This window comes from Streptomyces sp. NPDC007084 (assembly GCF_040703595.1).
In the GTDB taxonomy this organism is placed as follows: domain Bacteria; phylum Actinomycetota; class Actinomycetes; order Streptomycetales; family Streptomycetaceae; genus Streptomyces.
In genome coordinates this window covers 1-57,537 of the sequence record NZ_JBEYFY010000015.1, presented here as the reverse complement: position 1 = coordinate 57,537, position 57,537 = coordinate 1, and the positions used below count along the sequence as shown (strand labels likewise).

45 protein-coding genes, 1 tRNA gene, 1 pseudogene and 1 riboswitch (1 of these 48 only partly in view) are annotated in these 57,537 nt (G+C 72.4%); of the genes and pseudogenes, 11 read left to right on the top strand and 36 right to left on the bottom strand.

All coding sequences use genetic code 11. The features are described 5' to 3' along the window. The 10 genes from AB0912_RS15360 to AB0912_RS15315 all read right to left on the bottom strand — a co-directional run. Nucleotides 1-913, bottom strand: partial view of a helix-turn-helix domain-containing protein gene (locus AB0912_RS15360; protein WP_366699666.1) — the 5' portion only. The gene continues 116 nt to the left of window position 1, outside the view; 913 of the gene's 1,029 nt are visible here — the first part of the coding sequence; its start codon is at nt 911-913; its stop codon lies off the left edge, out of view. Nucleotides 914-1,744: 831 nt separating this feature from the next. Then, a complete protein-coding gene (locus AB0912_RS15355) occupies nt 1,745-2,005 on the bottom strand; it encodes a hypothetical protein (RefSeq protein WP_366699664.1) in 261 nt (86 codons plus the stop codon). Then, nucleotides 2,002-2,427, bottom strand: coding sequence for a VVA0879 family protein (locus AB0912_RS15350; protein WP_366699662.1), 426 nt, complete (start codon nt 2,425-2,427; stop codon nt 2,002-2,004). Before AB0912_RS15350 ends, AB0912_RS15355 begins: the two co-directional genes overlap by 4 nt. Before the next feature lie 295 nt (nt 2,428-2,722). Then, nucleotides 2,723-3,277 (bottom strand): hypothetical protein, encoded by a 555-nt coding sequence (locus AB0912_RS15345; RefSeq protein WP_366699660.1) that lies wholly within the window; start codon nt 3,275-3,277, stop codon nt 2,723-2,725. Beyond that, nucleotides 3,274-3,678 carry a hypothetical protein gene (locus AB0912_RS15340; RefSeq protein WP_366699658.1) on the bottom strand — a complete coding sequence of 135 codons (405 nt, stop codon included), beginning with the start codon at nt 3,676-3,678 and terminating at the stop codon, nt 3,274-3,276. The genes AB0912_RS15345 and AB0912_RS15340 overlap by 4 nt, the downstream gene beginning before the upstream one ends. Further along, nucleotides 3,675-4,286 carry a hypothetical protein gene (locus AB0912_RS15335; RefSeq protein ID WP_366699656.1) on the bottom strand — a complete coding sequence of 204 codons (612 nt, stop codon included), beginning with the start codon at nt 4,284-4,286 and terminating at the stop codon, nt 3,675-3,677. The genes AB0912_RS15340 and AB0912_RS15335 overlap by 4 nt, the downstream gene beginning before the upstream one ends. Beyond that, a complete protein-coding gene (locus AB0912_RS15330) occupies nt 4,283-5,314 on the bottom strand; it encodes a BN159_2729 family protein (RefSeq protein WP_366699654.1) in 1,032 nt (343 codons plus the stop codon). The genes AB0912_RS15335 and AB0912_RS15330 overlap by 4 nt, the downstream gene beginning before the upstream one ends. Next, nucleotides 5,311-5,889, bottom strand: a complete 579-nt coding sequence (locus tag AB0912_RS15325; RefSeq protein WP_366699652.1) for a sigma-70 family RNA polymerase sigma factor — start codon at nt 5,887-5,889, stop codon at nt 5,311-5,313. Before AB0912_RS15325 ends, AB0912_RS15330 begins: the two co-directional genes overlap by 4 nt. Before the next feature lie 89 nt (nt 5,890-5,978). Further along, a complete protein-coding gene (locus tag AB0912_RS15320) occupies nt 5,979-6,332 on the bottom strand; it encodes a hypothetical protein (RefSeq protein ID WP_366699650.1) in 354 nt (117 codons plus the stop codon). Beyond that, nucleotides 6,329-6,616, bottom strand: a complete 288-nt coding sequence (locus AB0912_RS15315) for a helix-turn-helix transcriptional regulator (protein WP_366699648.1) — start codon at nt 6,614-6,616, stop codon at nt 6,329-6,331. The genes AB0912_RS15320 and AB0912_RS15315 overlap by 4 nt, the downstream gene beginning before the upstream one ends. 237 nt (nt 6,617-6,853) lie before the next feature. Between AB0912_RS15315 and AB0912_RS15310 the strand changes: the two genes are divergently transcribed. Together AB0912_RS15310 and AB0912_RS15305 are read left to right on the top strand one after the other, a co-directional pair. Beyond that, nucleotides 6,854-7,330 (top strand): helix-turn-helix transcriptional regulator, encoded by a 477-nt coding sequence (locus AB0912_RS15310; RefSeq protein WP_366699646.1) that lies wholly within the window; start codon nt 6,854-6,856, stop codon nt 7,328-7,330. A 5-nt stretch (nt 7,331-7,335) separates the two neighbouring features. After that, nucleotides 7,336-7,950, top strand: a complete 615-nt coding sequence (locus tag AB0912_RS15305; protein ID WP_366699644.1) for a hypothetical protein — start codon at nt 7,336-7,338, stop codon at nt 7,948-7,950. 75 nt (nt 7,951-8,025) lie between these two features. Here the strand turns inward: AB0912_RS15305 and AB0912_RS15300 are convergent, their stop codons facing one another. Together AB0912_RS15300 and AB0912_RS15295 are read right to left on the bottom strand one after the other, a co-directional pair. Continuing rightward, entirely contained in the window at nt 8,026-9,822 is a 1,797-nt protein-coding gene (locus AB0912_RS15300) for a site-specific integrase (protein ID WP_366699642.1), read from the bottom strand. A 102-nt stretch (nt 9,823-9,924) separates the two neighbouring features. Then, a tRNA-Leu gene (locus AB0912_RS15295) sits at nt 9,925-10,010 on the bottom strand. 407 nt (nt 10,011-10,417) lie between these two features. Here AB0912_RS15295 and AB0912_RS15290 point away from each other — a divergent pair. Next, complete coding sequence (locus AB0912_RS15290; RefSeq protein WP_366699640.1) at nt 10,418-11,188, top strand: ABC transporter ATP-binding protein; 771 nt, start codon at nt 10,418-10,420, stop codon at nt 11,186-11,188. Between the two features lie 262 nt (nt 11,189-11,450). After that, entirely contained in the window at nt 11,451-13,979 is a 2,529-nt protein-coding gene (locus tag AB0912_RS15285; protein WP_366699638.1) for an ABC transporter permease, read from the top strand. A gap of 140 nt (nt 13,980-14,119) precedes the next feature. Here the strand turns inward: AB0912_RS15285 and AB0912_RS15280 are convergent, their stop codons facing one another. The 9 genes from AB0912_RS15280 to AB0912_RS15240 all read right to left on the bottom strand — a co-directional run bounded on the left by AB0912_RS15280 (nt 14,120) and on the right by AB0912_RS15240 (nt 25,275). After that, on the bottom strand, nt 14,120-15,409 hold the full coding sequence (locus AB0912_RS15280) for a cyclopropane-fatty-acyl-phospholipid synthase family protein (protein ID WP_366699636.1): 1,290 nt from the start codon (nt 15,407-15,409) through the stop codon (nt 14,120-14,122). 362 nt (nt 15,410-15,771) lie between these two features. Next, nucleotides 15,772-17,166, bottom strand: coding sequence for an NAD(P)/FAD-dependent oxidoreductase (locus AB0912_RS15275; RefSeq protein WP_366699634.1), 1,395 nt, complete (start codon nt 17,164-17,166; stop codon nt 15,772-15,774). A gap of 431 nt (nt 17,167-17,597) precedes the next feature. After that, nucleotides 17,598-18,539, bottom strand: coding sequence for a Ppx/GppA phosphatase family protein (locus AB0912_RS15270; protein ID WP_366699632.1), 942 nt, complete (start codon nt 18,537-18,539; stop codon nt 17,598-17,600). Next, entirely contained in the window at nt 18,536-19,195 is a 660-nt protein-coding gene (locus AB0912_RS15265) for a DUF501 domain-containing protein (RefSeq protein WP_366699630.1), read from the bottom strand. The genes AB0912_RS15270 and AB0912_RS15265 overlap by 4 nt, the downstream gene beginning before the upstream one ends. Before the next feature lie 40 nt (nt 19,196-19,235). Further along, on the bottom strand, nt 19,236-19,712 hold the full coding sequence (locus AB0912_RS15260) for a septum formation initiator family protein (protein ID WP_366699628.1): 477 nt from the start codon (nt 19,710-19,712) through the stop codon (nt 19,236-19,238). Nucleotides 19,713-19,943: 231 nt separating this feature from the next. Further along, nucleotides 19,944-21,230: a phosphopyruvate hydratase gene (eno, locus tag AB0912_RS15255; RefSeq protein WP_362016006.1), complete on the bottom strand. Its 1,287-nt coding sequence runs from the start codon at nt 21,228-21,230 to the stop codon at nt 19,944-19,946. A gap of 391 nt (nt 21,231-21,621) precedes the next feature. Next, on the bottom strand, nt 21,622-22,332 hold the full coding sequence (locus AB0912_RS15250) for a transglycosylase family protein (RefSeq protein ID WP_366699626.1): 711 nt from the start codon (nt 22,330-22,332) through the stop codon (nt 21,622-21,624). Nucleotides 22,333-22,336: 4 nt separating this feature from the next. Next, a riboswitch (cyclic di-AMP (ydaO/yuaA leader) is annotated at nt 22,337-22,527 on the bottom strand. Nucleotides 22,528-22,710: 183 nt separating this feature from the next. After that, a complete protein-coding gene (locus tag AB0912_RS15245; protein WP_366699624.1) occupies nt 22,711-23,742 on the bottom strand; it encodes a transglycosylase family protein in 1,032 nt (343 codons plus the stop codon). A 237-nt stretch (nt 23,743-23,979) separates the two neighbouring features. Next, nucleotides 23,980-25,275: a cytochrome P450 gene (locus AB0912_RS15240; RefSeq protein ID WP_366699622.1), complete on the bottom strand. Its 1,296-nt coding sequence runs from the start codon at nt 25,273-25,275 to the stop codon at nt 23,980-23,982. Nucleotides 25,276-25,432: 157 nt separating this feature from the next. Between AB0912_RS15240 and AB0912_RS15235 the strand changes: the two genes are divergently transcribed. Beyond that, nucleotides 25,433-26,638, top strand: coding sequence for a globin domain-containing protein (locus AB0912_RS15235; RefSeq protein WP_366699620.1), 1,206 nt, complete (start codon nt 25,433-25,435; stop codon nt 26,636-26,638). A gap of 13 nt (nt 26,639-26,651) precedes the next feature. Here AB0912_RS15235 and AB0912_RS15230 read toward each other — a convergent pair whose 3' ends face one another. From AB0912_RS15230 to AB0912_RS15205, 6 genes are all read right to left on the bottom strand, one after another. Next, complete coding sequence (locus AB0912_RS15230) at nt 26,652-27,713, bottom strand: nucleoside triphosphate pyrophosphohydrolase (RefSeq protein ID WP_366699618.1); 1,062 nt, start codon at nt 27,711-27,713, stop codon at nt 26,652-26,654. 254 nt (nt 27,714-27,967) lie between these two features. Next, complete coding sequence (locus tag AB0912_RS15225; RefSeq protein ID WP_366699616.1) at nt 27,968-28,627, bottom strand: SurA N-terminal domain-containing protein; 660 nt, start codon at nt 28,625-28,627, stop codon at nt 27,968-27,970. A gap of 226 nt (nt 28,628-28,853) precedes the next feature. Next, nucleotides 28,854-29,681 (bottom strand): glycoside hydrolase domain-containing protein, encoded by an 828-nt coding sequence (locus tag AB0912_RS15220; RefSeq protein WP_366699614.1) that lies wholly within the window; start codon nt 29,679-29,681, stop codon nt 28,854-28,856. 157 nt (nt 29,682-29,838) lie between these two features. After that, nucleotides 29,839-31,320 (bottom strand): serine/threonine-protein kinase, encoded by a 1,482-nt coding sequence (locus AB0912_RS15215; RefSeq protein ID WP_366699893.1) that lies wholly within the window; start codon nt 31,318-31,320, stop codon nt 29,839-29,841. 38 nt (nt 31,321-31,358) lie between these two features. After that, nucleotides 31,359-32,039, bottom strand: a complete 681-nt coding sequence (locus tag AB0912_RS15210) for a hypothetical protein (RefSeq protein WP_366699612.1) — start codon at nt 32,037-32,039, stop codon at nt 31,359-31,361. A 332-nt stretch (nt 32,040-32,371) separates the two neighbouring features. Further along, the gene (locus tag AB0912_RS15205; RefSeq protein WP_366699610.1) at nt 32,372-34,399 is read right to left on the bottom strand and encodes an N-6 DNA methylase; all 2,028 of its coding nucleotides are present in this window, start codon (nt 34,397-34,399) and stop codon (nt 32,372-32,374) included. A gap of 385 nt (nt 34,400-34,784) precedes the next feature. On the opposite strand from AB0912_RS15205, the gene AB0912_RS15200 reads away from it, so the two are divergent. Further along, entirely contained in the window at nt 34,785-35,534 is a 750-nt protein-coding gene (locus AB0912_RS15200) for a hypothetical protein (RefSeq protein ID WP_366699608.1), read from the top strand. Between the two features lie 37 nt (nt 35,535-35,571). On the opposite strand, the pseudogene AB0912_RS15195 reads toward AB0912_RS15200, so the two are convergent. Together AB0912_RS15195 and AB0912_RS15190 are read right to left on the bottom strand one after the other, a co-directional pair. Continuing rightward, a pseudogene (locus AB0912_RS15195) lies at nt 35,572-36,186 on the bottom strand (N-acetyltransferase); the annotation flags it as partial. Between the two features lie 75 nt (nt 36,187-36,261). Then, nucleotides 36,262-36,990, bottom strand: a complete 729-nt coding sequence (locus AB0912_RS15190; RefSeq protein ID WP_366699891.1) for an HNH endonuclease family protein — start codon at nt 36,988-36,990, stop codon at nt 36,262-36,264. Between the two features lie 168 nt (nt 36,991-37,158). On the opposite strand from AB0912_RS15190, the gene AB0912_RS15185 reads away from it, so the two are divergent. Next, nucleotides 37,159-37,341, top strand: coding sequence for an Rv0909 family putative TA system antitoxin (locus AB0912_RS15185; protein WP_366699606.1), 183 nt, complete (start codon nt 37,159-37,161; stop codon nt 37,339-37,341). A 277-nt stretch (nt 37,342-37,618) separates the two neighbouring features. Here the strand turns inward: AB0912_RS15185 and AB0912_RS15180 are convergent, their stop codons facing one another. After that, complete coding sequence (locus tag AB0912_RS15180; RefSeq protein ID WP_366699604.1) at nt 37,619-38,611, bottom strand: hypothetical protein; 993 nt, start codon at nt 38,609-38,611, stop codon at nt 37,619-37,621. Between the two features lie 107 nt (nt 38,612-38,718). On the opposite strand from AB0912_RS15180, the gene AB0912_RS15175 reads away from it, so the two are divergent. Continuing rightward, on the top strand, nt 38,719-39,327 hold the full coding sequence (locus AB0912_RS15175) for a TetR/AcrR family transcriptional regulator (protein WP_366699602.1): 609 nt from the start codon (nt 38,719-38,721) through the stop codon (nt 39,325-39,327). Nucleotides 39,328-39,944: 617 nt separating this feature from the next. Here AB0912_RS15175 and AB0912_RS15170 read toward each other — a convergent pair. The 4 genes from AB0912_RS15170 to AB0912_RS15155 all read right to left on the bottom strand — a co-directional run bounded on the left by AB0912_RS15170 (nt 39,945) and on the right by AB0912_RS15155 (nt 50,161). Beyond that, nucleotides 39,945-42,140 (bottom strand): VCBS repeat-containing protein, encoded by a 2,196-nt coding sequence (locus AB0912_RS15170; protein WP_366699600.1) that lies wholly within the window; start codon nt 42,138-42,140, stop codon nt 39,945-39,947. Nucleotides 42,141-42,476: 336 nt separating this feature from the next. Further along, nucleotides 42,477-46,028 carry a transcription-repair coupling factor gene (gene mfd, locus AB0912_RS15165; RefSeq protein WP_366699598.1) on the bottom strand — a complete coding sequence of 1,184 codons (3,552 nt, stop codon included), beginning with the start codon at nt 46,026-46,028 and terminating at the stop codon, nt 42,477-42,479. 783 nt (nt 46,029-46,811) lie between these two features. Continuing rightward, nucleotides 46,812-49,376, bottom strand: a complete 2,565-nt coding sequence (locus AB0912_RS15160) for an FtsX-like permease family protein (RefSeq protein ID WP_366699596.1) — start codon at nt 49,374-49,376, stop codon at nt 46,812-46,814. Beyond that, nucleotides 49,373-50,161, bottom strand: a complete 789-nt coding sequence (locus AB0912_RS15155; RefSeq protein ID WP_366699594.1) for an ABC transporter ATP-binding protein — start codon at nt 50,159-50,161, stop codon at nt 49,373-49,375. The genes AB0912_RS15160 and AB0912_RS15155 overlap by 4 nt, the downstream gene beginning before the upstream one ends. A 467-nt stretch (nt 50,162-50,628) precedes the next feature. On the opposite strand from AB0912_RS15155, the gene AB0912_RS15150 reads away from it, so the two are divergent. From AB0912_RS15150 to AB0912_RS15140, 3 genes are all read left to right on the top strand, one after another. Continuing rightward, nucleotides 50,629-52,125, top strand: a complete 1,497-nt coding sequence (locus AB0912_RS15150; protein WP_366699889.1) for an MFS transporter — start codon at nt 50,629-50,631, stop codon at nt 52,123-52,125. 404 nt (nt 52,126-52,529) lie between these two features. Further along, a complete protein-coding gene (locus AB0912_RS15145) occupies nt 52,530-52,940 on the top strand; it encodes a DUF485 domain-containing protein (protein ID WP_366699887.1) in 411 nt (136 codons plus the stop codon). Beyond that, entirely contained in the window at nt 52,937-54,571 is a 1,635-nt protein-coding gene (locus tag AB0912_RS15140; protein ID WP_366699592.1) for a cation acetate symporter, read from the top strand. Before AB0912_RS15145 ends, AB0912_RS15140 begins: the two co-directional genes overlap by 4 nt. A gap of 210 nt (nt 54,572-54,781) precedes the next feature. Here AB0912_RS15140 and AB0912_RS15135 read toward each other — a convergent pair whose 3' ends face one another. Then, a complete protein-coding gene (locus AB0912_RS15135) occupies nt 54,782-55,669 on the bottom strand; it encodes a cellulose-binding protein (protein WP_366699590.1) in 888 nt (295 codons plus the stop codon). A gap of 401 nt (nt 55,670-56,070) precedes the next feature. Then, on the bottom strand, nt 56,071-57,537 hold a 1,467-nt coding region (locus AB0912_RS15130), incomplete at its 5' end, for an SUKH-4 family immunity protein (protein ID WP_366699589.1).

The following is a 57,537-nucleotide window of genomic DNA, read 5'->3' as shown; positions in this document are numbered from 1 at the left end:
TCGCGCCGTCCCGCAGCCGGGCCTTCTGCTCCCGGGTCAGTTCGGGTGCCGTGGAGGCCGGCGGAGCCTCGATCGGGACGTCGGGCCCGGAACCGGGGACAGACAGCAGCAAGGGCGGCTGCGCGGGCGTTCCGCTGCGGGCGGGCCGCTGGCGGCCGCGAGCGGGGGGCACGCTCCGCAGGGCGGGTCCTGCCTCACCCGAGCCCGGCTGACTGTCTTTTCCGGCCTCGTGCGCGCTCGCGTCCTGTGGCTGAGCTCCGGCATCAAGTTCGTCGTGGTCAGGCCCTTTGTCCCCTACGAAGTAGGGATCACTTTGTAGGCCCCCGGCGGGAACGGGTTCCGGAACCCGTTCTGCGTCGGGCTCCGCACCCGTTCCGGAACGGGTTCCGGGGGTTTCGGTTCCCCCGGCGGGAACGGGTTCCGGACCCCCGGCAGGGAACGGGTTCCGGACCCCCGGACCCCGTTCTGCGTCGGGTTCCGGACCCCGTTCTGCGTCGGGTTCCGGACCCCGTTCCGCGTCGGGTTCCGAGGCGGCCTCCTGCGCGTCCGCGTCCAGGAGCTCCTGGATCTCCTTCTCCTTGAGCCGCTTCTTCCGCCGCGACTGCCGCGTATCCGTGTAGAGGTGCAGGTGCGCTGCCCAGTCGAGCCGCTGCGCGGTGATCGTGAGGAGCGTGTACATGCTGGAGTTGTTCGGGCGACGCTGCTCGTGCAGAACGCCCAGGGCCCTCAACACCTTCTTGCTGCGGGACACCGTCTCCTCGGAGCAGCCGGCGATACCCGCGATGGTGTCGGTGCCGGGGCACGCGTTCGTCCCGTCGGCGTTCGCGTACGAGGCGATGATCCAGCCGACGTGGACGATCTGAGAGATCTCGGGCCGGCGCATCCGGAGCGTCTCGTCGCGCAACCGGTTCATCCACGCTGTGCGGGGAGCCTGCACGTGTTCAGGGGCGCTTCCAGCGCGCTCCTGGTGACTGCGTGAGGCGGACACAGTGGCTCCGATCTGAGAGGGGCGAGCTACTCACGCTGTGGGCGTTGAGCGGCCTGGGCGGCCCCGTACGTGTGGGGGAAGGCGCGACGTGTCGGAGGCGATCGCCCGCTCGTCGATGAGCGCGGATGCCGACTGGGGTGAGGGGGTCGTCCATGCGCCGGCGGGGGTGCGTGGTCCGGGCTGCGGCTCCCGAGCCCCGGCCAGAGCGGCCGGGGTGTGGAGCGGACGTCGCAGGCCGGGGAGGCAGTGCCTACGCTCGGGGCCTATCCAGTGGCCGTAGGACGGCTGGTCCGGTCTGTCATAACCGGGGCGGCCTGTCACGATGTCGTTCCCACGGTCTCGGCCGCCCGGTCGGCCCGGCGTCGCTGGCCGCGAGGGCGCCGCGTGCAATGGCGCTGCGGACTCCGAGGAGGGCACCAGCGGCGTCGAGTTGAGGCGCCTCGCAGCGCATCCGGTCCCGGTCCACCTCATCGCCGAGATGGGCGGGGGCGAGGTCCTGCGTTCGGTCCCCGACCCACTGCATGTGTCCTCCTTCCACGGAGCGGGTGTACCGGCCGAACTTCCGCGGCGGCGGCTCGGCCCCGCGATCGCGCCGGGCCGGTGGGAAGCCAAGCGCCTCGCGGACGAGGGCGACTGCCTCCCGGCGGTGGACGAGGCGGCGGCCGATCTCGCTGTCGGACAGGCCGGCCTGGAGAAGGGGCCGGATGTCCTCCGTGCGGAACCGGATGTCCTCCGTGCGGAAAGTGGGACGACCGGTCACGGCAGCCTCCGGTGCCTGCGCTGGCCCGGAACGAAGGCGCCGCCGGGGACCTGCCCCCGGCTGAGGCCGGGAGCAGGTCGGGAGGCGGGGTGACGGGCGACGGACTCCGCGAGTTGGGCGTCGGGGTCGGTGACTTCCGGGTCCTGACCGTCCGCGCCGTACGGATCAGTTGCACTCAACCGGCGCAGGGCAACACCCGTCAGGACCGCGACGGCGGCCGTCACGATCGCGGCGAGTGCCGCGAGCAGGAGGGTCACGCGGGGTCACTCCCGTCGACCTCCGCCCCACCGGTCACGGCGGGAACCGTGGCCGGAGCGGGTGCGAGGGCAAAGGACGGCGCCGCCCTCTCGGTGTCGGGCAGTTCGACGAACCAGGGCCCGGCGATCAGTCCGTACGCGGCCCAGCCGCAGCCTCGGCTCGCAATCCCGCTGCCGAGGGCGCCGAGGTGACGGCCGATGCACTCGCGACCGAGCACGTCCGACCAGATGACCGGGCGTCCGCGTCGCGTCGGCGCGTGTGTGCTGGGGCTGTCGTCCAGGACCTTTTTGAAGTCGGCGCCGCTGGCAACGTCGCCGCAACTTGGGCACCGGAAGCGCCACTTGAGGGGGTCATTACCGAAACGGGCAGTTGCTTCGGCCCAGAGTTCGGCCTGGGTGAGTCTGCGGTGCGCGGGGCTCATCGGTGTCCTCCCGTACGAAGATCGGCGCGGGCGTTGGCGATGGCGGCACAGCGGCCGGGGCAGTACCAGTGCGCGGCTGCTCCGTCGGCGGCGCCGCGGACTCGGACCATCCCGGCGGCCGGGGGCCGGCGGGATGTTGCCGGGAGGCCGCATGCCTCCACCGAGCAGGCCTGGACGGCGGCCGTCGGCACAGGCTTGCGGCTCGTGCCGGTGAGACCGCCGTTCCACATCTGCTTGGCCTTTTTCTGTGCCTCGCTGACCTCAGGGAGGCGAGGCCGCTGGGTGCGGGGCGGCATCAGCGGTCACCACCCTCGGTTTCGGCGAGGCGTTCCCCGATCCACTTGGCCGCAGCGCCGACGGACCTGAGGCGCTCACGGGTGTACCGCCACCGCAGGTTGCCGGGAGCGAACGTGCCATCCGGGTCAGGGAGGGCGCTGGCGGCCCAGACGGTCCCGCCGAGCTTTCCGCGCATGAGGTAGATCGCGCCGACGACGGCGTCGTCCGTTACGCGCTCGACTCCGAGCCGCGTGACGAGGAGATCGTGCGGATGCGGGTGCCCGGGGGCCTGCCGACCGAACGACCAGAACGGCTGGCCCGGCCACAGCAGCACCCCGGCGACCCTGCGCGGCGGGAGGCCGTAGCCGATGGTCTGGATGCGGGTGGACCACTCCTGGGTCAACTGGCCGGCCAGGACGTGCGCGCCGCCGCACGCTCGGCAGACGAGGCGCACGGTGGTCAGCTCGCGCGAGTCGTCCACCTGCACCTGGGCTTCCCAGGACGGCTTCCGGCAGTCCCTGGCGTGCGCGAGGTCGCGCCAGCCGAGGTAGGAATCCAGCACGGTCCCCCTCACGTGCGCGGCTCCTCGGGTTCGGCGGCGAGGAGCGCGCCAAGGGCGAGGAGGCCGCTCACGGGGTCGACGCGGGCCTGACCGCAGTGGCGGCAGGGCCGGACGAGCTCGAAACCGGCGGTCTTGCCGGCGGCGTAGTCGAACCGGTAGCGCAGGAAGTCGGGGCTGCCGGGGTCGATGAGCGCCGTGGCCTCCTCGGTGTTGTCCGGCAGGTTCGAGGCGGACGTGTAGCGCCAGTCGAGCGTCCCGGCGTCCGGGCACAGCGCGTCGCGCGCGCTGCGGCGGACGCTGTCAAGGAATTCGTCGCGGGACTTCTCGAACGCCTCGCGCGCCTCGTCCTCCCGTTCCTTGGAGCTGCCTTGGTACTCGGTGTACGACGTAACGGCCAGTTCGCGGAGATTCATACGATCACCTCGACGTTCCGGGGCTTGTACTGGGCGGCGACCCACTCGGCGGCGATTTCCACGGTGCGGTGGTCGGATTCGCGACGGGCCCAGCGGAGCTGCTGGTCGCCGTAGGGGCCGGTGTGGTCGGGGACGGCGTTGGCCTGCCAGCGGAGGTGCCCGCCGGCGGTGCGGTGGCGGCAGATCAGTCCGGCGATGTCCTGGACCCTGACGGGCGCGACGGGGACGCGGGTGATGAGCCAGTCGCGGGTTCCGCCCCCGGCGTCGAGGAGCACCTGCTCCCCGGGCCACAGCCACAGTCCCTCGTGCTCCTGGGGCGGGAGGCCGTAGCCGATGGCGGTGGTGCTGGTCCGAGAGGTCCCGACGTCCTCACCGCTGACGGAGTGGACCGCGCCGCAGGCCCGGCAGACGAGCCGGACGGTGAACCGGGTGAAGAAAATGCCGTGCTCGCACTCCTCGGCCTGGCAGGTGTGCTCCAGGTCGCGGGAGAGGAGACGTCCGCGCCGCCCCTGGTCGATACGGAGCTGCGGTTCCCAGACGGGCGCCGGGCAGGGCTCGGCGTGGGTGAGGGTCTCCCAGCCCAGGTAGAGGTCGGTGACAGGGTTCATGCGCCTCCTCCGATGGCCTCGGCGGGGGCGTGCGCGGGGAGGTCGATGGCCGTGAGCGGGCCGCTCGCCATGACGATGGAGCCCAGCGGGCACGCGGGGCCGGAGCTGCCGCGCTCGATCAGCAGGGGCATGCCGTCGTCCTGGCGCTGGCCCAGGTACACCCACACACGGCCGTGCTGGTCGAGGACGCCCCGGCCAAGGTCGTAGACCCTGCCCCACATGTAGAACGCCTCGCGCGCCTCGTCGCATGCCTGCCCCAGGAGTTCGGGAACCCCGTGGGCGGTGAGGTGGACGTCGACGCCCTCGACCGTTCCGGCCGCGATCTGTGCGTGGCCGGCCGGCCGGGTGGGGACGTTCGGCGGCGCGCCGATCTCGGAGAGCCAGTGGTCCCAGTCCGAGAGGTTCGTGGCCTTGATGGCGACGGTGACACGGCCGCCGTCCGCCTCGATCTCCGAGACGTCCGAGCGCCAGGAGTTGGCGAGCTGCAGGGTTGCCGCGACGGTGACCGCGCGGGCGTGCTCGGCGTCCTCGGGGGTGTGGGCGTGGGCGGCGGCAGGACGAAGCTGCGGGACGGCGCCGTTGACGCGCTGCGGCACCAGCGCCTCCACCTGCTGCTCCGGTTCAGATTCGCGGTGTGTGGCGTCGCGGGCAGGGAGGCGGACGACGAAAGAACCGCGTGGTGCCGGCGCGAGCGGTGTCGGGGCGGACGCTCGGTCGTGCTGCGGATCGGGGCCGTCGTCGCCGTCGCCCAGGAGTCCCTTGCGCTGGAGGGCCCGGGCGATCCGGACGGCGACCTCGCTCGGGTAGCCGCAGTCGTCGACGATGGTGTCCACGGCGGTCCGATATCCCGCGGGGAGGCTCCGGCGGGCCTCGACCTGCGTCCGCAGGCGCTTGAGCGCGGAGGCGCCGCCGACTTCTACCAGGCGGCCCTGCGCCTCCAGTTCAGCGACGAACGTCCTGGCAGCGGCGTTGAGGAGGGTGGCGAGTTCGGTCTCGGCCGGGGACTGGTGCTCCGGTGTCGTCGTCATGCCGCCACTCCCAACTCGCCGCGCATGGATGCCACGGCTCGCGTCTGCATCGTTTTCACGGCGCCGACGGAGCGGTCCATGGCGCGGGCGGTCTCCGCGAGGCTGCGCTCCATCAGGAAGCGCTGGACGAGGACTTCGCGCTGTGCGGGGCGTAGCTGCGTCAGCGCCGTGCGGACCTGGTCTTCGTCGAGGCTCGCCAGTACGGCGTCCTCAGCGCTCAGGCCGTCCGAGTCGTCGAACGCCAGGAGGTCGTCGACCGCGAATTCGCGGCGCCGTGCGCTCTTGAAGTGGTCGGTGACCTGGTTCCGGGCGATGGTGAGCAGCCAACTGGCGATACTGCGGCCCTGCCAGGTGAACGTCTCGAGTTTCGCCCAGGCCCTCAGGAAGGTCTCCCCGGTGATGTCCTCGGCCAGGTGCTGGTTGGTGACGAGGCGGCGGACGAAGCGGAACACCGTGCGGTGGTGCATGGCGTAAAGGGCTCCGAACGCGTCCGCGTCGCCCTGACGTGCGAGGGCGATGAGAGCCGGTTCTCTCGTATCGGAGGCAGGGGTACTGCCGTTAGCCTCGATGATCAAGGCCTTCTCCGTTCATGAGTGGATGAACTGTGGTGGGCTCGCGAGGGGCTGCTCTTGGCCATGGCCCGGCCGGGGGCGGCCCCCGTCTTTCAGTTCGCGCGGCGGCGGCCGGCGGCCGGCCGGATCTCCGCCAGGGCGAGGTGACGCGCGGAGGGTGCTGCCTCGCGCTCCTCGGGCTGCTGCGGCCCCTTGAGGCCGTCGGGCTCCTCCACCGCGTCGAGCGGGTTGACCCTGTGCATTGCCTTGATCCGGCGGACCTGGTCGGCATCGAAGCTGATGGACCTGCCGGCCTTGATGTGGGGCAGTTTCTTGAGGTTGTCCTCGATGAAGCGGGGCTTGCAGTTGAGGAGGTCTGCGACCTCGGCGATCGAGTAGGTCCTCAGGCTGTTGTCGACGAGGTAGGCGATCAGCGCCTCGACAGACGGCGCGGCCGGTGTCGTCATGACCCGGTCGGCTGTTGAACGATGTGATCTGCGGGCACCCTGCGCTGGCGGGGCGGCATGGGGTTCGGCAGCTCGGCCACTTCCGTGACCTGCTCGTCCACCGGCAGGCCGTAGTGGTAGCGGAACGTCCAGAGCGTTTGCAGGCTCGGCTCGCTGCGTCCCTTGAACAGGCGACTGAGGGCCGCCTGGCTCACGCCAGTGCGCTGACTGATCTTGTAGACGCTGTCGTCACCAGCCTCTTGGGCTCGCTGGAGCACCCTCCACTTGGCCAGTAGGAGCGGCATGGCGCACCCCCTTCTCCTTACTTGCGCGCACACAACCTGTGGGCGTGCACGCAAGTTAATCCACTGGCGCGCGCGCACGCAAGTAGAAACGGCCGTTCGGGATGGAGCGATTCCTCGGTGCCGCTGCGGCACAGGAGGGCGGGTCTGCCTGGAGAAACTCCAGAGGGTTACCTGACCTGCGGATTTGCGCGCGCGCAAGTAAGTGCGACTGGTGTGCGCGCACGCTACTCTCGCAGTATGCGGAGCACTGAAGAGACCCCCCCAGAGAGCCGGGCCCAGCGCGCCGCCCGGATAAAAAATTTCGGCGCACTGCTGACCGACGCCGCCATCCGGGCCGGCTATGACGTGCGCCCCAGAGCCGGAGGCCGACAGAGACTCGCAGATGACATCGGACTCGACGTCAGTACGGTGAGCCGCGCTCTCGACGGGAAGAGCCTCCCGCTCCCCGGCGCGATGCAGCGCTATGCCGGCGCGCTCGGGGTACGCGTCTCCGACCTGCTCGTCGAGAGCGGACTCCTGTCGCGTGACGAAGTGCCCGACCGGCCCGACCTCCAGGAGGTGAAGGTTCCGGCAACGCCGGACGAAGCGGCAGACAGCCTGGGGGTGACGCACCCCCAGGTTCGACCTATGCTCCTGGCCTCGATCAAGCAGGCAATTCGGCTTCAAGCGGAGGCGGACGCGGCCGAGCGGCAAGGAGCCTCAGCAAAGGGGTAAGGCACGTGGCGTACAGGCTTGCTATATCGGCCGTCGGGGGCTGTGTTTTCGGCGGGGCCGTTTTCTCCGAGGGTGTCTGGCGTCACGCCTGGAAACTGGCTGCGGCCGGAGCCGGGCTCCTGGCCACCGGCGGGCTCGGTCTCGTCGCCCTCGTATTCCTCTACGCCCAAAAATGCCTCGAGGCCCGCATCAAGGCGGACTTCAAGGAGGTGGACGACCGTCGAAGAGCGCTGGACGCCACCATGGCGGAGCGCGAGGAGCGGGTGAGAGTCCGAGAGATCGCAGCGGACCGCATGCGGACCGTCGCGGCGATCCGGATGGCCAGCCTCCAACGACGGCTCGACACGGTGCTGGACGAAAAAGCGCAGACCCGGGCACGGCTCGAAGCAGTGGTCCAGGAGCTGAACGAGGTGCTCGACGAGTACAACCAGCTCGTCACCCACGAACTGCAGTTGTCCATGGACCAGTTCACCTCACGAGGCTACGGATTTTTCCACGCTTCCCGCGACTACGGGGCGCTGAGCACGGCATCGGACAAGTGCGCCTCCGGCGACGTGACACCTCTTCGCAGAAAGAGCGACCATGAGGCGGAGGGAATCGACACGCCCATCAGCCGATAACTGGCATATGGCGCATGGCATTTGATGGCACTTGGTGTGGCGCTCCGAGGAAGAGTTCGGAGCGCCACACCGCGGCTACACCCCCTCGCGGTCCGCGGCGCCCGTACTCAACGCAGGGTGGCCGGCGCACTGGCCCAGTGCCGTCGCGCAGGCGGCGGTAAATGCCTCCCGTACGGCCGACTCGCTCACGCCCCAGGCCTCCGCTTCGGTGAGCGCCTCCTGGCCTGGCCGGTACTGGACCCGGTCGACGGCCGCGCGCAGCGTGTACCGCTCCTCCCACTCCCAGGCCCAGCTCGCGGCCGGACCGTCGGTGCCATCCGCGGTGTAGAGGACGGTGCCGTCGGGGGCGTACGCGGCGGGCCCGGCCTGGAAGATTCGGACGCGGTCCGGGACGGACGTGCGGACGTCCTTGAGGCCGTTGCCGTGCTGGCGCACCCACCACTCCTGGGCCCAGGCCTCCACACGGGCGGGCTGCCGGCGGTCCTGGCCCCACTGCTCGGCGACCAGCTCGGCGTCGTCCCGCGTCCAGAATCCCTCGCAGCGCCACCCTTCCCCGTGGCCGAGCTGCGCGACGTACACGACTCCGCGGCCGCCGGCGGCCGCGTGCTCCTGGCCGTCGTCGTCGGGGGTGTGGCCGAGGCTGGCGTCGATGATCTCCATGGCGTCGTCGTCGGACTGGGGCAGGAGGTGGCCGTAGCGGTCGGACGTAGTGACGATGGATTCGTGGCCCAGGCGCCGCTTGACGTAGTCCAGGCCGCGCCCCTCGGACAGCAGGAGTGCGGCGTGGCTGTGGCGCAGGTCGTGGATGGTGGGGGCCTTGTAGTCGGGGAGGAGGCCGTCCTCCTGGGCGCGGCGGACGGCGTCACACCAGCGGTCGTAGAACGTCGAGTACGGGAGCCGCTTGCCGTGACCGTTGTGGAAGATCAGCGCAGACTTCTGGCCGCCGATGCCCTGCTCTTCGAGGTCGCGCCAGGCGAGCCTGCTCAGCCGGATCGTGCGCCGGCTCTTCTCCGTCTTCGGGCTGCCGAGGTAGTAGCTGCGCTCGCGGTTCCACTTCCAGGCCCGGGTGACGGTGAGCGTCGTCTTGCCGCGCCCGTCGACCTTCGCGTGCCGGGCCGCGAGGGCCGTGAGCTCGCCCCACCGCAGGCCGGTGGCGAAGGCGAACCGGACGAGCCGCTTGTCCTCTGGCCGGCCGAGGCAGGAGACGATGCCCTCGACCTCGTGGGGCTCGAGGAATTCGATGTCTTCGACGGGTTCGTCGTCCTCGTCCTCCGACCCCTCCGAGGGGAGGCGTGCCTTGGGGAGGCTGCTGCGCTCGCAGGGGTTGCGGGCGCGCAGGGGCGGCTCCTCCTGGGTGGCCTGCTTGAGGATGCTGGAGAGGAGCCCGTGGAGGTTCTTGATCGTCTTGGGGCTCATCGGCCGGTGCTTCGAGCCGCGGAAGACCATGGTTCGCTGCATGAGGAGGAGCCACTCCCCGACGGTGGACTTCGAGAAGTGCTCGGTGGACCGAATGTCGCAGTTGCCGAAGGTGGGGAAAATGTACCTCTCGAGTTCGCCGAGTGATGCGTCCCGGTAACGCTGCTCGCCCTTGGCGCGCTGCCTGATGCTCTCGGTGGCGTAGGCGCGGAAGCGGAACTTCTCGTCCCCCTCTTGGGCCGCCTGCTCGGCGGTGATGTACCCCCTTCCCTTCACCCAGCCGAGTGGCCACTGCTGATCGGCTTCGTCGACGGCGTCCTTGAAGACCTGCGCGGAGGGCTCGTCGTTGAAGCGTTCCGTCTGCCAGAGGCCGTCACGCGCGCCGCCGAGGCGCCATTTCACCTGGTAGCTGGTGACGTCGCCGGCCTTGTTCTTACGGGGATGCACTGATGCCATAGGGGGACGCTAGGGGAGGCCGTGTTCCCACCGTGTTCCCAATCACCGAATGAGTGATGGGGGGAATCGGCCGTTCTAGCTGCTCAGGCCGCATATGCGGTGTGGTGCCCGGAGCCGGACTTGAACCGGCACGCCCGCTAGGGGCAGCGAGGTTTAAGCTCGCCGTGTCTGCATTCCACCATCCGGGCAGGCCATGGGCTCCGCATCGAGATTCCGAGCCTATCGGGGCCCGTCCCCCGAACAGCGGGCGGGCGGACCGATGTTGTCTTATTTTATTGACGTCTGAGGGTGCATCAGCACCCGGTACCGGCCATCAGCACTTGCCAACAGCGTTTCCGACGGACTCGGCCCTCGTGTACGGAATGACGGAATTTCACCGTCCGGGCCTGAGCAGCCGCGACGTCCGTCCCGGAGATCCCTCAGGGCACCTCCGTCATCCCCAGGTATGACGCGATCCCTCCCGGTGCGACCGGAGTCTGCCTCCGGAACCGGAACAGCGGGTGACTACAGCGCGCGGATCGGCGCGGACGATGGAATCCGTCCCTCACCACCGCACGTACACGTCTCGTCGTCATCCCGACAGGAGCACCCGCCCGTGACCACCACCCCCCTCGCCGGCACCGGCACCGCCGTCGCAGCCCGCGCCACGGAACTGTCCAAGGTCTATGGCCAGGGCGAGACCCAGGTGGTCGCCCTCGACCAGGTCTCCGTCAGCTTCCGGCAGGCCGAGTTCACCGCGATCATGGGCCCCTCCGGCTCGGGCAAGTCCACGCTGATGCACTGTGTGGCGGGCCTGGACACCTTCTCCTCGGGCTCGGTGCGCATCGGCGACACCGAACTCGGCTCCCTCAAGGACAAGCAGCTCACCAAGTTGCGCCGGGACAAGATCGGCTTCATCTTCCAGGCGTTCAACCTGCTGCCGACGCTGACCGCCCTGGAGAACATCACCCTCCCGATGGACATCGCGGGCCGCAAGCCCGACAAGCAGTGGCTGGACACCGTGATCGGGATGATCGGCCTCGCCGACCGGCTCGGTCACCGGCCGTCCGAGCTTTCCGGCGGCCAGCAGCAGCGTGTCGCCGTGGCCCGGGCCCTCGCCTCCCGGCCCGACATCATCTTCGGCGACGAGCCGACCGGAAACCTCGACTCGCGTTCCGGCGCCGAGGTCCTCGGCTTCCTGCGCAACTCCGTACGGGAGTTGGGGCAGACCGTGGTGATGGTGACCCACGACCCGGTGGCCGCCGCCTACGCGGACCGCGTCGTCTTCCTCGCCGACGGCCGGATCGTCGACGAGGTGTACGAGCCGACCGCCGACTCGGTCCTCGACCGTATGAAGCAGTTCGACGGGAAGGGCCGCACGAGCTGACCCGGAGAGGACCGGCCGTCCGGCCGCCCCGTTCGTCGTCTCGGCCGTCACCTCGGCCGTCTCCCGGCCGTCACCTCGGCCGTCACCTCGGCCGTCACCTCGGCCGTCTCCCGGCCGTCACCTCGGCCGTCTCCCGGCCGTCTCCCGGCCGTCATCTCTGCCGTCACCAGGCGCCCCCGCACACCCCCTGTGCCCTCCCCTCTCCTCCCCTGCCCTTCCCTGCCCGCCGCCCCCACCCCCGGCCCCCTGGACTGAGAAACCCATGTTCCGTACCGCCCTGCGCACCGTGCTCGCGCACAAGGCCAGGCTCCTGATGACCGTGCTCGCCGTGCTGCTCGGCGTGGCGTTCGTGTCGGGGACCCTGGTCTTCACCAACACCATCTCGGACGCCTTCCAGAAGAGTTCCGCCAAGGGCTTCGACCAGGTCGACGTCGCCATCCGGCCGAAGAGCGCCGCGGACGAGGGCGACACCGTCGGCAAGACCTCCAAGCTGACCCGGCCGCTGCTCGACAAGGCGGCCAGGGTGCCGGGGGCCGCCTCCGCGATCGGCGTGATCAACGGCTTCACCGCCGTCGCCGACAAGGACGGCAAGCTCATCGGCGGCGGCTTCGAGTCGCAGGGCGGCAACTACTGGGGCGACAAGGACCCCCGCTACCCGCTGACGGCCGGTCACGCCCCGCGCGGCGCCGGCGAGGTCGCGCTCGACGCCGGGACCGCCGAGCGCGCCGGCTACCGGGTCGGCGACACCGTCCGCCTGTCGGTGGACGGGCCGGTCCTCAAGCCCGTCCTCACCGGCGTCTTCACCACCGACGACGGCAACGTGGCCGCCGGCGGCAGCCTCGCCCTGTTCGACACGGCGACCGCCCAGAAGCTGTTCCACTCGGTCGGCTCCTACGACGAGATCGACGTCCGGGCCGCCCCGGGCACCAGCCAGACCGCGCTGCGCGCCGCGCTCGGCACCGTCGTACCGAAGGACGTCGCCTCCACGACGACCGGGCAGCGGCTCGCTGACGACCAGGCCGAGCAGATCTCCGCGTCGATGAGCGGGATGAAGACGGGCCTGCTGGTCTTCGCCGGGATCGCCCTGTTCGTCGGCACGTTCATCATCGCGAACACCTTCACCATGCTGGTCGCCCAGCGCACCAAGGAGCTGGCGCTGCTGCGCGCGGTCGGCGCCTCCCGCCGCCAGGTCACCCGGTCGGTGCTGATCGAGGCGTTCGTGGTCGGCGCGGTCGCCGCCGTCGCCGGACTCGTCGCGGGTATCGGCATCGGCGCCGGGATGCGTTCCCTGATGGGCGCGTTCGGCGCCACGGTCCCGGACGGCCCGCTCGTGGTGTCGCCCGGCACGGTCGCCACCGCGCTGCTGGTCGGCGTCCTCATCACGATGCTCGCCGCCTGGCTGCCCGGCCGCCGGGCCGCGAAGATCCCGCCGGTCGCCGCGATGAGCAGCGTCCACGCGCAGGCGACGACGAAGTCCCTGGTGCTGCGGAACACGATCGGCGCCCTGTTCGCGGCGGCCGGTGTCGCCGTCGTCATGGCCGCGACGAGGATGGACGGCTCGGACGGCCAGGTCCCGATGGGCTTCGGCGCGGTCCTGCTCATCATCGGCGTCTTCGTCCTCACCCCGCTGCTGTCCCGTCCGCTGATCGCCGCGGCGGCTCCGGTGCTGCGCGTCTTCGGGATCTCCGGGAAGCTGGCCCGGCAGAACTCGGTGCGCAACCCGCGCCGTACGGCGGCCACCGCCTCGGCGCTGATGATCGGCCTGACCCTGATCACCGGCATGACCGTGATGGCGGGCAGTCTGCAGAAGTCGATCGACAAGATGGCCGGTTCGGCGATCAGCGCGGACTACGTCGTCTCGATGGCGAACGGCAACGCGCTCTCCCCCGACGTCGAGAAGAAGCTCTCCGGGGTCGGCTCGGTCACCGACGTCAGCCCGCTGCGCACCGCGCCCTCGCGTGTCGACCGGGAGACCGAGTACCTCACCGGGGTGAACGGCGCGGCCATCGGCAAGCTCACCGATCTCACCGTCAAGGACGGCTCGTTCAGGGTCGGCGGCCCCCGCGTGGTGGTCGACGCGGACACCGCCGCCTCGCACCACTGGAAGGCCGGCTCCGCCTTCCGCGTCTCCTACGAGGACGGGAGGAGTCAGAACCTGACCGTCTCCGGGGTCTACGAGGGCAACGAGCTGATCCAGGGGATCATCCTGGACAACGCCACCCTCGCCCCGCACCAGAGCCGGGTGTCCGACACACAGGTCATGGTGAAGACGGCGGGCGGCGCCTCGGACGCGGCGAAGAACCGGCTGGAGAAGGCGCTCGGCGACAACCCGGCGATCATGGTCCAGGACAAGCAGGACCTCTCCGACAGCATCGCCCGGATGTTCACGCTGATGCTGAACATGCTCTACGGGCTGCTCGCGATGGCGGTGATCGTCGCGGTCCTCGGGGTCATCAACACCCTCGCGATGTCGGTCTTCGAGCGCTCGCAGGAGATCGGCATGCTCCGCGCGATCGGCCTGGACCGCAAGGGCGTCAAGCGGATGGTCCGCCTGGAGTCCCTGGTCATCTCGCTGTTCGGCGGTGTCCTCGGCATCGGGCTGGGCGTGTTCTTCGGCTGGGCGGCCGGTGAACTGCTCGGCAGCAGGATGGCGACGTACGAACTGGTGCTGCCCTGGGGGCGGATGGCGGTGTTCCTGCTCCTCGCCGCGGCGGTCGGCGTCCTCGCGGCCCTGTGGCCGGCCCGCCGCGCGGCCCGCCTGAACACGCTGACGGCCATCAAGTCGGAGTGACCGCCGGTCGGTTCTCCCGGCTGCTACGAGGGTGAGGGCCCCGTTCCCGATCGGGAACGGGGCCCTCACCCTTGGCCGTACAGGCTCACCCCCGGCCCGGTTCCGCGTTCCAGGCGGCCCGGTTCTGCCTTCCGGGCGGCTCAGTTCCAGGTGCGCGCCCGCAGCGGCATCCCGGAGGCTCCCGTCGCCTCGGGGGTCTTCACCGCCAGGACCTGGTTGACGCCGATGCTGTTGTGCTCGAAGGCGAGCGCGCTGGCCGCCATGTACAGCCGCCAGACGCGGGCCCGGCCGGGGCTGGTGAGCCGGACGGCGCGGGTCCAGTCGGCCTCCAGGTTGGCGACCCAGCGGCGCAGGGTGAGCGCGTAGTGCTCGCGGAGGGACTCGACGTCCCGCACCTCGAACCCGGCCCGCTCCAGTTGCGTGACGGTCGAGCCGATGGGCGCGAGTTCGCCGTCGGGGAAGACATAGGCGTCGATGAACTCGTCCACGGCGTATGCCGATTCGTCGCGCTGAGGGCGGCGGCCGATCTGGTGGTTGAGCAGCCGTCCGCCCGGCCGGAGCAGCCGGTTCAGGACCTCGGCGTACTCCAGATAGCGCTCGGCGCCGACGTGTTCGGCCATGCCGATGGAGGAGATCGCGTCGAAGGGCCCGTCGGTGACGTCCCGGTAGTCCTGCACCCGGATCTCCACCTTGTCCGTCAGACCCTCGTCGGCGACCCGCTTGCGGGCGTAGGCGGCCTGCTCCTGCGACAGCGTCACCCCGACCACAAAGACGCCGTGCTCGCGGGCCGCGTGGATGGCCATCGAACCCCAGCCGCAGCCGACGTCCAGCAGGCGCTGACCGGGCTTCAGGTCGAGCTTGCGGGCGACGAGTTCGAGCTTGTCGCGCTGGGCGTCCTCCAGGGTGCCGCCGTCCCGCCAGTAGGCGCACGAGTAGACCATCGACGGGCCGAGGACGATCTCGTAGAAGTCGTTGCCGACGTCGTAGTGGTGGCTGATGGCGCGTCTGTCGCTGCGCCTGGTGTGCAGATGGCGGCGCCTGCGGGTCTCCTCGGCGGGCGGCGCGGGCGGCAGCGGCGGCCCGGCCAGCTTCACCAGCCCGCGTACGGCGGCGCGCACGTCCGGGTCGCGCAGGGCCTCACCGAGTCCGCGCGCGTCCTCGCCGCGCTCCCAGATCAGCCCGGACATCCGGTCCAGGGCGGTGTACAGGTCGCCCTCCACGGTCAGGTCGCCGGAGACCCAGGCGCGGGCGAGGCCCAGCTCGCCGGGCTTCCACAGCAGGCGGCGCAGGGCACGGCGGTTGCGCACCACGAGGGCGGGGGCGTCGGGCGGGCCGGCTTCGGAACCGTCCCAGGCGCGGATGCGCAAGGGGAGCGGCGCTCCCGTCAACTGTTCGACAAGGCTCTTCAGCCGCGGCGCGGCGTCCTGCATCACGTGCACCTCCGAGACAACGCTCCCGAACGCTCCGACACCACGTAAACACCTACCCACCCGCCGCGCAGTCCCCTCCCCGCGTCACGGCTTGGCAAAATGCGTGTACATTGCATGCACTTTGGCCGGGTCCATCCCTTTGTCCGACTCCGCCGCCCGCCCCCGCAGCCCCTTCAGGCATCCTCGGCCCCCTCGGCCTCCTCCGTCTCCTCAGTCCCCTGAGCCCCCTGAGTCTCTTCAGTCTCCTCAGACCCCTTCAGCCCCCCGCGCAGTCCGGAAACGCCGAAGGGGCCGCCCGCACCACGGATGGCGGGCGGCCCCTTCGGGGCGTGCGGTGACCTCAGGCCGTCAGCGGGCCTCGGTCAGGAGGCCTTGGCCTTCTCCTCGGCCTTGGCGGCGGGCGCCGGGGCGGCGGCGGCCGGGGCGGGCTTGGCGGCCTCGTAGAACTCCTCGCGCGGCGTCTCGATGGCGCCGAGCGAGACGACCTCGCGCTTGAGGAACATCGCGAGCGTCCAGTCCGCGAAGACGCGGATCTTGCGGTTCCAGGTCGGCATGGCCAGACCGTGGTAGCCACGGTGCATGTACCAGGCGAGACGGCCCTTGAGCTTGATCTTCATCTTGCCCATGACGATCATCGCGACGCCCTTGTGGAGGCCGAGACCGGCCACCGCGCCCTTGTTGGAGTGCGCGTACTCCTTCTGCGGGAAGCCCCGCATGCCGGAGACCACGTTGTCGCCGAGGACCTTGGCCTGGCGCAGCGCGTGCTGGGCGTTCGGCGGGCACCAGGCGTTCTCGACGCCGGCCTTGCGGGCGGCCATGTCCGGCACCTGGGCGTTGTCGCCGGCGGCCCAGATGTAGTCCGTGCCCTGCACCTGGAGGGTGGTCTGGGTGTCCACGTGGCCGCGCGGGCCGAGCGGCAGACCGAAGCGGGAGAGGACGGGGTTCGGCTTGACGCCGGCCGTCCACACGATCGTGTTGGAGTCGACCTCGAGGCCGTTCTTCAGCACCACGTGGCCGTCGACGCAGGAGTCCATGGAGGTGGAGAGGTAGATCTCCACACCGCGGCTCTCCAGGTGCTCCTTGCCGTACTGGCCGAGCTTGGGACCGACCTCGGGAAGGATCTTGTCCGCGGCGTCGACCAGAATGAAGCGCATGTCCTCGCGGGACACGCTGCTGTAGTACTTGGCCGCGTCGCGGGCCATGTCCTCGACCTCGCCGATGGTCTCGGCTCCGGCGAATCCGCCGCCCACGAAGACGAAGGTCAGCGCCTTGCGGCGGACGTCCTCGTCCGTGGTGGAGTCGGCCTTGTCGAGCTGTTCGAGGACGTGGTTGCGCAGGCCGATGGCCTCCTCGATGCCCTTCATGCCGATGCCCTGCTCGGCAAGGCCGGGGATCGGGAAGGTGCGGGAGACCGCGCCCATCGCGATGACGAGGTAGTCGAAGGGCAGCTCGTACGCCTCGCCCACGAGGGGGGCGATCGTGGCTACCTTGCGGTCCTGGTCGATGGTGGTGACCCGGCCGGTGAGGACCTCCGCCTTCGGCAGCACGCGTCGCAGCGGGACGACGACGTGCCGAGGGGAGATGCTGCCGGCGGCGGCTTCGGGGAGGAAGGGCTGGTAGGTCATGTACGACCGGGGGTCGACGACCGTGACGGTCGCCTCTCCGTAGCGCATCTTCTTGAGAATGCGCCGAGCTGCGTACAGGCCTACGTACCCACCGCCTACTACGAGGATCCTGGGACGCTCCGTGGTGCTCATGCCATCGAGTATCCACCCGGTCATGGGGGGTCGCTCGTGCGCCCCTTCACAAGGTTTGACAGGGGGTCTGCTACACTGCGCGGCCCGCGTGAGCGAGGTCACGCTCCCCGAAGGGAACCAGCGGGCGGTTCGTACCCTTGTCAACACCGCGTGAGCTGCACTCCGACCCGTTCGGCCCGGTACGCGACTCCCCTGTTTCACCGGCCGGAAACGCGGCCGCAACGCGCCGTTGAGCCCTCACGCGGACCGTCCGGCCCCCACTCGGGGGCCCATCCGGCCCCTTCCACGCCCAGCAGGGGTTTTTTCCTTGTGAAGAACTTCACGAACTTTCCCGGCGAGGTGTGTCCGAGGGGCTCCCGCGACCCCCTCGGACGCGCTCATACGCCGCCCCACCTGCTCAGGAGAGGCGCCCGGCGAGCGGTGCGGCGGCCCTACGCCACCGACCACGCGATGCCGTCGAGGATGTCGTGCTCGCTCACCACGACCTCCCGGGCGCCGGTGCGCTCCATGATCGACAGGAGGACGAGGGCGCCCGCCGCGATCACGTCGACGCGGCCCGGATGCAGGGACGGCACGGCCGCGCGCTCGGCGTGGGTGGAGCGCAGCAGCCACTCGGTGACCTCGCGGACCCGGTCGACGCCGACCCGCGAGTGATGGATGGCGGCGGGGTCGTAGGCGGGCAGTTCCTGGGCGATGGCCGAGACGGTGGTGACCGAGCCCGCCAGGCCGACGAGCGTGCGCGCCTCGGCCAGCGGGACGGTCAGCGCGGCGAGGTCGAGAGCGGCCTCGATGTCGGCGCGCATGGCGGCGATCTGCCCGGCGGTGGGCGGGTCGGTGACCGCGCCGTCGTGCACGAGGTGCCGCTCCGTCATCCGTACGCAGCCGATGTCCACCGAGCGGGCCGCGCGCACCCGGTCGGCGCCGACCACGAACTCCGTGGAGCCGCCGCCGATGTCCACGACCAGGTAGGGCCTGGCGAGGTCGTCGCTGCCCTTCAGCTCGCGGGTCGCGCCGGTGAAGGAGAACTCGGCCTCCTGGTCCCCGCTGATGACCTCGGGCTCGACGCCGAGGATGTCGAGGACGCCGCGGACGAAGTCGGCGCGGTTCTCGGCGTCCCGGGAGGCGGAGGTGGCCACGAAGCGGACCCGCTCGGCACCGTGCTCCTTGATGACCCCGGCGTACTCGCGGCAGGCGGCGAAGGTCCGCTCCAGCGCCTCCGGCGCGAGCCGCCCGGTCCGGTCGACGCCCTGGCCGAGCCGTACGACGGTCATCCGGCGGTCCAGGTCGGCCAGTTCCCCGGTCCGCGGGTCGGCGTCGGCGACCAGCAGCCGGATCGAGTTCGTACCGCAGTCGACGGCGGCGACGCGGGTCACCGGCCCTCACCCCCGTGGGAGTCGGCGGCCACGTCGGACCCGTCGGTCCCGCCGGTCCCGTCGGTCTCGGCGGGCCTGAAGGCGAAGTGGCCGGTGCCGTCCGGTGTCGTCTCCGTCTGCCACCCCTCGCCGGCCGGCGCGCCGGGGACCGTCACGCACGCCCCCTTGCGCCACCACTCGGGCAGCATGGCGATGGTCTCGTCGCCGAGCGGGTTCACGCCGGGGCCCGCGGCCAGCGAGTGGGCGACCAGGACGTGCAGGCACTTCACCCGGTCCGGCATGCCGCCCGCGCTCGGGAAGCCCGCCAGGACCTCGATGGCGTCACGGCGCGCGATGTAGTCCTCGTGGGCGGCGCGGTAGGCGGCGGCCAGTTCGGGGTCGGTGGCGAGCCGCTCCGTCATCTCCTTCATGACCCCGTTGGCCTCCAGCGTCCCGATCGCGGACGCGGCCCGCGGGCACGTCAGGTAGTACGTGGTCGGGAAGGGGGTGCCGTCGGGGAGGCGGGGCGCCGTCTCCACCACGTCCGGCTGTCCGCACGGGCAGCGGTGCGCGATCGCGCGCAGTCCGCGCGGCGGCCGGCCGAGCTGCTGCTTGAAGGCCTCGACGTCGGCCTCGGTGGGCTCGGTGCGCGCGGTGGTCGGCGGTGGCGTTTCCATGCCGTGAGTCACGTGTCTTTCTGGTCAGTTCAGGGGTTCGTCACTGGTCGGCGGCGTCGGACTTGTCCACGCCGTCCCAGACGTTGGTGTACCAGGGGCGGTCGGCGGCGCCCTGGCCGGCGCGGGCCTGCTTCGCCGGGTCCGGGTCGACCACCACGTAGCCGGTCTCGCCGGGCATCACGTAGTGCAGCCGCTGCCGGATCTGCTGCTCGGCGTACGCGTCGTCCTGCCAGCGCGCCTTCAGGTCGCGGAGCTGTTCGACCCGCTGCCGGGCCTGCTCCTGGCGGTGCTCCAGGTCGGCGACCTCGGCGCGCTGGGAGACGTACTGCCGCATCGGGTAGGCGAGCGCGACGATCAGGGAGCACAGGACGAGCGCGAGCAGCGCGGCCCGGCCGGTGAGCCGGGAGCGGCGGGCCTGCCGTTTGGTCTGGGAGCGGTAGACCCGGGCCGCCGTCTGCTCGCCGAGCAGTCTGAGCCTGGTCGAGGTGGAGAACCGGTCCCGGTCCTTCACGGCCATGAGTCCCGCCTCCCCAGTACCCGGCCCGCCGTGTGCGGGGCCGTCACGTGCGTACGTCCCCGCACACGGTACGGGACCGAGTACGGGGACGTACGGACGACGCTGCCCAAGCGGGCGGGCGGCTGGTGCCCAGCCCGCGAGGCGGCTCCGCCCATGGAGCGGATCAGCCCGCGAGGCGGCTCAGCCGATGAACCGGATCAGCCCGCGAGGCGGCTCAGCTCGTGGAGCGGATCAGCCCTTGAAGCGGGGGAACGCGCTGCGGCCGGCGTAGACCGCGGCGTCGTCGAGGATCTCCTCGATGCGCAGGAGCTGGTTGTACTTGGCGACGCGGTCCGAGCGGGCCGGGGCGCCGGTCTTGATCTGACCGCAGTTCACCGCGACCGCGAGGTCGGCGATGGTGACGTCCTCGGTCTCGCCGGAGCGGTGGGACATCATGCACTTGAAGCCGTTGCGCTGGGCCAGCTCGACGGCGTCCAGGGTCTCGGTCAGCGAGCCGATCTGGTTGACCTTGACGAGCAGGGCGTTGGCGGAGCCCTCCTCGATGCCGCGGGCCAGGCGCTCCGGGTTGGTGACGAAGAGGTCGTCGCCGACGATCTGGACCTTGTCGCCCAGCTTGTCGGTGATGACCTTCCAGCCGGCCCAGTCGTCCTCGTACAGCGGGTCCTCGATGGAGACGAGCGGGTACGCGGAGACCAGCTCCTCGTAGTACTCGGTCATCTCGGCGGCCGAGCGGGACTTGCCCTCGAACTCGTACTTGCCGTCCTTGTAGAACTCGGACGCGGCGACGTCGAGCGCGAGCGCGATCTGCTCGCCGGGGATGTAGCCGGCCTGCTTGATGGCCTCGACGATGAGGTCGAGGGCGGCGCGGTTGGACTCCAGGTTCGGGGCGAAGCCGCCCTCGTCGCCGAGGCCGGTGGACAGGCCCTTGGTCTTCAGCACCTTCTTGAGGGTGTGGTAGACCTCGGCGCCCCAGCGCAGCGCCTCGGAGAAGGACTCCGCGCCGATCGGGGCGATCATGAACTCCTGGATGTCGACGTTGGAGTCCGCGTGCGACCCGCCGTTGAGGATGTTCATCATCGGAACGGGCAACAGGTGCGCGTTCGGGCCGCCCAGGTAGCGGAACAGCGGCAGGTCCGAGGCCTCGGAGGCGGCGTGCGCGACGGCGAGCGAGACGCCGAGGATGGCGTTGGCGCCGAGCGAGCCCTTGTTGTCGGTGGCGTCCAGGTCGAACATGGCCTGGTCGATCAGGCGCTGCTCGGTGGCGTCGTAGCCGACCAGCTCCGGGCCGATCTGCTCGATGACGGCGAGGACGGCCTTCTCGACACCCTTGCCCTGGTAACGGTTGGGGTCACCGTCGCGCAGCTCGATGGCTTCGAAGGCACCGGTGGAGGCGCCGGACGGAACGGCGGCACGACCCGTGCTGCCGTCGTCGAGGCCGACCTCGACCTCGACCGTGGGGTTGCCTCGGGAGTCCAGGATTTCCCGGGCTACGACGACGTCGATGGACGGCACGAGCATCTCCTTCTGGGATGTGACGCGAATACGCAGGGCTTGGCTAGTCCTGCGGGACGAGCCTAACCGGCCCGGGGGGATCGGCCAGCCGATCGACCACCCCTTGGGCAGAACTCGGGGTAAATATTGTTCCCGATCGGAACAAAAACGAAATGAAAAACCCCGCTCCGGCGCGTACGGGGGAACACGCGCCGGAGCGGGGAGCCCGGAGCCGCCGGGCCGGGACGTGCCCGCCGTCCGCCGAGGGCGGGCACGTCCGGCCGGAGCGGCCTCGATCGGTGGCGGTCCGGGGTGCGGCCCCCGTCGGCCGGAGTACCGGGGTACGGCCCGGGCCGGCGAAGGCCCGGAGTACCGGGGTACGGCCTCGGCCGGCGAAGGGCCGGGGGTGCCGCCTGGATCAGCGCAGGTGGAGCTGCTGGCCCGGGAAGATGAAGTCGGCGTCGTCGATGATGTCGTGGTTCAGCTTGAACAGCTTCTGCCAGCCGCCCTTGACGTGGTGCTTCTGGGCGATCGAGCTGAGGGTGTCACCCTTGACGACCTTGTACTCGCCGTCGCCCTTCTTGACCTTCTTGCCGGTCGGGGTGGTGACGGTCTTCTTGGCGGCCGGGCGCTCCTGCGAACGGGAGGCGGGCTGCTCGGTGGTCCGGGTGCTGTGCGACGCGCTCGGCGCCGAGGAGCCGGAGGAGGCCGAGGGCTCCGAGGGGGCCGCCGGGGCGGAGTCGCCGCCGCTGTACGCGGCGCCGGACAGGCCGGTGCCGCAGGTCGGCCAGGCGCCCTTGCCCTGCGCGGCGAGGACCTTCTCGCCGACGGCGATCTGCTGCGACTTGGAGGCCTGGTCGGCGGTGGGGGCGTAGGCGGTGCCGCCGTACGCGGCCCAGGTGGAGGACGAGAACTGCAGGCCGCCATAGTAGCCGTTGCCGGTGTTGATCGACCAGTTGCCGCCGGACTCGCACTGGGCGACGGCGTCCCATTCGGAGCCGGTCGCGGCGGAGGCGCTGCCCGCGGCCATCAGCGGGGCGGCGATGGCGACACCGGTGACTCCGGCGAGCGTGGCGACACGGGTGGCCTTGTTCGGGCGGCGGTGCTTGCCCTTGCTGGAAAACAGCATCGAGTGATCCCCTCACCGACGCCTGCGAGGTGAGCTGTCGGGTTCGGGCCGGTTGAGTTGCCCGGCCGCACGGTCACGGTCCCTTGCGGAACCGCGGCGCGCGGCTTTACCCCAAGCCGTCCCCGGGTGTCTCTCAACTCCCGTTCGCGGCGCTTACCTTGGGTCCCCCGCTCCTGCCTACGGCGCTTGACGCGACGACTGTTCCCGTACGGCCGCTGGCAGGATTCGGCGTTGCGACCGTCGGGGCCCGCTGTGGCGAGCGATCACGACCGTAAGCAGTGGGCCGCCTGATTTTCAAAGACGATCAGGGCTTCTGAGACTCATGTCTCACTCGCGCCAAACCGGACATTCACGAGCGAACCATGACGTGAACTCCCGCTACTTTTCGACCGTTTCGCCATCAAGAGCAAGGCTCTGACCGGGCAGGATGACGTCCGGATCGGCGCCCACGGTCTCCTCGTTCGCGGCGTACAGCCCGGTCCATCCGTCCTCGAGGTCAAGGGCGTCGGCGATCGCCCACAGGCTGTCGCCGGCGCGCACGACGTAGGTGCCGTCGGCGGCCTCGCGGGAGCCGTCCGAGCCGCGCGAGGCGTGGCGCCCGGAGGCGCTGTCGGGCCGGCTGTCGCCGACGGCGTCGGCCGCGTCCTCGTCGGCGCTGCCGCCGCGATGCCGTCCGGGGGTGGCGGACGTCTCGTCGGAGGGCTCCGAAGAGGTGCCGCTCCGGCCGGACTTGCCCGACTTGCCCGACTCGTCATCGTCGGCCTTGGGCGTGCCGGAAGCATCCGGATCGTCCGCTTCGTCCGTACCCGCCGAGGGGTCGGACTTGGTGGTGTTACCGGTCGCCTTCGGGGAGGCGGTGTCGCTCGAACCGGACGAGTCCGACGACCCGGATGATTCCGACGAGTCCGTGGAGGTGCCGGCGGACGCCCCGGTGGACGGGGAGGCGCCGGGCGAGGTGGACAGGCCGGAGGTGCCGGCGGTGTCGTCGTCCGACGCGGCGTCACCCATGCCCGTGTCGACGTCGACCCCGGCCGAGTCCTTGCTGAGCCCGGAGAGCGGTCCGCAGGTCGGCCACGCCTTGAGTCCCTGCCCGTCGAGCACCTTCTCGGCGACGGCTATCTGCTGCGAGCGGCTGGCCTGGTCGGGGCTCGGCGCGTATTCGAGGCCGCCGTACGTCTCCCAGTTGTCCTGGGTGAGCTGGAGGCCGCCGTAGTAGCCGTTGCCGTTGTCGGCGCTCCAGGCGCCGCCGCTCTCGCACTCGGCGACCCGGTCCCAGGTGGTCCCGTCGGCCGCGCTCGCGCTCGTCGCCCCGAGGAGCGGGATCGCGATGGCCGACCCGGTCACGCCTGCGGCGACGATGAGGGCCGGGGCCTGACGGGGGCGCCGGTGACGGCCGTTCCCGGAGAGCATGCGGAAGCCTTTCGCGTGACAACGGGGTGACTACGGCACCTACGGCGAAGTGATGAGCGCCGGGGCCGCGTTGATGGGTGAAGGTAGCCGGACTCGAACGCTTGTCACAAGTCGATGCAGCGCAGATCACGTGAAGATCACAGTTATGACGGCGTGTCAGTTGACGTCGCCCGCCGGACCGCTCGGCCGAACGCCCTTCCCGCGCCCGCGCACCCCTCTGCGGCACCGCCGCCCCGGCTACCCGGATGAACCGGTTCCGGACTGTCCGACCGGGGTGAACTCGACCGGAAGCGTGCGCAATCCGCGCATAATGAGCCCGCCGCGCCAGCGCAAATCGGCCGAATCTCCAGCGAGTTGGAGGTCGGGAAGGCGGGTGAGGAGGGTGGCGAGCGCGGTCTGCCCCTCCAGCCGGGCGAGCGGCGCGCCCAGGCAATAGTGGATGCCGTGGCCGTAGCCGAGGTGCTGATTGTCACGCCGGGACAGATCGAGGACGTCCGGCCGCTCGAAGCGCTCGGGATCGCGGTCGGCTGCGGCGAGCACGACGAGCACCGGGTCACCGGCCGCGATGTCCTGCCCGCCGATCCGCACGTCCTCGGTCGCGAACCGCCAGGTGGCCAGCTCCACCGGCCCGTCGTAGCGCAGGAGTTCCTCCACCCCCGTCTCCAGCAGTCCGCTCTCCCCGGCCGCCAGGGAGGCCTGGAGGCGGGCCCGCTGCTCCGGGTGGGTCAGCAGCGCGTACAGCCCGTTCCCGATCAGGTTGACCGTGGTCTCGAAGCCGGCGAACAGCAGGATGAAGGCCATCGCGGCGGCCTCGTTCTCGGTGAGGTGCTCGCCGTGGTCGGAGGCGCGGATGAGCCCGGAGATGAGGTCCTCCCCGGGTGCGGGCTCGGCGGGCAGCGCCTGGCGCTTGCGGTGGATCAGCTCGGCGAGATAGCCGCGCATCTTCTTCACCGACCGGGCCACCCCGCCGCGCGGGCCGCCGCCGTGCCGGATCATCATCCCCGCCCAGTCCCGGAAGTCGTCCTGGTCCTCCCGGGGGACGCCGAGCATGTCGCAGATGGCGTAGATGGGGAGCGGGAACGCGAACTCGTGGATGAGGTCCGCCGACCCCTTCTCCGCGAACCGGTCGATGAGGTCGTCCGTCAACTCCTGCACCCGCGCGGAGAATTCGGCCACGCGCCTGGGGGTGAACGCCTTGCTGACGAGCCGGCGCAGCCGGGTGTGGTCCGGTGGGTCGATGTTCAGCAGATGCGTCATCAGCTCGGCCTTGCGCTCCCCCGGGATACCGGTCTTGCCCTTGGCGTGCGCGGGCTCGTCGTGATGCGCGGGGTTCTTGGAGAGCCGCTGGTCGGCGAGGGTCTGCCGGGCGTCGGCGTACCGGGTGACGAGCCAGGCCTCGACCCCGCTGGGCAGCCGCGTGCGGTGCACCGGCGCGTGTTCCCTGAGCCAGGCGTACGCCGGGTAGGGATCGGTGGCGAACTCCCAGGTGAAGAGTTCGGGGGCTCGGCTCGCGGGGGTCTGGTGCTCGGTCACTCCCCGACCGTATCCGCAGCGCGCCCGAACGCCGGGGCGGGCCGGTGCGGGGGCGGGCCGGCGTGGACACGGCGACGCGGTCGTCCGGTTCACCCCGGGCTGTCCGCACATCGGAGACTGTTTGACTCGGCCGCGCGGCAGCTCCCACATTCACGCAGTGGACCCCGAAATACTCAAGTCCAGCTTCGCGGTCGTGGAACGGCGGGCCGAGTTCGCCGTCAAGTACTTCTACGCGCACCTGTTCCGGCACCACCCGGACATCCGCGCGCTGTTCCCGACGGACTTCCCCGAGGACATGGAACGCCAGCGGGACCGGCTGTTCGCGGCGCTGACCTTCGTCATGGACCGCCTCGACGATCCGGGGCTGCCCGACTACCTGCGCGACCTCGGGCGCGACCACCGCAAGTACCTGGCCCAGCCGGACCACTACGCGGCGGTCGGGGCGAGCCTGATCGCCGCGTTCGCCGCCGTCGCCGGCTCCGCCTGGCGCGGGGAGACCGAGAAGGCCTGGTCGGAGGCGTACGGGGCGATCGCGAACATCATGCTCCAGGGCGCCTGGGAGGCCCAGCACCACGGGGAGCCGCCCTGGTGGGACGCGGAGATCGTCGCCCGTACCCGGCACGGCGACGACCTCGTGGTCCTCACCCTGCGCCCCCGGCAGCGCCTCACCTACACCGCCGGCCAGTACGTCAGCGTCAACATGCCGCATCTGCCGGGCATCTGGCGCCCCTACTCGCTCGCCAACGCGCCCCGGCCGGACCGCACGGTCGACCTGCACGTCAGCCGGGTCGAGGGCGGGGTGCTCTCGACCGCCCTCGTCCGGCAGGCCCGGGTGGGGGACGTGCTGCGGCTCGGGGCGCCCGGCGGCGGCCTCACCCTGCGGACCCCGGCGGACCGGCCCCTGACGCTGATCGCGGCCGGCACCGGCTGGGCGCCCGTGAAGGCCCTGCTGGAGCGGCTCGAACCCGCCCACGAGGCCCGCCTGTTCCTCGTCGCCCGCGATGTCGCCCACCTGTACGACCAGCCGGCCGTGGACGGCCTGCGGGACCGGCTGCCCGGCCTCACCGTCACCTACATCACGCCGGCGCCCGGCCGCCCCAAGGCCCAGGCGACCGAACGGCTGCTGACCGCGCTCGGCAACCGGGCGGGCTGGACCCGGCACGACGTCTATCTCGCGGGCCCGCCCGACCTCGTCCAGGAGGTCGCCGAGACGCTGCCCTCCCTCGGCACCCCGGCCGGCCGGCTCTTCCACGACCTGCTGCCGCCGGCCGGCGGGGGCCGCCCGCTGGGCGCTGCGGAGTGGCTCCTCGACCGCCCCCGGCCGAGCTGGCACAACCCGGCGGGCCGCGCCCCGGAGGCCTGAACTCCCGTCCCGCTCAGGCGTCTTCGGACTCCGGACGCGCGGCCTGCGCCCCGGCCCGCTCCCGCGCGAGGATCGCGTCCCGGTAGGCCCGGGCCGCCGCCCGCAGCGCGGCCTCCGGGTCCACACCGGCCGCCTCGGCGCGCGCCGCGATGGCCAGCAGCTCGTATCCCACTCCGTCACCGGCGGGCAGCGGCACGTCGAGGCCCGCCGTGCGCGCCCGGGAGGACAGCTTCGCCGCCAGCGCCAGGCCGGGCTGGCCGAGCGGGACGCCCTCGGTGACGGAGGTGCGCCGCTTCTCCACGGCCTTGGTGCGCAGCCAGTGCTCCTTGACCTCCTCGGGGGTCGTCGCCGTCGCGTCGCCGAACACGTGCGGGTGGCGGTGGATCAGCTTGGCGACGATGCCGCCCGCCACGTCGTCCACGGAGAACGGCGCCTCCTCGTCCTCCTCGGCGATCCGGGCGTGGAAGACGACCTGGAGCAGGACGTCCCCCAGCTCCTCGCGCAGTTCGTCCCGGTCGCCGTCCTCGATCGCCTCGACCAGTTCGTACGCCTCCTCGATGCCGTACTTCGCCAGGCCCTGGTGGGTCTGCCGGGACGACCAGGGGCATTCGAGGCGGATGCGGTCCATCACCTGCACGAGGTCGAGGAGGCGGGCGCCCGGCAGGTCGTAGGAGGCGGGGAGCAGCTCCAGGTCCGGCATCCGGACGCGTCCCGAGCCGGCCAGCCGGGCCAGGCCGTCGGTGAGCCGGGGCTCGCCCTCGCCGGTGGCGACGACGACCAGGGACCGGCCGCCCGCGCAGGCGTCGACCAGGTCCTCGGCGGCCGGGGACACCTCGTCCACGGTGATGCCGGCCTCGCGCAGATACGGCACCTGGGGGTGCGCGCCGTCGGCGCACAGCACCCGGTCCGCGCCGTGCAGCGCCTGCCAGGCGGGCCAGGACAGCAGGCCGGGGGCGACGCGGTGGCTGGTGGTGAGCAGGACGATGCGGCCCGGGCCGGTGGCGGCGGGGTCCGGGCCGGTGGGCGTGGGGCCGGGGTCGGCGGGGGCGTCCTCGGAGCTGCTGGTTGCGTTCACCCCTCGAACGTAACCCACGCCTCCGACGACCCCGGAAGTTGTCCACAGGGGCCGCCGGGAGCAAGCGCGGCGCCCGACGCGAGGGCGGTTCGCCGAGAGCCGCGCAGGCGCCTAGCGGGTGCGGGGCGCCTGCCGGATGCGAGGGTGGCGCGCCGAGAGCCGCGCAGGGGCCCGCCGGGTGCGGGGGCGGCTCGCCAGGTGCGGGCGAGCGCCGGGGGCGGGGGCGGCTCACCAGGTGCGGGCGAGCGCCGGGGTCACGTCGTCTGCTGGGTGCCCGGCGCCGAGACCTCGCGCAGCCAGGGGGTCTTCGCGTCGACCCGGCTGCTCTTCTGCACGTCCCAGGCGCCGTAGCGCGGGTTCAGGTCGACGTGGAGCTGCTTGGAGGCGGTGGACATGGCCTTCCAGAAGGCGGCCTTGCCGTCGGTGGTGTTCATGTCGGCGCCGAGCGCGGCGGCGAGCTTCTGCGCCTCGATCTCGGTGCGCAGGCTGTCGTCGAGCCGCTTGGGGGCGACGCCGTAGTTCTGCAGCCAGGCCGTCTCCAGCGCCTTCGAGCCGCCGGCCTGCTGTTCGAGGGAGGCCCGCATCTGCTGGGAGTCCTTGCGGGTCACGGTCACGCCGGCGTTCCGGGCCGCCCGGTCGAGGACGCGGTCCAGGACCATGCCGTGCAGGGTGTCGCGGGTGAGCGTGCCGGTCTTGGCGATGGCCTGCTCGTACTGCGTGTCGTCCTTGGTGGCGGCGCGCTGCGCGGAGCGCACCTCGTTCACCCGGCTCTCCAGTTGGGCGACGGTGATCCGCTGCCCGCCGACGACCGCCGCGGCGCCCGGGTGGGCGTCACTGCCGCAGCCGGTGAGGAGGGGGGCCGCGGCGACGATCGCGGCGGAGAGGACGAGCGCGGTGCGACGGCGGCGGTGCAAGGAAGCCTCCCGAGGAGATTGTGCGGCGGTGCACAAAGTCTTGCGGTGATCGATGGTAGGCAGTGGCAGGCCTCCCGGCCAGCCATTCGACCAACGATTCACGACGACTTCGGGCACCGCCGCACCCCACATCGCGATCAGCCCGTGATCACGGTCGGGCTCACGGTCGCCCTCAAGGTCGGGCTCACGGTCGCGCTCATGGTCGCGGCCACGGTGGCGAGGACGGTCAGCCCGTGATCGCGACCGGCGCGTCCCACGCGTCCCGGTCCACGGTGATCGTGTAGCCGCCGCGGCTCTCCTTGCTGTTGACCATGTACTGGTGGGCGCGGCTGTGGTTGGTGAACTGCGCCGGGTCCCACGGCCAGTCGCTCGTCGTGGTGTTCTTCTTGTCCCACAGCGCGTACCAGAGGTTGCCCGGCAGGTCCGTCTTGTCGCCCGCGGTGGCGATCGCCTTGGCGCTGGAGCTGGTGAAGCCGTAGTAGCCGGTGCGGTAGGTCTTGGCGTGCAGCGCCTTGTCGAAGGCCCGCACATACGTCAGCACCGCGTCGTTGCACGCCTTGTTCGTGAGGTCGTACGGCTCCATGTCGAGGTAGACGGGGCTGCCGGCCTTCATGCCGAGGGCGGAGGCCTTGGCGACCGCGTCCGCGCCGTCGCTCGCGCCGAGGGAGGCGGCCGTCGCCGGGGTCATCTTCTCGGGGCTGTTCCCGGTCTGGCAGGACGGCTGGGCGCCCACGTACAGGGGGATCAGTTTCCAGCCCTGGGCGCTGACCGACTTCACCCAGGAGGCGGTCAGGTTGGGCTGGGCGCAGCCGCGGTTCTTGCCGCCCACGTAGACGGCGGCGGCGCCGTAGAAGCCGGTGTGCCAGGCCTTCATCGCGGCCACGGAGGGCGCGGCGCAGGTGTCGAAGGCGCGGCCGGTGAAGGTCCGCTGCGCGGGCCACGCGGGCGCGGCCATCGAGGTCTGCGCGGCGATCCCCGCTCCGGCGACGACCGCGGCACCGGCCGCGGCCCAGGCCACGTATCTGCGCTTCTTGGAATGCCGATGGCTGGACATGAAAATTCCCACCCCATGGTTCAACGGGTTCAACTGGCGAACGGATCTGGCGAGTTCAACGGGTCTGGCTGTGACGGCTGGTGATGCTGGTCCGGCGGGTCCGGCGGGTCCGGCGGGTCCGGCGGGTCCGGCGGGTCCGGCGGTGTGCGCGGCGGGCTCAGCCGCGCACCTGTCCGAGCCACTGGAGCGTACGGCGGATCTCCCCCGCCATCGGATGCCCGGGTCCGCGCAGCCGTTCCACGTCGTGCAGGAGCCGGGCGAGCGTGTCGTGGGCGGCGGCCCGGTCCCCGAGGGCGAGCAGCAGATGGCCCATTCTGCGCCGTACTTCGAGGGAGATCTCCGGGTCCCCGGAGACGTACTGGTTCTCGTAGTACGGCAGCAGCGCGCGGTACTCCGCGAGGGCCGCGGCGGGTTCGCCGAGCTGCTCCAGGCACTGGGCGGCCTCGTAGCGGAAGCGCAGCGACTGGGGGTCGGCGTGGCCCGCCTCGGAGGCGCGCTCGTCGGCGAGCCGGCGCAGCTCGGGCAGCGCGCGCCGGTACTGGCCGTCGTCCATCAACGTGGCCGCGTACTGCTTGCGCAGGGTGCGCACCACGGGCGAGTGCTCGCCGTGTTCGGCCGCGGCGGCCGGGAGGATCGAGCCGAGGATGTCCACGGCCTGGGTGATGCGCCCCTCGCCGAGCAGCCGCTTCACCTCGTCGACGGCGCCCGCCACATCGGGCTTCTCCACCGCGGGCGTGGCCTGCGGCTGGGTCGCCGGGGTCCGCGCCCGGTCCGGCCACGGGGCGTGCGGGCGCAGGAACGGGCGCGTCGGGTCCAGCGGGGCGCCGGTGGGCATACCGCGCGCGGGCAGCAGCGGGAGCAGTTGCTCGTACGTCTCCTGTGCCGAACCCGGCCGGTGCTGCGGGTCCTTGGACAGGAGGCGCAGCACGAGACCCTCCAGTGCGGGCGGCACCTCGGGACGCAGCCGGCGCACCGGCAGCGGCGGCTCGTACAGATGCCGGTGCAGCACGCCGAGCGCGGTCGAACCGGAGAACGGCACGTCCCCGCTGAGCAGTTCGTGCAGCAGCACGCCGAGCGCGTACAGATCGGTGTACGGGCCGACCGCGCCGCCCATCGCCTGCTCGGGGGCCATGTAGGCGGGGCTGCCGATGGGTGATCCGGTGTGGGTCAGCCGTGTGGTGTCGGTGTCCATGACGGAGGCGACGCCCAGGTCGAGGACGGTGACCGTGCCGTCCTGCTTGACCATCACGTTCCGCGGTTTCAGGTCGCGGTGCACGATCGGCACGGCGTGCACCGCGCTGAGTACGGCGCAGAGCTGGGCGGCGACCGCGACGGCCCACTGCCACGGGTACGGGTCGTGTTCGGCGAGGTGGTCGGAGAGGTCCGCCCCGTCGACGTACTGCATGACGAGGAACAGCTCCTCGCCCGCGCTGCCCGCGTCATGGACCGTGACCAGCCCGGGGTGGTCGACCTGCGCGGTCACCCGGCACTCGCGCACGAAGCGGCGGCGCAGCTCGTCGGCCTCCTGGCCGGCCACCTTGTCCGGGCGCAGCAGCTTGACCGCGACCCGCCGGTCCAGGCGCTGGTCGTAGGCCGTCCAGACCTGGCCCATGCCGCCCTGGCCGATGAGCGTGGACAGTTCGTACCGGTCGGCGATCACCCGGCCCGTGGCCACGCTCACCTGGTGTCCCCGCCGTCGCCGCGGCCGTCCCGCTTGCGGAGGTAGTCGCTCAGCTCGTCGAGTTCGGCGCGCACCTGGTCGATCCGCACGGGCGCGGGCCGCTGCGGCGGGGGCGGCACCACGGGCGGACGCGGGAGCGGCGGCTGGGCGACCGGCGGCTGCGGCAGGGGTGTCTGCGGCGGCAGCGGTGTCTGCGGAAGGGGCGTCTGGCGGCGCGGGACCGGCGTGCCGTACGGGGTACCGGTGCCGGCGGACTGCGGGTAGCCGTAGTGGGGGCCCTGGTGCGGGGGCAGGTGGGCGGCCTGGTGCGGGGGCGCGGGGTAGCCGGGCGGGGCGAACCGGCTGTAGTGGCGGACGTCCGCGTACAGGAAGTAGCCCGTGCAGGCTGCCGCGTTGAGCAGCAGGATGATCATCCCGGTGTTGCCGTTCGGACTGCTGAAGTCGTCGGTGTGGTCGGTGCTGAGGAACGCGAAGCTGATCCCCATCGCCAGCAGCGACCCGAGGAAGATCCACCAGTCCACGGCCCGGCGGGTCACCAGCGCGACGCGCAGCGTGGACCCCCACGCCAGGAAGCCGATGCTCAGGAGCGGCAGCGCTCCGAAGATCACGCGCAGCGCGACCAGCAGCCCGGTCGGGGGTCGCCGCGGCGGAGGCGGCTGGTAGCCGTGGCCGTGCATGGCTGCTCCTGAAGGCCTGATGGGGACGGACGTACGAGTTGGAAGTCCGAGCGTATAGGCCGACGAGGACAACCGGTCCCGGGTTGTACCGAACCGTTGTCACGCTGATCACGTCACGTGCCCCGGCGCGCTCCGGGAGCCCGCGCGGGAAGCGGCCGTTCCGCCCGCCCGGGGCGCCGGGGCCACCGTCCTGGAGGCCGGTCGCGGGCGTCCGGGGGCGGTCGCGGGCATCCCGGGGGGCGATCGCGGGCATCCCCCCGAGGGGCGGTCGCGGGTGGGCGTGCCTCTGCCCGGAGGGCCGTTCGGCGCTGACCGTGCCGTCGGCCGGGAGGTCAGTCGGGGGTGACCGTGCCGTCCGTCAGGCCGTCGTACATGCCGCGTACGAGCTGTTCCCCGAGGCGGCCCGCGCGCCGCAGCGCCTCCTCGAACTCGGCCAGCGCGCGGAAACGTTCGCCGTAGCGGCGCTGGTCCTCCAGGGGCAGCCGCGGCAGTTGCAGCCGCCGTACGTCGAGCCGGGTGGCGGTGGAGGCGTAACTGCTGGCCTGCCGGTTGTTGGCGGTGCCGCGCAGGAAGCCGGCCAGGAACCAGGGGTCGAGCGCCTCCCGGTCGGGGCGCAGCAGGGTGAGGTTGCGGCCGAGGACGGCGCCGGCCGTGTCCGCGTCGACCACGCGCGCGACGGAGCCGCCGCCCAGGACGGGGACCACGACGTCGCCCGCCTCGACCAGCACCGCTTCCTCGTCGCCCTCGGGGAGGCTGCCGGAGGGCGCGGTTCCGGCGAGCACGTCGTGGTCGGTGAGGACGGCCGCGCGCGCGGGCGCGCTGTTCCCGCCCGTGCGCAGCAGGAGGGCTCCGCCGCGGGCGAGTTCGCCGACGGTGATCAGCGGCCAGCGGGCGGGGGGCGTGTGGCGGGCCTCGGGGGGCGTGAGGCCGGCGGCGAGCCGCAGGGTCTCCCCGAGGTCCTCGCGCACGCTCGCGAGCCGCTCGGCGCCGCCGCCCGCGGCGGCGGGCGGCAGGTGTCGGGCGGGCGCCAGGTCCACGTCGTCGTCGAGGAGTTCGATGACCGGCACGGAACGGCTGAACCCCGGTTCCTCCCGCGCGCTGCCCGCCCGTTCGAAGGCCCGCCACACGTCGAGCACCGCATCGCGTACGCCCGTCCAGTCGACGGCTCGGTTCTCCCCGGCCGCCGCGCCGGTGTCCACGAGCAGCAACTCCGGCTGCGCGGGCGCCTTCTCCGGCCGCCGCAGCACCCACACGTGCAGCGGGATGTTGTACGGGGGTGCCGCGCCCACCGGCAGCGCGATCACGGCCCGCAGCGCGCCCCGGCGCAGCAGGTCGGCGCGGATACGGCGCCCGGAGCGGCGGGAGGCGGCGGCGGGCGGCATCAGGAGGACGGCGCTGCCGCCGTCGTTGAGACGGGCCAGCGCGTGCTGCACCCAGGCCAGTTCGGATTCGGTGCGGGCCGGGAAGCCGTACTCCCAGCGGGCGTCGTAGGCGAGTTCGTCGTGTCCCCAGTTGCGTTCGTTGAACGGCGGATGGCACAGCACGACGTCGGCGCGGAGCGCGGGATGGGCGTCCGCGCGGAGGCTGTCCCCGGCGGCGGTGCGGACGGCGGCCTTGCCCTGGAGCGCGAGGCGCAGCGCGGAGAGCGCGGCGAGTTCGGGCGCGCTGTCCTGCCCGAACAGTTCCTGTCCGGGGCGTGCGGTCACGGCGCGCAGCAGGGCGCCGGTGCCGCACGCGGGGTCGAGCGCCGTGCGCGCCGGTCCCGCGAGTTCCGCCATCAGCGCGGCGAGTCCGGCGGGGGTGAGCGTGTACTGCCGGGGGTTGGCGTCGAGGTGGCGGCCGAGCAGGAACTCGTAGGTCTGCCGGGCGCCGAGTTCGGCGGCGAGTTCGGCGGCGCCGCGCAACAGGGGGGCGGAGGTGAGCAGTTCGGGGCCGGCGGGGGTGGTCACGGCGCGGTCGCGCGGGGGGCCGAACCTCGGGGTGATCACCTGGTCGAGGGCGGCGGGCAGCAGTGCGGCGAGCCGTTCGTCGGAACCGGCGCTCAGTTCGAGCCAGTCGGTGGGGCGGTCGTTGATGAGCAGTAGCGCGCAGCCGGCGTGGACGAGGGCGGTGACGGGGCCTTCGGGGTGTCCGGCGAGCTGCTGCCAGACGCGTTCGCGGAGCGGGACCTCGGCGAGTTTGCCCTGCTCGCGCAGCCAGGTCTCGACCTCGGCGAGGGCGAAGGAGGGGCTGGTCTCGGTGCCGCCGACCGGTTTGGGGAAGTCGGGGTGGCGGCGGCGCCAGTTGCTGACGGCCGCGCGGCCGACGCCGGCGAGCCGTGCGATTCCGGCGGCGGTCACCTCTGTCGCGTTGTGCTGCACCCGCCCGGCTCCCCTCGTTCTGGTCGGCGACCCCCTGTGAACACCGGCGGCCCGTCGTTTCCCGTACCGCCGCCCCGCCGCGCCGCTGCCCCGACGCTCCGGGGGTTCTCGCACCCCGCCGTTTCCCGCCGTTTCGCGCCGCTTCCGGCTGTTTCGCCGGCCCGGGTCCCGCAGGTGTGACGCCGAGCATACCGGCGGACGCAAGATCTATCCCTTCACAGCCGTGTACACATCGCTACTCGTGAACCGTGTTGACTCGGTTCACAAGCTCTGCTGTTATTGACCCACCGAACGGGCAGCCCGCCGAAGCGAACCGGCCGCCACCGTCCACGTCGGCAACGCCGACAACGCCGACACCTCACCCACACCACGCCAAGGAACTCTCATGCGACGCACCGCACTTGCCGCTCTCTGCCTCGCCGCCGCGGCCACCGCCGGTCTCACCGGCTGCCAGCCGGACGGCACCAAGGCGGACAGCAAGCCGAAGGGTCCGTTCGCCGGTCTGTCTGGAGGCGAGATCGCCGACCGGGCCGTGAAGGCCACCACCGGCGCCACCTCGCTGCGCATGAAGGGCGACGTGCCCGACGACGAGGACGGCGGCAACATCCGGATCGACATGGCCCTCGACAAGAAGGGCGAGTGCGCCGGGACGCTGGGCATGGGCGGCCAGGGCAAGGCCGACCTCGTCAAGACCGGCGACACCATCTACATGAAGTACGACGAGGCGTTCCTGCGCGCCCAGAGCAAGGGCGAGTCCAAGGCCGACACGGACGGCGTCGTGGAGATGCTGGCCGGCAAGTGGACCAAGATGGCCGCGACCGGCTCCGACGCCAAGGACATCGCGGGCTTCTGCGACCTCGACTCGGTGCTCGCCGGCGCGGCGGACGTCAACTCCGACGCCACGCGCGGCAAGACCACCACCGTCGACGGGACCGAGGCGATCATCCTGCACGAGAAGGACGGCAAGGACCGCTACACCCTCTACGTCGCCACCCAGGGCAAGCCCTACCTGCTGCGGGTCGACAGCTCCTCGCCCAAGGACCCGGGCACCCTCACCTTCGGCGACTACGACAAGCCGGTCCCCGCCACCAAGCCCAAGGGCACCATCCTGGACCTGGACAAGCTGGGAAGCTGACGGCCTCCGGCGGGGGTTTCCAGGGCGGGCGTCCGGCTCAACGGGCGTGCCGTACCCACACGTTGGGCTCCACGTACACCGCGTAGCCTCGCCCCGGTTCGCAGTGCACCGGCACCAGGGCGCCGGGCACCTCGACCTGGCCCTCGGTGTCGAAGGGCAGGCCCGTCCAGCCCCGCCACTCCTCCAGCGAGCCCGACACGGTCATGGAAGCCGGCGCCACACTCTCGATCCGGCCGCCCGCCCGCACGTGGACGCGCAGCCACGGGTCGTACGGCAGCCCGTCCGGGCGTTCCCGGAACGCGTACTCCCCCATGGGCGTGGCCGGTTCGAGGTGTTTGGCGCTGGGGCGGACGGGAGCGATCACCTGGCCGAAGCCCAGCGCGCGGGCCGCGTCCCGCATCGCCGAGAGCATCAGCGCCGACAGCCCCCGGCCCTGGACGTGCGGGGCGACGACGATCGAGATGGCACTCACCGTGTCGGGCGGGGTCCCGTGGCGACGGTCGGCGAACGCCCGGGCGAGCACCTCGTCCCAGCCCCGCGCGGGCAGTTCACCCCGCTTCCCGTCCGGGCCGGCCTGTCCGCCGCCGGCGAGGGCCAACGGCACGCTGTAGGCGTGTGCGACGACTTGTCCGTGCTCGTCCTCGGCGAAGAGAGCCGATCCGGCGGCGGGGGCGTCGGCTCAGGTCGCCCTGAGCCGATCCGGCGTCGGCGGGCGGCTGGCGGTGGTTCAGTTCGCGGTGAAGCGCTTCGGGGCGGCGGTCGGGTTGCCGCCCGAGGGGAGTTTCTGGCCGGGGCAGCCGGACAGGACCTTCTTCATCGCGGCCTTCTCGGCACCGGTCACCCACAGCCCGTACTTCTTCTTCACGGCCACCTGCGCCGCGACATAGGTACAGCGGTAGCTCTTGTTCGGCGGGAGCCAGGTCGCCGCGTCGCCGTCACCCTTGCTGCGGTTGGCGCTCGCGCCGACCGCCGAGAGGTTGAGCGGGTCGTTGGCCAGGGCTATTCGCTTGCTCGGCTCCCAGTACTTGGCGCCCTTCTGCCAGGCGTCGGACAGGGCGACGAGGTGGTCGATGTCGACCAGGCTGCGCCCGCGGGTGAAGGTGACGTCCTTGCCGCCGTAGGGGTCCGGCCTGAGCACGCCGTGGGAGACCCTGCACTTGCCGTCGCTGAACTTCACGTCCTTCAGGTCACGCTTGAGGATGTCGTCGCGGGTGTCGCACCGGTTCGAGTCGGTGTCGGCCCAGGCCGTACCGAACCGCTCCCTGCTGTACCCGGTCTTGGGGGCACGTCCCTTGACGGTCAGCGAGTCCACCGCGGAGAGCGCGGCTCCGCCGCCGGCACCACCGCGCGCTGTCTCCTCCGGCCCCGCGGAACCTATGGCGTCCTTCTTGCAGCCGCTGACTCCGGCACCGAGCACGATCAGCACCGCGGCGGCGGCAGCCGCCCCACCCCTCATACGCACGACAGCGTCCTCCCCTTCGCCTCCCCGGGTCCGCCCTGGCCGGGCGTGATTCCCCTCTGCCCAACGTATCCGGCCGTACTCCCCGCTCATCTCGGACCCAACGGGCAATTGGCGCACGCCCGGCGTATCGTCGGTGGTGAGTCACCCGGGAAGGAGCTCTGGATGGGCATCTTCGACAGGTTCAAGAGCAACCGCGCGGTGCAGGACAAGGCCAAGGGCATGTCCGATGCCGCGGAGAAGCAGGTCAACAAGAAGACCGGCGACAAGTACACGGACAAGGTCGACGACGCGCAGGGCAAGGCCGAGGGCGCGATGGGTATGGACCGTGACCGCGACCGGCCCTGACCGGTCCTGACCGGCACCACCCGTCTCCTGCGCGCCGCGCCGCGTCCTTCTCGCGCGCCCAGTGCGTCCCGCCCCACCAGGCCTATAGGCCGGGTGGGGCGGGCCTCGTTCACGTCCGGTCCGAACGGGCTCCCCCCCCCAGCACGCCCGAACCGGCTTCGCGAGCACGCCCCGGGCCGGCTTCCCGCGAGGACGTCCGAACCAGCTTCCCGCGAGGACGCCCGGACCGGCTTCCCCGCGAAGCGGCTCCCCTCCCAGATCTCCCCGATTCCGCGCCTCAGACCTTCCCGATCCCGAGTGTCGTCTCCGACGGCAGCAGTCCCGAGCCGATGACCGCCACCCAGAACTCGCCCAGCAGGTCGGCGAGTCGGTCGATGGTGTCCGTGCCGAGCAACTGCCAGGGGCCGGCGGCCAGTTGGTCCGTGTGGCGCTCGACCTGGTGGCGCAGCGCGCGTCCCGCGTCCGTCGCGACGCCCTTCTCGTCCACCAGCCCCCGGGCCAGCAACCGGTCCCGGCCGGCGGCCCATTCACCCGGGCTCCAGCCACGGCTCTCGAAGCGCTCCACCGGGGCCGCGCCTATCGCGGCGAACGAGACGAGTGACTCGACGGGGTCGAGGCCGGCGACGAGCAGGGCGGCGAGGTGGCCGTCACCCCGGTGCTCGCGCAGGATGGTCGCCGCGTGCCAGAGCTGGAGGTGCGGGGCCCGCGGCCACTCCAACTCCGCGTTGGCCGCCGCGAGTGGGCGTCCCGCCGTGTTCGCCGCCTCCGCCGCGCGTCGGGCGAGCGTGGCCGCCTCCGCTATCTCGGGGCTGGCCACCCGCTCGCCGAACAGTGTGCGGTAGGCCCGGTCGACGGATCGCTCGCGCGCCGCGAGCACCTGCCGCGGACTCGCCTTCCGCCAGGCCGGGTTGATGTGTTCCGCGACCATGCGGGGGCTGAAGCTGTAGAAGGCCGAGGTCACGCGCTCCGGCCCCACGGGGCCCAACGGGGCCGCCCGGTAAGGGAAGTAGCTGGGCCAGCGGTCCTCGGTGCCGTAGCCGAGGGACGCCGCCTCCTCGAAGCTTTCCGGCGCGTAGTACAGCACGGCGTGCAGGGGCTCCAGCAAATGCCAGAGCCGGCGCACCCGGCCCAACTCGACAACCCCGGCGACACCGCCGCCCGCATCCCCGTCCGCCCCGCCGCTCCGCTCCGCCGGGGCGACCGCCCCGCCGCTCTCGCCGTCCCCCTCGAACCGGTCCGTCCCGCCGGCCCCGCTGACGCTCCCCGACATGACCGCACCCCTCGTCCCGTGTCGACACCGCCACAACTTGACACTGCCAAGATTGCCCGGCCATCCCGCAACTTGTCAATGCCTAGATTCCGCGTACGCTGCTGCCCATGAGCCCCGTCCCGCCCGTCTCCCCGGAACCGCCCAGCGAGTCCGCGCGCCCCTACCACCACGGGGACCTGCGGCGCGCCATCCTCGGCGCCGCGCTCGACGTCATCGCCGCCGACGGGCCCGCCGCGCTGAGCCTGCGCGACCTCGCCCGCCGCGCGGGTGTCTCGCACGCCGCCCCCGCGCACCACTTCAAGGACCGCACCGGACTGCTCACGGCGATCGCCGCGGAGGGTTACGCGCTGCTGGCGGAGGCGCTCGCGGCGGCCGACGGTCTGCGGGACGCGGGCGTGCGCTACGTCCGTTTCGCACGGGAACACCCGGCCCACTTCCAGGTCATGTTCTCCCCGGAGCTGCTCCGGGGGGACGACCTGGAGCTGACGACGGCCCGGACACTCGCCGGCGAGCGGCTGCGCGCCGCCGTCGCCGCGCTGCCCGCCGAGGGGCGCGGGGCCGACGCCCGGCTCGCCGGAGTCGCCGCGTGGTCCCTCGCCCACGGCTTCGCGACGCTCCTGCTCAGCCACAACCTGGACGGCCCGGTCGGCGACCAGGACCCCGACGAGGTGTTCCGCGCCCTGACGGGCATGCTGTTCCGGCCTCAACAGCCCTGACTCCGAGCCCGGCGGGCGGAGGCGGGCAGGCAGGCAGACAGACAGACGGAAGCTGGCAGGCAGACAGAGGCTGGCAGGCGGACGGAGGCGGGCGGGGTACGCGCCGGGAAGTACGGTCCGACGACCCGGGTCCGCCCCTGCCCGGCCGGGCGGCACGGCGCGACTACGGATGCCTGACCCGGCCGGTCCGCCGGCCTCCCGGGCCGAGGTGGTCCGCCGGACTTCCGGGCCGAGGTGGTCCGCCGACCTTCCGGGCCGAGGCGGTCCGCCGGACTCCCGAGCCGAGGCGGTCCGCCGGACTCCCGAGCCGAGGCGGTCCGCCGGACTCCCGGGCCGAGGTGGTCCGGAAGGCCGGCCAATCGGCCGGACCCGAATCCAGACGCGAAGCCGCCCCTCGGACCCCCCGCGGCACCCCTCGGAATCCTCGCGGCGCCCCCGGATCCCCCGCGGCACCCGCGGGCCCTCGGACCCCCCGAGGAACCCCCGGTGCCCCCATGGCGCCCCCGGACCCCCCGGACCCCCCGGACCCCCGGACCCCGGCGCCCCCGAGTCACCCCCATGGCACCCCCGGCCCCCCCCGTGGCCCCGTGATCCCGAGCGGCCCCGGATACGCCCCGTCAGGAGATGCGGATGTCCGACCAGTTCGTGGCCTTGGCGGCCCGCGACCTGTTGCCGAAGCCGCCGTGGCCGTTGCCCCGGTTCAGCCAGGCCCGGCCGTTCTTGTCCAGCGAGATCAGGTCGGCCCGGCCGTCCCCGGACAGATCGAGGCCGCCGACCACGTCCTTGTAGGAGGTGCCCCAGTCCTTGAAGACCAGCGACCGGGGCGCGAACGTGCCGGCGCCGGTCCCCCTGAACCGCCACAGCTCGTTCGACGCGTCGAGGGCCAGCAGGTCGTTCTTGCCGTCGCCGTCGAGGTCCCCGGCGGCGATCAGCCTCTTGTAGCGGCCGAAGCCGGACCCGACGAGCGAGCGTGCCTTGAAGCCGCCCGCGCCGTTGTTCGCGTACACGTACAGCTTCCCGGTCGAGGCGGATCGGGTCAGCAGGTCGGCCCGCCCGTCGCCCGTCACGTCGCCGGACGGGACGACCGCGTCGTACGCGCTCCAGTCCGAGGAGACCTTGACGTGGAACGACATCTGGTCGGGCAGCCCGCCGCAGATCGTCGGGTAGACGCGGGCCTCGCCCTTCGGGTAGCGGACGAACACGTCGTTGCAGCGGTCGCCGTCGAGGTCGCCGTACGGCAGGACGAGCGTGCCCGTCGGCCAGGAGCTCGCGCGCTGCCCCGCGGACAGCTTCGTCGCGTTGCCCGCGTACACCCTCCGCTCGGTGCCGACGCGGCCGAACAGGTCGCCCTTGCCGTCGTCCGTGAAGTCACGCCACGTGGGCAACGCGCGGCCGGTGGTGGTCGCCTGGTACACGCCGTCCAGGACGAACGAGTTCGTCTCGGTCCGCTTGTACTCGTCCCACAGCACGACCGGCCTGCCGAGCGCGTCGGCGGCCACCTGGGGCGCCCCGGCGGACTGGGCACTCGTCGCGCTCAGCCGCCGCGGGGCGGACCAGGTGCCGCCCTTGAACACGGCGGCCATCGTGTACTCCTCGGCCGAGTAGCCCTCCCGCCACGTCATGGTGACCGTGCCGCCCGAGGTGGCGGCCGCGTCGACCGCGCGCACCTTCTTGTGCGTGGAGAAGGGCTGCGCGTACGGCTGCCAGACGCCGGTGGCCGCCGAGCGCACCGCGTACCAGGGGCCGGGCGAGTAGCCGGGCCCGCCGGCGACGAAGAGGTCGCCGCCCGGCAGGTAGAGGGGCGGCGTCATCCCGTACGTGCTGCCACGGTCGGCGGCGGAGCGCGGGGTGCTCCACCGCGTGGCGCCGACGGACCGGCGCGTGTGCATGAGGTGCGCGATGTCGTCGTAGAACACGTCGAAGCCGCCCTGCGGCTCGGCGAACACCTTCGGGCGCGCCAGGTCCACGGCCGGGACCGGGAAGTCCCGGACCGCGCTCCAGGCGGACGCGCCGGGGGCTTTCTCCAGGGCGACGACGGCCTTGCTCGCCCGCCACTGCCACACCAGCAGGGCGGTACCGTCCTTGGCGACCGCCAGGTCCATGCTGGAGATGTCCCGGCTGCCGGACGGCGGCTGCTCGTTGAGGTCGGCCGGAGCGGTCCACGCGGCCCGCGGGCCGGCCTTCTCGGCGGCCTTCACGACACCGGAGACCGACCACACGGCGACCAGCCGGCCGTCGGGGGCCGCCGCCAGGTGGTGGTAGCCCTTCTGGGGGACCGCGGCGACGTACTCGGGCTCGGAGAAGGCGGTCGCGCCGGGCGCGAGGGTGGCCACCTTCAGCCAGTAGTCGTCGTGGTCGTCGGCCCGCGGTCCCCGCCAGACCAGGCGCACCGAGCCGTCGCCGAGCGAGACGAGTTCGGTGTTGCTCCCGCCGGCGTCCGGCCAGGTCTGCGGGGCGAGCCAGCGGGTGCTGCCGGCGGGCCGGATCCGGGTGGAACGGGAGAGCCCGTCGCCGGTGAGGGAGACGAGGGCGCCGTTCCCGGCCGACTCCAAGGCGTTCAACCCGCCCGAGGCGGAGGCGGGGGCGGGGTTCGGGGCGTGCAGGGCGCGGGCGCCCCACGGGCCCGGCGCACGCGTCTCGACGGCGGCCGGGGCAGCGCCGGTGGCCGTGCCGGTTCCCGTGGCGGTGGCGCTGGCGCCGGTGGCCGCGACCGCGGCCGTGGGGGTGGTGTGGGCGGCGGCCGGGGCCGCGGCCGTCAGGGCGAGGACGGGAGTGAGCGCGGTGCCGAGCACCGCGCGGAACTGCGAAGTCATGGGAAGGCCCCCCCGGGCAGGACGTATCCGGTGACACGGATTCGCCGGTGTGTTCGATCAAGTCAGCCGCAGCGTATATCAGCCAAGATCGGCCCACGCCAAGGCTTCACTCCCCCCGGCTGGGAGAGAAATCCGGCAGGCGCGTTCGGCGGACCGGCCCGACGCGACACGTTCGACGGACCGGCCCGACGCGAAGCGTTCGACGGAGCGGCCCGACGCGACGCGTTCGGCGGACGGCTCGCGGACCCTGGTGGGTGTCGTCCGCGAGCCGCGCCGTGACGTGCGCCCCCCTACGACCCAGGACCTACGACCCCAGGACCTACGACCCCAGAAAACCTACGACCCCAGAACCGTGGCCAGGAACTCCCCCGTCCAGCCCAGGAGTTCGCGTCCGACCAGCGGCTTGCCGCCTACCTTGGCGGTCTTGGGGCGGGGGACCAGGAGCTGGTGGGCGGAGGGCTTGATGACCGTGCCGGGGTAGAGGCGCTTGAGGCGGAGTTCCTGGGACTCCCGCAACTCCACCGGGGCGAAACGGATGTTGTTGCCCTGGAGGACGATCTCGCCGACCTCGCAGCTCCGCGCCAGCATCCGCAGGCCCGCCACCAGGAGCAGGTTCTCCACCGGCTCGGGCAACTTGCCGTAGCGGTCGACGAGTTCCTCCCGTACCGCCTTGACGTCCTCCTCGGTGTTCGCGGAGGCGATGGAGCGGTACGCCTGGAGGCGCAGCCGCTCGCCGGGCGCGTAGTCGTGCGGGACGTGCGCGTCGACCGGCAGCTCGATCTTGACCTCCAGCGGCGGCTCCTCCTCGACTCCGCCGTCCAGCGCGGCGCGGTAGTCCGCGACGGCCTCGCCGACCATGCGCACGTACAGGTCGAAGCCGACGCCCGCGATGTGGCCGGACTGCTCGCCGCCGAGCAGGTTGCCCGCGCCGCGGATCTCCAGGTCCTTCATCGCCACGTACATGCCCGCGCCCATCTCGGTGTGCTGGGCGATCGTCGCGAGCCGCTCGTGCGCCGTCTCCGTCAGCGGCTTCTCCGGCGGGTACAGGAAGTAGGCGTAGCCGCGCTCGCGGCCCCGGCCGACCCGGCCGCGCAACTGGTGGAGCTGGGAGAGGCCGAAGTTGTCGCCGCGCTCCACGATCAGCGTGTTGGCGTTGGAGATGTCGATGCCGGACTCGACGATCGTCGTGGAGACCAGCACGTCGAACTTCTTCTCCCAGAAGTCGACCACGACCTGTTCCAGGGCCTGTTCCGACATCTGGCCGTGGGCCGTCGCGATCCGCGCCTCGGGCACGATCTCGCGCAGCCGGGCCGCCGCGCGGTCGATGGACTCGACCCGGTTGTGGATGTAGAAGACCTGGCCCTCGCGCAGCAGTTCGCGGCGGATGGCCGCGCCGATCTGCTTCTCCTCGTACGGGCCGACGAAGGTCAGCACCGGGTGCCGTTCCTCCGGCGGGGTGGTGATGGTCGACATCTCGCGGATGCCGGTGACCGCCATCTCCAGGGTGCGCGGGATCGGGGTGGCGGACATCGTCAGGACGTCGACGTTCGCGCGGAGCTTCTTGAGCTGCTCCTTGTGCTCGACGCCGAAGCGCTGCTCCTCGTCCACGATGACCAGGCCGAGGTCCTTGAACTTGGTCTCCGAGGAGAACAGCCGGTGGGTGCCGATGACGACGTCCACGGAGCCGTCGCGCAGTCCCTCCAGGACGGCCTTGGCCTCGGTGTCGGTCTGGAAGCGGGACAGGGCGCGGACGTTGACGGGGAACTGCGAGTAGCGCTCGGAGAACGTGCCGAAGTGCTGCTGCACCAGCAGGGTGGTGGGCACCAGGACCGCCACCTGCTTGCCGTCCTGGACGGCCTTGAACGCGGCGCGCACCGCGATCTCCGTCTTGCCGTAGCCGACGTCGCCGCAGATCAGGCGGTCCATCGGGACCGTCTTCTCCATGTCGTCCTTGACCTCGGCGATCGTGGTGAGCTGGTCGGGCGTCTCCGCGTACGGGAAGGCGTCCTCCAGCTCGCGCTGCCAGGGCGTGTCGGCGCCGAACGCGTGCCCGGGGGCGGCCATCCGCGCCGAGTACAGCTTGATCAGGTCGGCGGCGATCTCCTTGACGGCCTTCTTGGCGCGCGCCTTGGTCTTGGTCCAGTCGGCGCCGCCGAGCCGGTGCAGGGTGGGGGCCTCGCCGCCGACGTACTTGGTGATCTGCTCCAGCTGGTCGGTGGGGATGTAGAGGCGGTCGCCGGGCTGGCCGCGCTTGGCGGGCGCGTACTCCACGACCAGATACTCGCGGGTGGCGCCCTGGACGGTGCGCTGCACCATCTCGATGTAGCGGCCGACGCCGTGCTGTTCGTGCACGATGTAGTCGCCGGCTTCCAGGGTCAGCGGGTCGATCGTCTTGCGGCGGCGGGCCGGCATCCGGGCGCCGTCCTTGCCGGCCGCCTTCTGGCCGGACAGGTCGGTCTCGGTGAGGACGGCCAGGCGCAGCGCCGGGTCGACGAAGCCGTAGTCGATGGAGCCGCACGCCACGTGGACGACGGAGGGGCCGATGTCGGTGAGGTCGGTGTCCAGGCGGGCGGCGATGCCCTCGCCGCCGAGGACCTCGGCGGTGCGGGCGGCCGGGCCCTGTGCCTCGGTGACGTAGACGGTGCGCCAGCCCTCGGCCAGCCAGCCCTTGGTGTCGGCGAGGGCGCGGGCGGTGTCGCCGCGGTAGGTCTCGGGGGCGTGCATGCCGAGCTTGAGGGTGTCTCCGCCGGCGCCGGGGGCGAAGTCGGCGAGTTCCTCGTCGGCGGCGAACGGGGACACCGACCACCACATCATGTCCAGTTCGCGGGCCCGGTCCCGGACGTCCGCGATGGACCACAGGGAGGCGGCGCCGACGTCGATGGGGGCCTCGCCGCCGCCGGCGGTCGCCGCCCAGGACGCCTGGAGGAACTCCTGGGAGGTGGCGACGAGGTCCGCGGCGCGGGTCCGGACCCGCTCGGGGTCGCAGACGACGGTCATCGAGCCCTCGGGCAGGACGTCGAGCAGCAGTTCCATGTCGTCCACGAGGACGGGGGCGAGGGATTCCATGCCCTCGACGGCGATGCCCTCGGCGATCTTGCCGAGGAGTTCGCCCAGTTCGGGGTGGGCCTCGGCGAGTTCCGCGGCGCGGCGCCGTACGTCGTCGGTGAGGAGCAGTTCGCGGCAGGGCGGGGCCCACAGGCCGTGTTCGGCGACCTCCAGGGACCGCTGGTCGGCGACCTTGAAGTAGCGGATCTCCTCGATGTCGTCGCCCCAGAACTCCACCCGCAGGGGGTGTTCCTCGGTGGGCGGGAAGACGTCCAGGATGCCGCCGCGGACGGCGAACTCGCCGCGCTTCTCCACGAGTTCGACCCGGGAGTACGCGGCTGCCGCGAGCGCTTCGACGATCTCGCCGAGGTCGGCGCTGTGGCCGGTGCGCAGGATGACGGGCTCCAGGTCGCCGAGGCCGCGCACCTGCGGCTGGAGCACGGAGCGGACGGGGGCGACGACGACGGACACCGGGCCGGTCTCCGGGTCGTCGGGGCGGGGGTGGGCGAGCCGGCGCAGTACGGCGAGGCGCCGGCCGACGGTGTCCGAGCGGGGGGAGAGCCGTTCGTGCGGCAGCGTCTCCCACGAGGGGTAGTCGACGACGCCCTCCGGGGGGAGGAGCGAGCGCAGGGCGGCGGCCAGGTCCTCGGCCTCGCGGCCGGTCGCGGTCACGGCGAGGACGGTGCGGCGGGCCTCCCGGGCCAGCGCGGCGATCGCGAAGGGGCGCGCGGCGGGCGGGCCGACCAGGTCGACGTGCATCCGGTTGCCGTCGCCGGCGGCCTTCACCGCTTCCGTGAGGGCGGCGTCCTTGACGACGGCGTCGAGCAGACCGTGCAGGCTCATGAAGGGCTTCCATCCCGGGGAGTGGGCAACGCGAGAGGCCCGACACGTGGCACGGGCCGGGGGCTCTCCAGCGTACGACTCCCCACCGCCTCCCGCCCCACCGTTCCCCGGCCGCCCCGGTCACCGAGCGTGACGCCCGCTGGAGGCGCGGCATTTCCCGGGCCCCTCCAGGGCGGGGCAGGGGGCCGGTACGGCGGCGGGGTGGCGGGGGCGCAGGGCGCCTGTACGAGGGCGGGGTGCCCCTCTGGCGGGAGGGTGGCCCTCCGGGTCCGGGCCCCGGCCCCCGGGGCCCCGGGGGCCGGGGCCCCGGGTGGGGCCTCCGCACGCCCCGCCTGGACCCCGGGCGGAGCCCAGGGCCTCGACACCTTCTGCCCGGGGGCCCGTACGGGGAGCAGACCGGCCATGTGGAGCGGCGGGGCGTCTCCACGCGTCCGAGAAGGGCCCGCGCGCCGACGCACGCCGATCAAAGCGCCGGCCCCCGGAACTCCCCCGGCCCGGTCCCCCGGCGCCCCCGCACCCCGCACCGTGCCCCTTGCACCCCGCACCGTGCCCCCTCCCGGCACCCGCACCCGCACCCGCACCCGCGAAGCGGACCCCACCTCAAACGACCCCGCGAAGCGGACCCCACCCCGAAAGCGGGCCCCCGCCCCGCAACGCACGCGGGCCCGGCCCGGGGAGAAAGGTTCTCCCCGGGCCGGGCCCCGCCGTCGCGACCCCCGTGCGCGGCGGCCCGGTGCGGCCGTCCCGGCCGGCGTCGGGAGGACGTCGGCCGGGTCCGGCCGGTCAGTCCGTCGCGATGGCGTTCAGCACGTTCATCCGCCCCGCCCGGAACGCCGGGATCAGTGCGGCGAACAGGCCCACGAAGGCCGAGCCGATGAAGACCCCGATGATCGTCGGCCACGGGATGTCCAGGACCTTCAGGCCCTCCAGGGCGAGGAGTTTCTGGGCGGTGGCGCCCCAGCTCATGCCGAGGCCGAGGCCGAGGAGGGCGCCGAAGAGGGCGATGACGACCGACTCCAGGCGGATCATGCGGCGGAGCTGGCGGCGGGAGAGGCCGATGGCGCGCATCAGGCCGATCTCGCGGGTCCGCTCCACCACCGACAGCGCCAGGGTGTTGACCACGCCCAGGACCGCCACCACGATCGCGAGGCCCAGCAGGCCGTAGACCATGTTGAGGAGCTGGCCGACCTGGTCCTTCAGCTCCTGCTTGTAGTCGGTCTGGTCGCGCACCTGGTACTGCGGGTACGGCTTCATGGCCTTCTTCAGGGCGGCGTACGCCTGCTTCTCCTGGCCGTCCCTGGCCTTGGCGAACATGATCATGTTCGGCGGGATCTTGCCGGCGGGCACGTACTTCTTCATCGTCGCGATGCTGGTGTACCGGGCGCCCTGGTCGATGGCGACGTCGTCGTCGGTGATGGCGGCGACCTTGAGCCTGGCCGTCCGTCCGCCCTCGAAGGCGACGCTCAGGGTGTCGCCGACCTTGACGTGGTGCTTGTCGGCGTAGTCGGAGCCGACCGACATGGCGTCCGTGCGGTAGGCCGCGGACAGTTCGCCGGCGGTGGTCTTGCGCCGCAGGTCCTGGGCGTAGGAGGGGTCGGCGGCGGTGATGCCGGAGTCGTCGACCTTCCCGTCGGGCGAGGTCAGCTTGGCGTTCACGTCCTTGTAGCGGGTGACGTGGTCGAGGCCCGGGGTGTCGCGCATGGCCTGCTCCGCCTGCGGCACGATCCGCTGCTGGCCCTGGAGGATGAAGTCCGCGCCGACCGACTTGTCCAGCTCGTCGGTGGCGGAGGCCACCATGGAGGAGCCGACGACCGACAGGCAGGCGACCAGGGCGAGGCCGATCATCAGGGCCGCGCCGGTGGCGCCGGTGCGGCGCGGGTTGCGCAGCGCGTTGCGTTCGGCGAGCCGGCCGACGGGGCCGAACATCCGCAGCAGGACCGCGCTGATCACCCGGACCACGCCGCCGGCCAGCAGCGGGCCGACGATCACGAAGCCGATCAGGGTGAGGACGACGCCCGCGCCGAGGACCAGTGAACCGTCGCTCGCCTTGTCGGCGGTGGCCGCCGTGTACAGGGCGAACGCGCCGGCGCCGGTGAGCACCAGCCCGGTCAGCCCGCGGACGAGCCCGGCCCTGCCGTCGGCCGGGGTGCCGGCGTCGCGCAGCGCGGCCATCGGGGAGATCTTCCCGGCGCGCCGGGCCGGCAGATAGGCGGCGAGGACGGTGACGACGACGCCGAGGATCAGGCCGATGACCGGGGTGGCCGTCTTGACGGTCAGGTCACGGGTGGACAGGTCCATGCCCATCGAGGACATGAGCTTCATCAGGCCGACCGCGAGGCCGACGCCCGCGGCGACGCCGAGGACCGAGCCGATGACGCCGAGCAGCAGCGCCTCGACGAGCACCGAGCGGTTGACCTGTTTGCGGGAGGAGCCGATGGCGCGCATCAGGCCGATCTCGCGGGTGCGCTGGGCGACCAGCATCGAGAAGGTGTTGATGATCAGGAAGATGCCGACCAGGAACGCGATCCCGGCGAAGCCGAGCATGGCGTACTTGATGACGTTCATGAACGCGCCGACGCTCTCGCGGTTCTCGTCGGCGTTCTCCTTCTGCGTCTGGATCTTGTAGGACCCGTCGAGGGCGCCGGAGACGTTCCGCTTGAGGCGCGCGTCGGAGACGCCGGGCTCGGCGGTGACGTTGATCTGGGTGAACCGGCCGGTGGTGCCGAGGAGTTGGCGCTGGGCGGTGGCGGTGTCGAAGTAGACGACGGCGGCACCGGGGTTGGTGACCTTGAAGGTGGCGATGCCGACGACGCGGGCCTTGAAGTCGCCGGTGACGGCGATGGTGCGCAGTTCGTCGCCCAGCTTCAGGTGGTGCTTGTCGGCGGTGTCGGCGTCGACCATCACCTCGGCCGGGCCGCGCGGGGCGTGCCCGGTGGTGATCTCCATGGAACGCAGGTCGTTGTCGGTCCAGTTGCCCGCGAAGGTGGGGGCGCCGGTGCTGGAGCCCATGTTCTCGTTGTCGCTGTTGACGACGGTCACGTTCATCGAACTGACCGCGCCCTCGGCGGACTTGACGCCGTCCGCCCGCTTCGTCCACGCGAGGACGGACTCGGACACCGACTCGGGCTTGCCGTTCTGCGGGGTGTCGTCGCTCTTGGCCGCCTTCGGCAGCACGGTCACGTCGGAGGCGGTGACCGCGAAGAGCTTGTCGAACGTCGTGTTCATGGTGTCGGTGAACACCAGCGTGCCGCAGACGAAGGCGACGGAGAGCAGGACGGCCACGGCGGACAGCGCCATGCGTCCCTTGTGCGCGAAGAAGTTGCGCATCGAGGTCTTCAGGACGGTCATGAGGTCCGCCCGCGGGAGTCGAAGTCCTTCATGCGGTCGAGGACCTGGTCGGCCGTCGGCTGGTGCATCTCGTCCACGATCCGGCCGTCCGCGAGGTAGAGCACCCGGTCCGCGTACGAGGCGGCCACCGGATCGTGCGTGACCATCACGATGGTCTGGCCGAGGTCGTCCACCGAGCGGCGCAGGAAGCCCAGCACCTCGGAGCCGGCCCGGGAGTCGAGGTTTCCGGTCGGCTCGTCACCGAAGATGATCTCGGGGCGGGCGGCCAGCGCCCGGGCCACCGCGACGCGCTGCTGCTGGCCGCCGGAGAGCTGGTTCGGGCGGTGCTTGAGCCGGCCCGCGAGCCCGACGGTCTCCACGACCTGGGCGAGCCATGCCTTGTCGGGCCTGCGGCCCGCGATGTCCATCGGGAGCGTGATGTTCTCCAGGGCGTTGAGCGTCGGCAGCAGGTTGAACGCCTGGAAGATGAACCCGATCCGGTCCCGGCGGAGCTGCGTCAGCTTCTTGTCCTTGAGGCCGGTGATCTCGGTCTCGTCCAGGAAGATCTGCCCGGAGGTGACGGTGTCGAGCCCGGCGAGGCAGTGCATGAGCGTCGACTTGCCGGACCCCGAGGGACCCATGATCGCGGTGAAGCGGCCCCGCTCGATGTCCACGTCGACGTGGTCCAGGGCGACGACCCGGGTCTCCCCCGCCCCGTACGCCTTGACGACCTGCCGCGCCCGCGCGGCGACGGCCGTACGCCCTCCAGTGCCCCCGTGCCTGGGAATGGTTACAGCCGATGTCACGGTATGTCTCCTATGTCTGCCGACAGGGTGCGCTGCCGGGCTGCTGCGGTGCTCGCTGGGATACGTCCGTAAGTCTGGTGCCGGCGGCGGGCCTGCCGCGCTGGTGCCCGGCCCCGTCTTGTGCTGGGGAAAACCCCACCCCCCACGGGGTGGTCCGTACGAGCCCCACGGGGTGGTCCGTACGAGCCGGACCGCCCCCGACGACGTAAAGCCAGGCTAAGGAAGCACCCCGCCCCGGCTCGTCCTCCGCCGGGACGAACCCGACCCGGCCCGCAGTAAGGAGGTCCCCCTAGGGGTCGTCCACCCTCCGGTGGAGTACGTCTCGGGGTCGCCTCCACCCCCGGGTCCACCGGCGCCCGCCCTCCCGCACCCCGGGACCGCGGTGGCAAGCTGGTCACGGCAGACACGTGAGCAGACACGTGAAGGGGGAAAGGAAGCCCGTGGGCGAGGGGGACACCGGGACACCGGTGGTACGGGAGCAGCCGGCCGTCCGGGACCGCGCGCAGGACCGGCGCCGGCGGGCCGTCGTCGCCGCGCTCATGCTGGCGATGGGGCTCGCGGCCCTCGACTCCACCATCGTGTCCACGGCCGTCCCGCAGATCGTTGGCGACCTCGGCGGATTCTCCGTCTTCTCCTGGCTGTTCTCCGGCTACCTGCTCGCCGTCACCGTCACCCTGCCCGTCTACGGCAAGCTGTCCGACACCTTCGGCCGCAAACCGGTCCTCGTCGCGGGCGCCGCCCTCTTCCTCCTGGGCTCGCTGCTGTGCGCCGCCGCCTGGAACATGGCCGCGCTCATCGCCTTCCGCGTCGTGCAGGGCCTGGGCGGCGGCGCCCTCCAGGGCACCGTGCAGACCCTCGCCGCCGACCTGTACCCGCTCAAGGAACGCCCCAGGATCCAGGCCAAGTTGTCCACGGTGTGGGCGACCTCCGCGATCGCCGGACCCGCGCTCGGCGGTGTCCTCGCCGCGTACGCCGACTGGCGGTGGATCTTCCTCGTCAACCTGCCGATCGGCGCCCTCGCCCTGTGGCTGATCGTCCGTCACCTGCACGAGCCGCGGCGCGCCCCGCTGGCCCGCAGGCCCCGCGTCGACTGGGCGGGCGCGCTCGCCGTGTTCGCGTGCGGCGGGGTGCTGCTGACCGCGCTGGTGCAGGGCGGGGTCGCCTGGCCCTGGCTCTCGGCGCCCTCGCTCGCCCTGTTCGGCACCGGACTCGCCCTGGCCGGTGTCGTGGTGGCCGTCGAACGGCGGGCCGCCGAACCGATCATCCCCGGCTGGGTGTGGCGCCGCCGGACGATCGCCGCGGTCAACCTGGCCCTCGGCGCGCTCGGCCTGCTCATGGTCGCGCCGACCGTCTTTCTGCCCACCTACGCGCAGGCCGTCCTCGGACTCGCCCCGGTGGCCGCCGGATTCGTGCTCTCCGTCTGGACGCTGAGCTGGCCGGTGTCCGCCGCCCTCAGCCAGCACGTCTACCGGCGGATCGGCTTCCGCAACACCGCGATGCTCGGCATCGGCACCGCCACCTTCCTGCTGCTCGCCTTCCCCTTCCTGCCGTATCCCGGCGAACCCTGGCAGCCCGCCCTGCTCATGCTGCTGCTCGGCGGCGCCCTCGGGCTCTTCCAGCTCCCGCTGCTCATCGGCGTCCAGTCCACCGTCGGCTGGGCCGAACGCGGCACGACCACCGCCTCCGTCCTGTTCTGCCGCCAGACCGGCCAGACCCTGGGCGCCGCCCTGTTCGGCGCCATCGCCAACGGCGTACTGGCCGCGCGGCTCGGCGGGGCCGGCGACCTCGACGCGGTGGCCCGGGCCCTCGACGCGGGCGCCCCGGCCGGACATCTGCGGCACGCGGTCGCCGACGCCGTCCACGCCGTCTACCTCGGCGCCGCAGGCGCGGCCGCCCTCGCCTTCCTGGTCCTGCTGCTCGTCGCCCCGCGCCGCTTCCCCGTCCTCCAGGACGCGACGGACTGAACGGGACCCGGGCCGCACCGAACAGGGGCCCGCCCCGGGCGAGTTGGAAAACCCGCCTGACATCCCAGGTCACCGGAGCAGGAGCGTACCGACCGGCCAGTTCGGCGAAACGGCTTCGCAGGCGGGCTACTTGCGAGTAGCGTGCGCTGCTCACCGCCCCCAGCTCCCTGCGGTCCGCACCGGACCCGAGCCGCGCAAGGAGAACCGGGATGCCCGACGCGTTCTCGTCCCCCGAGTACCCAAGGCCCCATCAGCAGCTCCCACATCAGCCGTACGAGCCCCACGAGCCGTACCGGCCGCACGAACCCCGCCGGCCACAAGAGCCGCACCACCTGCACGAGCCACATCACTTGCACGAGCCACACCACCCGCCCGAGCCACACCACCCGCCCGAGCCACACCATCTGTACGAGCCCCACCATCTGTACGAGCCGCATCTCACCTATCCCTGGCGGCCCCGGGCGCAGCCGCCCGAACCGGTCCGGCCGCGCAGGCCGCGCCATCGCGCGCTCGGGCAGCACAGCGACATCCGGGTCCTGCGCGGCGCCTACCGCAGGCAGCGGCGCGTCGCGACCCTCACCGCGCTCGGCTACTTCACCCTCTTCCTCGTCCTGTCGGCGTTCGCCCCCTCGCTGATGACGAGCACGGTGTCCGGCGGACTGTCGACCGGGCTCCTCCTCGGCCTCCTCCAGGTCCCCGTGACCTGCCTGGCGATCGGGCTGTACGAGCACACCGCGCGCCGCGGCGTCGACCCGATCGCCGACCGGCTCCGCAAACAGGCCGAACTGGACGCCCGACGGGAGGCGGCACGATGACCGGGACCGGCGGTTCCGCGGAGACGATGTCACTGGTCGCCTTCACCGCGGTGGCCACGATCACGCTGCTGCTGTGCGTGATGACCGGCCCGGACCGCGACGACCTCGACGAGTTCTACACCGGCTACGGTTCGCTCTCCCCGATGCGCAACGGCCTCGCCATCGCCGGGGACTACATCTCCGCGGCGACCGTCCTCGGCACCGGCGGGGTCATCGCCCTGACCGGCTACGACGGTGTCGTCCTCGCCCTGAGCACCGCGCTGTCCCTGATGCTGCTGATGTTCCTGCTGGCCGAACCACTGCGCAACGCGGGCCGGTTCACCATGGGCGACGCGCTCGCCCGCCGCACCCCCGGCCGCGCCGTGCGCAACACGGCCTGCGCGGTGACCATCGTGGCGCTGCTGCCGCTGATGCTGGTCCAGCTCGCGGGCGCGGGCGACCTGCTGGCCTTCATCCTCGGCTTCTCCGCCGACTCACTGAAGACCGGCTGCGTCATCGGCGTCGGCGCGCTGATGATCAGCTACGCGGCGATCGGCGGGATGAAGGGCACCGCCCTCATCCAGATCCTGAAGATCGTGATGCTGCTCGGCTCGGGCACCGTGGTCGCCGCCCTCGTCCTGAACCGCTTCGACTGGGACCTCGGCGCCCTGCTGACCAGCGCCGCCGGCAACAGCGGTGCCGGCGCCGCCTATCTGCACTCCGGACTCCAGTTCGCGGGCGGCGCCAACCCCCGCCTCGACATGATCACCTCCGAGCTGACCGTCGTCCTCGGCGGCGCCTGCCTCCCGCACATCACCATGCGCATGTACACGGCGGGCAGCGCCCGTCAGGTGCGCCGCTCACTGTCCTGGGCGGTGCCGTGCGTGGCCCTGTTCGTACTGGTCATCAGCGTGATCGGGTTCGGGGCCACCGCCCTGGTCGGCCGGGACGCGCTCGTCGCGGGCGACCCGCAGGGCAGCACCGCCTATCTGCTGGGCTCCCGGGCCGTCTTCGGCGCGTCCGCCTCCACCGCCGAGACCCTGCTGTTCACCACCGTCACGACGGCGATCTTCCTGACCCTGCTCGCCTCCGTCGCCGGGATGATCCTCGCCTGCGCCAACTCCCTGGCCCACGACGTGTTCGCGCACAGCCGCCGCTTCCGGGGCCGCCGCCGCGACGACGAACTCTCCCCGCGCCGCGAGATGCTCCTCGCCCGCCTCGCCGCGCTGGCGGTGGGCGGACCGGCCATCCTGCTCGCCACCCTCGTCCAGCACCGCAGCCTGCAGCCCCTGATCACCCTGTCGTTCTGCCTCGGCGCCTCCGCCATCGCGCCCGCGCTGGTCTACAGCCTCTTCTGGCGCCGCTACACCCGCACCGGCCTGCTCGCCACCCTCATCGGCGGCACGCTGACGGTCCTGCTCCTCATGCCGGGCACCAACCTGGTCTCCGGCTCCCCCGCCGCCGCCTTCCCGGCCGCCGACTTCAACTGGTTCCCGTTCACCACCACCGGCATCGTCTCCATCCCACTCGGCTTCGCCTACGGCTGGCTCGGCACCATCGCCTCGGGCCGCCGCAAGGCGGAGGAACAGCGCCGCCAGTACGAGGCGGTGGAGGGCTGGATTCTGGCGGGGGCGGTACGGAGGGGGAGGTGAGGGTTCTTCAGGGGCACCCTTTCGCACGCACCGAGCCGGGCGGGCGGGGCGAACCGGGGGCGCCGCGGGCGCCGGGTGGGCCGGATGCGCCGGGTGCGCCGGGTGCGCCGGGCGAGCCGGGCGAGCCGGGCGAGCCGGGTGCGCCGGCTCGTCTGGCGGGCCGGGCGGGAGTCACGCCGCGGGGTGGCCAAGTAGCGCCGCGGAGCGGCATCACTCGGCGGGGGCGCGCCCCGTCAGGGACGTAAGGCTGCTGCGTACGTGATCCATGTGGGCCCGTACGTCATCCCAGCGCTCCCCGTGCTCGCGCAGCACCCGCTCGGTCTCCCGGGCGATCCGGTCCTCCAGCACCCGCGCCTGGGCGAGGACTTCGGCCGCCCGCTCCGCCGCCTCCTCCTGCCGGCGCCGGTCGGACTCCTTCGCCTCGGCGAGGGCTCGTGCGGCCTCCGCGAGCGAGGCCTCGGCGCGGGCCACGCGCTCCTCGTGGTGCGCCTCGAACGCGGCCTCCCGCTCCACGGCGGCCCGTTCGGCCTCCGCCCAGCGCTCCGCGTGCTCCTTGTCCTGCTCGACGAGCAGCCCCTCGGTCCGCTGCCGCACCTCCCGCAGGGCGGCCAGCGCCTCACCCCGCTCCCGCTTGACCTCGCGCCGCGCCGAGATCCGTACGTCGTCGGCCTCGGCCCGGGCCGCGAGCAGCCGCTGCCGGGCGTGCTCCTCGGCCGCGCCGCGCACCTCGTCGGCATACGCGCGCGCCGCGTCCCGTACCGCGCGGCCCGCCGCCTCGGCCTCCTCGGCCACCGCCCGGGCCTCCTGCCGTGCCGCCTCCCGCACCGCCTCGGCCTCCTCCTCGCCGAGCCCCAGAATCCGCTGCGCCCGCTCGCCGAGGTCCTCGTAGGTCTGCGGGACGAGTCCGGCCACGGTCTCCCGCAGCCGTTCGGCCTCGGCCTCCATGTCCCTGGCCAGCACGGTCAGACGGGCGGCCCGCTCCCAGGCGTCGTCGCGGTCCCGGGAGAGCGCCGCGGCGTACGCGTCGACCTGTTCGGGACGGTAACCCCGCCCCCGTACGGCCATGAAGCCGTGCGGCGACACCGATGTGCTGCTCATCCTTGGACCCCTCTCCGCCGACCCACACAAAATGACGATTTGGCGCACATCTTGATGGATCGCACGGAAGTGTTCATAACGCGACACTCCGCCCGCGGGTTCTGCCGGGAACGGGTCATTCACGCGTCATTTGAGGTCAGGAGTGCGCGGCGGGGCGGCGCGCCGGGCGCGGAAAGGTAGCACCCGACCCTTCGTACGGGCCCCCGCACCGGCGCGTCCCGCCGGCCGCGCGCCCCCTGGTTGGGCGGCTCCCGCCGGTCGGGGGCTCCCTGGTTGGGCGGCGCCCGCCGGTCGCGGGCTCCCGCCGGTTCCGCCGGCTCCGGGGCTTCCCCACACGCGGCGAGGCGCCCGCCCCGTCACCGGGCGGGCGCCTCGTCATGGACCTCTGCTCGCGGTCGCCGCTACAGCAGGCCGTCCCACATCTGCTCCAGCAGGACCGACCACCAGCTCTCCGGCGAACCGAGCGCCGCCGGGTCGAGCGCGGCGAGCTGGGCCTGGAAGTCGACGGTCCAGCGGCCCGCCTGCTCCTGGTTGAGTCCGAACCGCAGCCGCCACATCCGGCCGAGCAGCGCCAGGCAGCGCGCGAACTCCGGCAGGCCCGTGTTCACGAACTGCGGCGGCACGGGAGCACCGCCGGGACCGGCCTCCACCGGCACGGCCACGATGTTCGCGGTGCCGTACTGGACACAGATCGCCTTGCCGAAGTCGCTGCCCATGACGAGGTACGAGCCCGCGTCCGGACCGGAGGCGATCCCGCGCTCCTGCGCCAGCTCGGCGAGCGTCGGCACAGGCCGGCCCGGCTGGGCCTGCGCCCAGAAGAACGGCCCCATGTCCAGCGGCAGTCCGGCCACCACCAGGGTGTGCGCCACGATGTCGGGCACCCCCTGCCGCGACACGGCGCCCTGGTCGAACCGGAACACCCCGGGCCCGAACGCCGCCGCCAGCTCCTGCCCGATCGCCTCCGGCACAACCGGCGGCGCGGGGTGCACCGGCGGGATCGGCGCCCGGACCGGCGCGGGCCGCGCGGGCCCGTCCGCGACCTGGTGCAACTCGCCCTGGTGCGCCAGCAGTTGGTGCATGCCCTGCTGCCGGCTCGCGTGGTCGGTGCCGTACGGCGCGATGCTCGTGATGCGCGCCTGCGGCCAGGTCTCCCGGATCATCCGCGCGCAGTAGGCGCCCGGCAGTTCACAGGACTCCAGCTCCGTGTGCAGCTCCAGCACCTGCTGCGGCGGCACGTTCATCGCCCGCAGCTCGTGCAGGATCTGCCACTCCGGGTGCGGGGTGCCCGGCGCGGACCGGCGGATGAGCTGCTGTTCCGAACCGTCCTGCGCGCGGTAGCGCAACACGGCCTGGTAACCGGGCCCGACGGTCGGCAGGCCCGCCTGCGGATAGCCGTACGCGGGCGGCTGCCCACCCGGCGACGGCTGCCCGGGCCCGGGCTGCTGACCCGGCAACGGTCCGGGCGCCCCCGGCGGCGGGAGCGGCGCGCCGGGACCCCCGACGGGAGGCCCCGCGAGCACGGTCGCCGCGTGGTGCGCCCCGCCCGGAGGCATGCCGCCGGGCGGCTGCGGCGCACCAGGGGCGCCGGGAGCAACAGGGGCCCCGGGGGCGCCGGGCGCGCCGGGTGGCTGGGGAGCGCCGGGGCCGCCCACGGACGGTCCGGCGAGCATCGTCGCGGCGTGGTGCACACCGTCACCCGCGGGCGTGGCGCCCGGGCTGTCGGGAGCGCCGGGACCGGGCTGCTGCCGGGGAGCACCGGGTGCGCCCGGGGCGACGACGCACAGGGCCGGTCCGCCGCGATAGGCCACGGCACCGGAGTACAGCATGGGGGAGAGCCAGTCGGAGTCCGCTGCCCCGGCCAGCCCGAA

What these genes read in the sequence shown, in the direction of transcription:
- AB0912_RS15220 (WP_366699614.1), bottom strand. Translation starts at nt 29,681, where the DNA reads ATGTCCAGCCATCGGCATTCCAAGAAGCGCAGATACGTGGCCTGGGCC.
- AB0912_RS15280 (WP_366699636.1), bottom strand. Translation starts at nt 15,409, where the DNA reads ATGCAGGACGCCGCGCCGCGGCTGAAGAGCCTTGTCGAACAGTTGACG.
- AB0912_RS15135 (WP_366699590.1), bottom strand. Translation starts at nt 55,669, where the DNA reads ATGAGCAGCACATCGGTGTCGCCGCACGGCTTCATGGCCGTACGGGGG.
- AB0912_RS15310 (WP_366699646.1), top strand. Translation starts at nt 6,854, where the DNA reads ATGCGGAGCACTGAAGAGACCCCCCCAGAGAGCCGGGCCCAGCGCGCC.
- AB0912_RS15340 (WP_366699658.1), bottom strand. Translation starts at nt 3,678, where the DNA reads ATGAATCTCCGCGAACTGGCCGTTACGTCGTACACCGAGTACCAAGGC.
- AB0912_RS15350 (WP_366699662.1), bottom strand. Translation starts at nt 2,427, where the DNA reads ATGAGCCCCGCGCACCGCAGACTCACCCAGGCCGAACTCTGGGCCGAA.
- mfd (WP_366699598.1), bottom strand. Translation starts at nt 46,028, where the DNA reads ATGAGCCTGCACGGTCTGCTCGACGCCGTCGTCAAGGACGCCGCCCTC.
- AB0912_RS15175 (WP_366699602.1), top strand. Translation starts at nt 38,719, where the DNA reads ATGAGCCCCGTCCCGCCCGTCTCCCCGGAACCGCCCAGCGAGTCCGCG.
- AB0912_RS15275 (WP_366699634.1), bottom strand. Translation starts at nt 17,166, where the DNA reads ATGAGCACCACGGAGCGTCCCAGGATCCTCGTAGTAGGCGGTGGGTAC.
- AB0912_RS15185 (WP_366699606.1), top strand. Translation starts at nt 37,159, where the DNA reads ATGGGCATCTTCGACAGGTTCAAGAGCAACCGCGCGGTGCAGGACAAG.
- AB0912_RS15170 (WP_366699600.1), bottom strand. Translation starts at nt 42,140, where the DNA reads ATGACTTCGCAGTTCCGCGCGGTGCTCGGCACCGCGCTCACTCCCGTC.
- AB0912_RS15300 (WP_366699642.1), bottom strand. Translation starts at nt 9,822, where the DNA reads ATGGCATCAGTGCATCCCCGTAAGAACAAGGCCGGCGACGTCACCAGC.
- AB0912_RS15265 (WP_366699630.1), bottom strand. Translation starts at nt 19,195, where the DNA reads ATGGAAACGCCACCGCCGACCACCGCGCGCACCGAGCCCACCGAGGCC.
- AB0912_RS15180 (WP_366699604.1), bottom strand. Translation starts at nt 38,611, where the DNA reads ATGTCGGGGAGCGTCAGCGGGGCCGGCGGGACGGACCGGTTCGAGGGG.
- eno (WP_362016006.1), bottom strand. Translation starts at nt 21,230, where the DNA reads ATGCTCGTGCCGTCCATCGACGTCGTCGTAGCCCGGGAAATCCTGGAC.
- AB0912_RS15140 (WP_366699592.1), top strand. Translation starts at nt 52,937, where the DNA reads ATGACCGGGACCGGCGGTTCCGCGGAGACGATGTCACTGGTCGCCTTC.
- AB0912_RS15315 (WP_366699648.1), bottom strand. Translation starts at nt 6,616, where the DNA reads ATGCCGCTCCTACTGGCCAAGTGGAGGGTGCTCCAGCGAGCCCAAGAG.
- AB0912_RS15320 (WP_366699650.1), bottom strand. Translation starts at nt 6,332, where the DNA reads ATGACGACACCGGCCGCGCCGTCTGTCGAGGCGCTGATCGCCTACCTC.
- AB0912_RS15285 (WP_366699638.1), top strand. Translation starts at nt 11,451, where the DNA reads ATGTTCCGTACCGCCCTGCGCACCGTGCTCGCGCACAAGGCCAGGCTC.
- AB0912_RS15210 (WP_366699612.1), bottom strand. Translation starts at nt 32,039, where the DNA reads ATGCACGGCCACGGCTACCAGCCGCCTCCGCCGCGGCGACCCCCGACC.
- AB0912_RS15330 (WP_366699654.1), bottom strand. Translation starts at nt 5,314, where the DNA reads ATGACGACGACACCGGAGCACCAGTCCCCGGCCGAGACCGAACTCGCC.
- AB0912_RS15245 (WP_366699624.1), bottom strand. Translation starts at nt 23,742, where the DNA reads ATGCTCTCCGGGAACGGCCGTCACCGGCGCCCCCGTCAGGCCCCGGCC.
- AB0912_RS15200 (WP_366699608.1), top strand. Translation starts at nt 34,785, where the DNA reads ATGCGACGCACCGCACTTGCCGCTCTCTGCCTCGCCGCCGCGGCCACC.
- AB0912_RS15160 (WP_366699596.1), bottom strand. Translation starts at nt 49,376, where the DNA reads ATGACCGTCCTGAAGACCTCGATGCGCAACTTCTTCGCGCACAAGGGA.
- AB0912_RS15335 (WP_366699656.1), bottom strand. Translation starts at nt 4,286, where the DNA reads ATGAACCCTGTCACCGACCTCTACCTGGGCTGGGAGACCCTCACCCAC.
- AB0912_RS15190 (WP_366699891.1), bottom strand. Translation starts at nt 36,990, where the DNA reads ATGAGGGGTGGGGCGGCTGCCGCCGCCGCGGTGCTGATCGTGCTCGGT.
- AB0912_RS15260 (WP_366699628.1), bottom strand. Translation starts at nt 19,712, where the DNA reads ATGGCCGTGAAGGACCGGGACCGGTTCTCCACCTCGACCAGGCTCAGA.
- AB0912_RS15250 (WP_366699626.1), bottom strand. Translation starts at nt 22,332, where the DNA reads ATGCTGTTTTCCAGCAAGGGCAAGCACCGCCGCCCGAACAAGGCCACC.